The sequence below is a fragment of the Pseudaeromonas sp. HNCC25DJ180 genome (assembly GCF_055413345.1).
Genome location: NZ_JBVAYF010000001.1, coordinates 343785 through 401455 on the forward strand (window position 1 = coordinate 343785; position 57671 = coordinate 401455).

The 57671-nt window shown below is 57.2% G+C and carries 54 protein-coding genes (2 of these 54 cut by a window edge); 16 read left to right on the plus strand and 38 right to left on the minus strand.

The genetic code is table 11. The features are described 5' to 3' along the window. The 5 genes from nhaR to rppH form a co-directional block, all read right to left on the minus strand. Nucleotides 1–211, minus strand: partial view of a transcriptional activator NhaR gene (gene nhaR, locus ACZYTD_RS01595; RefSeq protein ID WP_463888280.1) — the beginning only. The gene continues 722 nt to the left of window position 1, outside the view; the window shows 211 of its 933 coding nt (coding positions 1–211); the start codon lies at nt 209–211; the stop codon falls past the left edge of the window. A 107-nt stretch (nt 212–318) separates the two neighbouring features. Then, on the minus strand, nt 319–1512 hold the full coding sequence (gene nhaA / locus ACZYTD_RS01600; RefSeq protein WP_463888283.1) for a Na+/H+ antiporter NhaA: 1194 nt from the start codon (nt 1510–1512) through the stop codon (nt 319–321). Between the two features lie 150 nt (nt 1513–1662). After that, on the minus strand, nt 1663–2457 hold the full coding sequence (gene thyA, locus ACZYTD_RS01605; RefSeq protein WP_463888285.1) for a thymidylate synthase: 795 nt from the start codon (nt 2455–2457) through the stop codon (nt 1663–1665). 132 nt (nt 2458–2589) lie between these two features. Then, nucleotides 2590–4875 carry a phosphoenolpyruvate--protein phosphotransferase gene (gene ptsP, locus ACZYTD_RS01610; protein ID WP_463888287.1) on the minus strand — a complete coding sequence of 762 codons (2286 nt, stop codon included), beginning with the start codon at nt 4873–4875 and terminating at the stop codon, nt 2590–2592. An 11-nt stretch (nt 4876–4886) separates the two neighbouring features. Beyond that, the gene (gene rppH, locus ACZYTD_RS01615; RefSeq protein WP_463888289.1) at nt 4887–5405 is read right to left on the minus strand and encodes an RNA pyrophosphohydrolase; all 519 of its coding nucleotides are present in this window, start codon (nt 5403–5405) and stop codon (nt 4887–4889) included. 694 nt (nt 5406–6099) lie between these two features. Between rppH and mutH the strand changes: the two genes are divergently transcribed. Together mutH and ACZYTD_RS01625 are read left to right on the plus strand one after the other, a co-directional pair. Continuing rightward, on the plus strand, nt 6100–6786 hold the full coding sequence (gene mutH, locus ACZYTD_RS01620; protein WP_463888292.1) for a DNA mismatch repair endonuclease MutH: 687 nt from the start codon (nt 6100–6102) through the stop codon (nt 6784–6786). Between the two features lie 133 nt (nt 6787–6919). Further along, nucleotides 6920–7243, plus strand: coding sequence for an isoamylase early set domain-containing protein (locus ACZYTD_RS01625; RefSeq protein WP_463888294.1), 324 nt, complete (start codon nt 6920–6922; stop codon nt 7241–7243). Nucleotides 7244–7306: 63 nt separating this feature from the next. On the opposite strand, the gene rplS is transcribed toward ACZYTD_RS01625, so the two are convergent. From rplS to ffh, 5 genes are all read right to left on the minus strand, one after another. Then, nucleotides 7307–7654 (minus strand): 50S ribosomal protein L19, encoded by a 348-nt coding sequence (gene rplS, locus ACZYTD_RS01630; RefSeq protein WP_463888296.1) that lies wholly within the window; start codon nt 7652–7654, stop codon nt 7307–7309. A 32-nt stretch (nt 7655–7686) separates the two neighbouring features. Beyond that, nucleotides 7687–8436: a tRNA (guanosine(37)-N1)-methyltransferase TrmD gene (gene trmD / locus ACZYTD_RS01635; protein ID WP_463888298.1), complete on the minus strand. Its 750-nt coding sequence runs from the start codon at nt 8434–8436 to the stop codon at nt 7687–7689. A 35-nt stretch (nt 8437–8471) separates the two neighbouring features. Continuing rightward, nucleotides 8472–8993: a ribosome maturation factor RimM gene (gene rimM / locus ACZYTD_RS01640; protein ID WP_463888300.1), complete on the minus strand. Its 522-nt coding sequence runs from the start codon at nt 8991–8993 to the stop codon at nt 8472–8474. A gap of 26 nt (nt 8994–9019) precedes the next feature. Continuing rightward, on the minus strand, nt 9020–9268 hold the full coding sequence (gene rpsP / locus ACZYTD_RS01645; protein WP_463888302.1) for a 30S ribosomal protein S16: 249 nt from the start codon (nt 9266–9268) through the stop codon (nt 9020–9022). Nucleotides 9269–9449: 181 nt separating this feature from the next. After that, nucleotides 9450–10823 (minus strand): signal recognition particle protein, encoded by a 1374-nt coding sequence (gene ffh / locus ACZYTD_RS01650; protein ID WP_463888305.1) that lies wholly within the window; start codon nt 10821–10823, stop codon nt 9450–9452. A 143-nt stretch (nt 10824–10966) separates the two neighbouring features. Here ffh and ACZYTD_RS01655 point away from each other — a divergent pair, with 143 nt between their 5' ends. Together ACZYTD_RS01655 and ACZYTD_RS01660 are read left to right on the plus strand one after the other, a co-directional pair. Next, nucleotides 10967–11755 (plus strand): cytochrome C assembly family protein, encoded by a 789-nt coding sequence (locus ACZYTD_RS01655; RefSeq protein ID WP_463888308.1) that lies wholly within the window; start codon nt 10967–10969, stop codon nt 11753–11755. A gap of 30 nt (nt 11756–11785) precedes the next feature. Further along, a complete protein-coding gene (locus tag ACZYTD_RS01660) occupies nt 11786–13096 on the plus strand; it encodes an HlyC/CorC family transporter (RefSeq protein ID WP_463888311.1) in 1311 nt (436 codons plus the stop codon). Here ACZYTD_RS01660 and ACZYTD_RS01665 read toward each other — a convergent pair. From ACZYTD_RS01665 to ACZYTD_RS01690, 6 genes are all read right to left on the minus strand, one after another. Beyond that, the gene (locus ACZYTD_RS01665; RefSeq protein WP_463888314.1) at nt 13093–13902 is read right to left on the minus strand and encodes a tetratricopeptide repeat protein; all 810 of its coding nucleotides are present in this window, start codon (nt 13900–13902) and stop codon (nt 13093–13095) included. The genes ACZYTD_RS01660 and ACZYTD_RS01665 overlap by 4 nt on opposite strands. A 149-nt stretch (nt 13903–14051) precedes the next feature. Further along, nucleotides 14052–14990 carry a malate dehydrogenase gene (mdh, locus tag ACZYTD_RS01670; protein ID WP_463888317.1) on the minus strand — a complete coding sequence of 313 codons (939 nt, stop codon included), beginning with the start codon at nt 14988–14990 and terminating at the stop codon, nt 14052–14054. Between the two features lie 182 nt (nt 14991–15172). After that, nucleotides 15173–15838, minus strand: a complete 666-nt coding sequence (gene artM / locus ACZYTD_RS01675; protein ID WP_463888320.1) for an arginine ABC transporter permease ArtM — start codon at nt 15836–15838, stop codon at nt 15173–15175. A gap of 2 nt (nt 15839–15840) precedes the next feature. Further along, nucleotides 15841–16500, minus strand: coding sequence for an arginine ABC transporter permease ArtQ (gene artQ / locus ACZYTD_RS01680; protein ID WP_463888322.1), 660 nt, complete (start codon nt 16498–16500; stop codon nt 15841–15843). Continuing rightward, nucleotides 16500–17237, minus strand: a complete 738-nt coding sequence (locus ACZYTD_RS01685; RefSeq protein ID WP_463888325.1) for a transporter substrate-binding domain-containing protein — start codon at nt 17235–17237, stop codon at nt 16500–16502. The genes artQ and ACZYTD_RS01685 overlap by 1 nt, the downstream gene beginning before the upstream one ends. Nucleotides 17238–17262: 25 nt before the next feature. Then, nucleotides 17263–18003, minus strand: a complete 741-nt coding sequence (locus ACZYTD_RS01690) for an ATP-binding cassette domain-containing protein (RefSeq protein ID WP_463888328.1) — start codon at nt 18001–18003, stop codon at nt 17263–17265. Between the two features lie 163 nt (nt 18004–18166). On the opposite strand from ACZYTD_RS01690, the gene argR reads away from it, so the two are divergent. Further along, entirely contained in the window at nt 18167–18637 is a 471-nt protein-coding gene (gene argR, locus ACZYTD_RS01695) for a transcriptional regulator ArgR (RefSeq protein ID WP_463888331.1), read from the plus strand. A gap of 72 nt (nt 18638–18709) precedes the next feature. Here argR and ACZYTD_RS01700 read toward each other — a convergent pair whose 3' ends face one another. From ACZYTD_RS01700 to ampD, 14 genes are all read right to left on the minus strand, one after another. Continuing rightward, nucleotides 18710–19621, minus strand: a complete 912-nt coding sequence (locus tag ACZYTD_RS01700) for a Dyp-type peroxidase (RefSeq protein ID WP_463888333.1) — start codon at nt 19619–19621, stop codon at nt 18710–18712. A gap of 61 nt (nt 19622–19682) precedes the next feature. Further along, entirely contained in the window at nt 19683–20741 is a 1059-nt protein-coding gene (locus ACZYTD_RS01705; RefSeq protein ID WP_463888336.1) for an ABC transporter ATP-binding protein, read from the minus strand. After that, entirely contained in the window at nt 20738–22357 is a 1620-nt protein-coding gene (locus ACZYTD_RS01710) for an ABC transporter permease (protein WP_463888339.1), read from the minus strand. Before ACZYTD_RS01710 ends, ACZYTD_RS01705 begins: the two co-directional genes overlap by 4 nt. A 38-nt stretch (nt 22358–22395) precedes the next feature. Then, the gene (locus ACZYTD_RS01715) at nt 22396–23400 is read right to left on the minus strand and encodes a Fe(3+) ABC transporter substrate-binding protein (RefSeq protein ID WP_463888342.1); all 1005 of its coding nucleotides are present in this window, start codon (nt 23398–23400) and stop codon (nt 22396–22398) included. 165 nt (nt 23401–23565) lie between these two features. After that, complete coding sequence (locus ACZYTD_RS01720) at nt 23566–23904, minus strand: P-II family nitrogen regulator (protein ID WP_463888345.1); 339 nt, start codon at nt 23902–23904, stop codon at nt 23566–23568. 212 nt (nt 23905–24116) lie between these two features. After that, complete coding sequence (locus ACZYTD_RS01725) at nt 24117–24491, minus strand: YacL family protein (protein ID WP_463888348.1); 375 nt, start codon at nt 24489–24491, stop codon at nt 24117–24119. Between the two features lie 111 nt (nt 24492–24602). Next, nucleotides 24603–27200 carry a bifunctional aconitate hydratase 2/2-methylisocitrate dehydratase gene (gene acnB / locus ACZYTD_RS01730; protein WP_463888351.1) on the minus strand — a complete coding sequence of 866 codons (2598 nt, stop codon included), beginning with the start codon at nt 27198–27200 and terminating at the stop codon, nt 24603–24605. 148 nt (nt 27201–27348) lie between these two features. Then, nucleotides 27349–29649 (minus strand): patatin-like phospholipase family protein, encoded by a 2301-nt coding sequence (locus ACZYTD_RS01735; RefSeq protein WP_463888354.1) that lies wholly within the window; start codon nt 29647–29649, stop codon nt 27349–27351. Nucleotides 29650–29939: 290 nt separating this feature from the next. After that, complete coding sequence (locus ACZYTD_RS01740; RefSeq protein WP_463888356.1) at nt 29940–30185, minus strand: putative periplasmic lipoprotein; 246 nt, start codon at nt 30183–30185, stop codon at nt 29940–29942. Nucleotides 30186–30301: 116 nt separating this feature from the next. Continuing rightward, nucleotides 30302–31729 (minus strand): dihydrolipoyl dehydrogenase, encoded by a 1428-nt coding sequence (lpdA, locus tag ACZYTD_RS01745; RefSeq protein WP_463888358.1) that lies wholly within the window; start codon nt 31727–31729, stop codon nt 30302–30304. 112 nt (nt 31730–31841) lie between these two features. Next, nucleotides 31842–33689 (minus strand): pyruvate dehydrogenase complex dihydrolipoyllysine-residue acetyltransferase, encoded by a 1848-nt coding sequence (gene aceF, locus ACZYTD_RS01750; RefSeq protein ID WP_463888361.1) that lies wholly within the window; start codon nt 33687–33689, stop codon nt 31842–31844. A gap of 10 nt (nt 33690–33699) precedes the next feature. Continuing rightward, nucleotides 33700–36375, minus strand: a complete 2676-nt coding sequence (gene aceE / locus ACZYTD_RS01755; protein ID WP_463888363.1) for a pyruvate dehydrogenase (acetyl-transferring), homodimeric type — start codon at nt 36373–36375, stop codon at nt 33700–33702. Between the two features lie 62 nt (nt 36376–36437). Further along, complete coding sequence (gene pdhR / locus ACZYTD_RS01760) at nt 36438–37202, minus strand: pyruvate dehydrogenase complex transcriptional repressor PdhR (RefSeq protein WP_463888365.1); 765 nt, start codon at nt 37200–37202, stop codon at nt 36438–36440. A 286-nt stretch (nt 37203–37488) separates the two neighbouring features. Further along, nucleotides 37489–38106, minus strand: coding sequence for a 1,6-anhydro-N-acetylmuramyl-L-alanine amidase AmpD (ampD, locus tag ACZYTD_RS01765; RefSeq protein ID WP_463888368.1), 618 nt, complete (start codon nt 38104–38106; stop codon nt 37489–37491). A 133-nt stretch (nt 38107–38239) separates the two neighbouring features. On the opposite strand from ampD, the gene nadC reads away from it, so the two are divergent. The 8 genes from nadC to yacG all read left to right on the plus strand — a co-directional run bounded on the left by nadC (nt 38240) and on the right by yacG (nt 45499). Continuing rightward, on the plus strand, nt 38240–39079 hold the full coding sequence (gene nadC / locus ACZYTD_RS01770; RefSeq protein ID WP_463888371.1) for a carboxylating nicotinate-nucleotide diphosphorylase: 840 nt from the start codon (nt 38240–38242) through the stop codon (nt 39077–39079). 268 nt (nt 39080–39347) lie between these two features. Continuing rightward, nucleotides 39348–39785, plus strand: a complete 438-nt coding sequence (locus tag ACZYTD_RS01775) for a pilin (RefSeq protein WP_463888373.1) — start codon at nt 39348–39350, stop codon at nt 39783–39785. A gap of 94 nt (nt 39786–39879) precedes the next feature. After that, nucleotides 39880–41589, plus strand: coding sequence for a type IV-A pilus assembly ATPase PilB (pilB, locus tag ACZYTD_RS01780; protein WP_463888376.1), 1710 nt, complete (start codon nt 39880–39882; stop codon nt 41587–41589). A gap of 71 nt (nt 41590–41660) precedes the next feature. Next, nucleotides 41661–42905: a type II secretion system F family protein gene (locus tag ACZYTD_RS01785; protein ID WP_463888378.1), complete on the plus strand. Its 1245-nt coding sequence runs from the start codon at nt 41661–41663 to the stop codon at nt 42903–42905. Between the two features lie 80 nt (nt 42906–42985). Beyond that, nucleotides 42986–43888 (plus strand): prepilin peptidase, encoded by a 903-nt coding sequence (locus ACZYTD_RS01790; protein WP_463888380.1) that lies wholly within the window; start codon nt 42986–42988, stop codon nt 43886–43888. Further along, nucleotides 43885–44499, plus strand: a complete 615-nt coding sequence (coaE, locus tag ACZYTD_RS01795; protein ID WP_463888383.1) for a dephospho-CoA kinase — start codon at nt 43885–43887, stop codon at nt 44497–44499. The genes ACZYTD_RS01790 and coaE overlap by 4 nt, the downstream gene beginning before the upstream one ends. A 45-nt stretch (nt 44500–44544) precedes the next feature. Further along, nucleotides 44545–45270, plus strand: coding sequence for a cell division protein ZapD (gene zapD, locus ACZYTD_RS01800; protein WP_463888384.1), 726 nt, complete (start codon nt 44545–44547; stop codon nt 45268–45270). Nucleotides 45271–45301: 31 nt separating this feature from the next. Next, nucleotides 45302–45499 (plus strand): DNA gyrase inhibitor YacG, encoded by a 198-nt coding sequence (gene yacG, locus ACZYTD_RS01805; RefSeq protein WP_463888387.1) that lies wholly within the window; start codon nt 45302–45304, stop codon nt 45497–45499. Nucleotides 45500–45529: 30 nt separating this feature from the next. On the opposite strand, the gene mutT is transcribed toward yacG, so the two are convergent. From mutT to ACZYTD_RS01835, 6 genes are all read right to left on the minus strand, one after another. After that, complete coding sequence (gene mutT, locus ACZYTD_RS01810) at nt 45530–45940, minus strand: 8-oxo-dGTP diphosphatase MutT (protein WP_463888391.1); 411 nt, start codon at nt 45938–45940, stop codon at nt 45530–45532. 1212 nt (nt 45941–47152) lie between these two features. Further along, nucleotides 47153–47782 carry an HTH-type transcriptional repressor FabR gene (gene fabR, locus ACZYTD_RS01815; protein ID WP_463888393.1) on the minus strand — a complete coding sequence of 210 codons (630 nt, stop codon included), beginning with the start codon at nt 47780–47782 and terminating at the stop codon, nt 47153–47155. A 102-nt stretch (nt 47783–47884) separates the two neighbouring features. Then, nucleotides 47885–49234 (minus strand): phospholipase D-like domain-containing protein, encoded by a 1350-nt coding sequence (locus ACZYTD_RS01820; RefSeq protein WP_463888395.1) that lies wholly within the window; start codon nt 49232–49234, stop codon nt 47885–47887. Nucleotides 49235–49709: 475 nt separating this feature from the next. Next, nucleotides 49710–51149: an MltF family protein gene (locus tag ACZYTD_RS01825; protein WP_463888398.1), complete on the minus strand. Its 1440-nt coding sequence runs from the start codon at nt 51147–51149 to the stop codon at nt 49710–49712. A 123-nt stretch (nt 51150–51272) separates the two neighbouring features. Next, nucleotides 51273–51569, minus strand: a complete 297-nt coding sequence (locus tag ACZYTD_RS01830; protein WP_463888400.1) for a DUF406 family protein — start codon at nt 51567–51569, stop codon at nt 51273–51275. 109 nt (nt 51570–51678) lie between these two features. Continuing rightward, complete coding sequence (locus tag ACZYTD_RS01835) at nt 51679–53763, minus strand: S9 family peptidase (RefSeq protein ID WP_463888403.1); 2085 nt, start codon at nt 53761–53763, stop codon at nt 51679–51681. Nucleotides 53764–54080: 317 nt separating this feature from the next. Here ACZYTD_RS01835 and ACZYTD_RS01840 point away from each other — a divergent pair, with 317 nt between their 5' ends. Next, on the plus strand, nt 54081–54680 hold the full coding sequence (locus ACZYTD_RS01840) for an NAD(P)H-dependent oxidoreductase (protein ID WP_463888406.1): 600 nt from the start codon (nt 54081–54083) through the stop codon (nt 54678–54680). Continuing rightward, nucleotides 54677–56587 (plus strand): monovalent cation:proton antiporter-2 (CPA2) family protein, encoded by a 1911-nt coding sequence (locus ACZYTD_RS01845; protein WP_463888408.1) that lies wholly within the window; start codon nt 54677–54679, stop codon nt 56585–56587. Before ACZYTD_RS01840 ends, ACZYTD_RS01845 begins: the two co-directional genes overlap by 4 nt. Before the next feature lie 88 nt (nt 56588–56675). Here ACZYTD_RS01845 and ACZYTD_RS01850 read toward each other — a convergent pair whose 3' ends face one another. After that, nucleotides 56676–57107 carry a hypothetical protein gene (locus tag ACZYTD_RS01850; protein ID WP_463888410.1) on the minus strand — a complete coding sequence of 144 codons (432 nt, stop codon included), beginning with the start codon at nt 57105–57107 and terminating at the stop codon, nt 56676–56678. Between the two features lie 193 nt (nt 57108–57300). Between ACZYTD_RS01850 and ACZYTD_RS01855 the strand changes: the two genes are divergently transcribed. After that, nucleotides 57301–57618, plus strand: coding sequence for a YebG family protein (locus ACZYTD_RS01855; protein ID WP_463888412.1), 318 nt, complete (start codon nt 57301–57303; stop codon nt 57616–57618). Nucleotides 57619–57655: 37 nt separating this feature from the next. Here ACZYTD_RS01855 and ACZYTD_RS01860 read toward each other — a convergent pair whose 3' ends face one another. Then, nucleotides 57656–57671, minus strand: partial view of a M14 family zinc carboxypeptidase gene (locus tag ACZYTD_RS01860; protein ID WP_463888414.1) — the final stretch only. 1586 nt of this gene lie beyond the right edge of the window; 16 of the gene's 1602 nt are visible here — the last part of the coding sequence; its start codon lies beyond the right edge, outside the window; it ends in the stop codon at nt 57656–57658.

Genomic DNA, 57671 nt, shown 5'->3' on the forward strand with positions numbered 1-57671 from the left:
CATACTGGTAGATGAGGTGCCCCAACTCGGTCGCCTCCAGCTGACGCCCCTTGCGCTTGAACAATCGACCATTCAACCGCTGCTCCAGTAGGCGGATCTGCCCGGTGACGGTCTGGGGCGTGAGAAACAGCGCCTCCGCAGCGCCTGTGATGGAGCCCTTCTTTTGGGCCATCCAAAAATAGTAGAGGTGATTGTAATTTAAATGAGACATAGAGCCGCCCTCACCCTGCAAAGGCCATGTGGGCCTGCGTTATCAACATAGAGGCTTCTCGCACTAGGCGAGAAGCCTGATGATGCACCCAGTTGGGTACACACCATTTAGCCACAGGTCGGCTTAACCTGAGCTAAACGAGCAGGATGAAGGGAAAACCGCAAGATCAGATAGCCGACAATGGCCGCCAGCGTAGAGCCGACCAAGATCCCCAAGCGCGACAGGGTGGAGAAATCGGCGCCTTCGGCGGTGAAAGCCAAGGAGGCGATGAACATGGACATGGTAAAGCCGATACCACACAAGACACTCACGGCCATGATTTGACGGAATGTGCTCCCCTCTGGCAGTTGCGCAATCTTCAGGCGGATCGCCAACCAGCTGATGAGGGTGATACCGACTGGCTTACCGATGAAGAGGCCCAGCATGATACCCAGCGGCACAGGCGAGAAGAGGCTAGACGGGCTGACCCCGGCCAGCGAGACCCCGGCATTGGCAAAGGCAAACAAGGGGAGAATGAAGTAAGAGCACCAGGGATGCAGCTTGTGCTCCAGATGCTTGAGCGGCGAGACATAACGTTTACCCTGGTTGGGGATCACGAAGCCCACGACCACACCCGCCAGCGTCGCATGCACACCAGACTTGAGCACAGCCACCCAGAGCACCAACCCCACCAATATGTAGAAGGAGAGGCGATCCACACCGCGACGGTTCATCCAGAACAGCAGGGCTGTGGCCCCTGCGGCAATGCCCAATGCCGGTAGATTGATCTCACTGGTGTAGAAGAGGGCAATGATGAGGATCACCCCCAGATCATCAATGATGGCCAGCGCCAGCAGGAAGACCTTGAGACTCACCGGCACCCGATTGCCGAGCAGCGCCATCACGCCCAGAGCAAAGGCAATATCGGTAGCAGCCGGTATGGCCCAACCACTCTGGGTCATGGGGTCGCCATGGTTGAACAGCAGATAGATGAGGGCTGGCGCCAGCATGCCGCCTAACGCCGCCACCGCAGGAAAGGTGGCCTGCTCTCGGCTGGAGAGGGCGCCATCTATCATCTCCCGCTTCACCTCAAGGCCGATCAACAGGAAGAAGAGGGCCATCAGGCCATCGTTGATCCAGAGCAGCAAGGGTTTATGCAGATCCAGCGAGGCTATCCGCACCTGCACATCGGTGTCGAGGAAGCTCTGGTAATAGTGAGAGAGGGGGGAGTTAGCCAGCAACATGGCTAGCAGCGCCGCCAATATCAATATAATGCCGCTGGCCGACTGCAACTTGAGAAACTTCTTGATCGCATTTGTCATGGTGTTGGGCTCACAGAAAAAAGCTAAGAGTTAGTGTATGCCGCTTAGAGAGTAAGCTTAAATCGATTATAGCGGTACGATAGCTCGGTTTTACCGAGCTAATTAGTTAGCTACACGCCCAAAAAAGGCCGCATATGCGACCTTTTCACCTCAAATAGCCACAGGCGCCTTGATCCCGGGGTGTGGGTCATAGCCCGTCACTTCGAAATCCTCGAAGCGATAATCGAAGAGGGAGTCCGCCTTGCGTTTGATAAGCAACTGGGGCAAGGCTCGGGGTTCGCGGCTCAACTGCAGTCGGGTCTGCTCAAGATGATTGCTATAGAGATGCACATCGCCACCCGTCCAGACAAAGTCCCCTACCTGCAGATTGCACTGCTGGGCCACCATATGGGTCAGCAGAGCATAGCTGGCGATATTGAAGGGCAGCCCCAGGAAGACATCACAACTGCGCTGGTAGAGCTGGCAGGAGAGCTTGCCATCGGCCACATAGAACTGGAAGAAGGCGTGGCAGGGTGCCAGTGCCATCTTATCTAGATCCGCCACGTTCCAAGCGGAGACTATGATGCGGCGGGAGTTGGGGTTATGAGTCAAATCATCGATCACTCGCTGGATCTGATCGATATGGCCACCATCCGGCGTGGGCCAGGAGCGCCACTGGTGACCATACACAGGCCCTAGTTCGCCCTGTTCATCCGCCCACTCATCCCAAATAGATACGCCATTCTCCTTGAGATAACGGATATTGGTGTCACCTTGCAGGAACCAGAGCAGCTCGTGGACTATGGACTTGAGATGGCACTTCTTGGTGGTGACCAGAGGAAAGCCTTCCTGCAGATTGAAGCGCATCTGATGGCCAAACAGCGAAAGGGTACCTGTGCCGGTTCTATCCCCCTTCTGCGAGCCTTCGGTCAGGATCTTCGCCATCAGGGCTTGGTAATTTTTCATGGTTCGCCTCTCCTCGCCCCGCCAATCGCTTATCTGCCGGGCACACAATAAAGTCAGGCCAGCATTCTACCTAGGCCATCAAAGTAGGGAAAGCGAAAGCGCCTGACCAGCAGGCGCGAGAAGCGGTGGGGATCAGCTGGGTTTATTAAGTTGCTGTTGCCGCGGCAACAGGCCGGAGAGACCAATCTGCTCCAGATAACCGGCGAACAGCCCCTTGAGGGCCGCCGAATCATTCTGCTTGAGCCCCAACTCCAACAGGGCAGTCAGATCGCTCAGGCGAGTACGGCGGATCACATACTTGATCTTGGCGATATTATTCAGGTTCATGCTAAAGCGACGATAGCCCATGGCCATCAGGATCAACACCCCCAGCGGGTCACCCGCCAGTTCACCACAGATGGAGATGGGTTTGCCCTGAAGATGGGCCTCATTTACCAGTTGCTGCAATACCCGGATCACGGCCGGATGAAAGGCATCATACAGCGCCGCCACGCGGGCATTATTGCGATCCACCGCCAACAGATATTGGGTCAGATCGTTGCTCCCCACAGACCAGAAATCCACATAGGGGGCCATCTCCGGCAGTATGTAGAGAATGGCGGGCACCTCTATCATGGCGCCTAACATGGGGTAACGTATGCTGCTGCCTTTACGTCCCAGCTCTTCGGAGATCTCCAGCCAGGCCTGATCCAGCAGACGACGCGCCGCCTGCATCTCCCCCACCGAGCTGATCATGGGCAACATGATGGAGAGGTTGTCATGGTGCTCGCTGGCCCGCAGCATGGCTTTCAATTGCGCCAGGAAGAGCTCCGGGTGATCCAGGGTCAGGCGAATGCCTCGCCAACCTAGGAAGGGGTTGTCCTCGACAATCGGAAAATAGGGCAACGGCTTGTCGCCACCTATATCCAGGGTACGCATACAGACCGGACGATCCGTATAGTGGGCCAGGATCTCGCGGTAGCGACTGGTCTGCTCCTGTTCGGAAGGGAAGCTATCATGCAGCATGAAGGGGATTTCGGTGCGATAGAGACCTATGCCATCGGCCATGTCCCGCACCGCACTCTCGGAGTCCATATTCAGTCCGGCATTGAGCAATACCGACATCCGCTCGCCATCCAGGGTCTCGGCGGCCAGATGACTCTCGGTGCTGACCAGATCGTTGAAGGCCTTGGCCTGCTGCATCAGCTGTCGATACTCATCCAGCACGGCAGGAGCCGGCTCAATGATCACCTCACCACTGGTACCGTCCACCACCAACAGGCGGTGATCCAACTCGGCCAGGGGCAACTCTAAGCCCATTACGGCGGGGATCCCCATGGCCCGCGCCAGGATGGAGGCGTGGGAGTTAACCGCACCGCGCAGGGAGATCATGGCGACCAGGCGCTCCCGCGGCACCTCGGCCAGCAGGGAGGCGGTCACCTCTTCGGCCAGCAGCACAACCGGCTCATCAAAATCAAACTCGTCAATCTGGCTATGAACCAGACGGCTCAGTAACCGTTGCGCCACATCGCGCACATCCAAGGCACGCTCACGCAGGTAGGCATCACTCATGGTGGCAAACTGCTCAATGAAGCGTTCGCTGGTGCGCCGCACTGCCGAAGCGGCACTCCAATGCTCCTGGAGTATCCCCTCTTCGATCTGTTGCAGATAGGCGGGGTCGCTCAGCAGATGCTGGTAGATCTCGAAGATGGCCATGGAGTCCTGGCTCACCGACTCACGAAAACGCAGCGCCATGGCATCCAAATCCATTTGCACCTGTAACATGGCCTGATTGAATAACTCGAGCTGCAACTCGGGATCATCGCTCTTCTTCATGGCGACCTGTTGCAGCTCCATCTTGGGCTGCCATACCCAGGCCCGGGCAATGGCCACACCGCCAGAAGCGCCCACACCGCGCAAGGTACGGTGCAATTGTGGCTCAGCCTGATGAAGTATCCCCTTCATCTCGGCGTGGATCACCCGCGCCGCCAACTGGGCGGCCAGTGTCACCATGAAAGACTCATCGCCTTCATCGAACTGACGGGAGTCCCGCTGCTGCACCACCAACACACCCAGCACCTGACGCTGCTGCATGATGGGCACGCCGAGGAAGGAGTTGAACTCATCCTCGGCGACTTCAGGCAGGTATTTAAAATTGGGATGCGAAGGGGCATCGGCCAGGTTGATGAGCTCCTCACGGCGCCCGACTAGACCGACCAAACCCTCATCAAAGGGGAGGGCCACCTTGCCCACGGCACTCTGGGCCAACCCTTCGGTGGCGACCAGACGATAACGACGACGTTGGGGCTCGGCGAGATAGACGGAGCAACAATCGACCTGCATAGCGGAACGGGTCTGACACACCAAGACTCGCATCGCATCATATAATGATGCCGCTTGAGTCACCCCTTCCACGATTTGCCGCAGTGTTGTCAGCACCGACTCCCCTCCTATCGCTTATAGTTATTTCGCCGATTCTCTCGTTTAACCTGAAACGGCATAGCGACGGAGACAAACTCCTTCATCACCCGCCGATAGACTTCCCGTTTGAAAGAGACGACCTGTCGCACCGGGTACCAATAACTCACCCAGCGCCAATCATCGAACTCAGGTTGCCCATGGCAACCAAACTGAATGCAGGATTCACTGCTCTCATCCAGCCGCAGCAAAAACCATTTCTGCTTCTGCCCGATACACACGGGCGAGCTATCCCAACGGATCAGCCGCTTGGGTAACCGATATTTCAACCAGTTACGGCTAGTGGCCAGAATCGTAACATGTTCTGGTTTTAGGCCTATCTCTTCGTACAACTCTCGGTACATGGCCTGTTCCGGCGTTTCGCCATCATCCACCCCGCCTTGGGGGAATTGCCAAGAGTGTTGCCCGAAACGTCTGGCCCATAAAACCTGTCCATTGCGATTGCAGATCACGATTCCTACATTGGGACGAAAACCGTCGCCATCAATCACGCAATCACCCACACATCTTAATCTTTATCTGATAGGGATTTTTTCACATTCAGCGCAAGGCAGCAAACAGGACTGCACCCCGATCCATGGGATAACTCATGTTAATTTATATAGTTATAAACAAGCCCCCCCCACACCTTCCCCACTTTTCGCACTGTTCCTGTGGATATCCTTTTGTATAACTCTGTATATGCACAAGTTGGTGTCTGATAACCATGCTGCGCCCCTAAAAAGCCCGGTGTATAAAAATATAAAATATTGTTCATTTTCATGATGGTAACCTTGTTTATGCCACTGTAATCCCACTTGAGATCCGAGGATCTTGGCCCAGGATCCTTGTGCAAGAAATTCACTGCCTGTTTTTCAACCACTGGTCGGTTATCCACAAACCTTGCCCCAGATCTCAGTAGCAAAGAGGTAACATTTCTGTGCGAACTCACAGCAAATTGCTAATTGCGCGAAAAAACGGAGAGACCATGACAGTTATTCAGTATTTTTGTGGATAAGTATGTGAACCAGAGTGTTGATGGATTGGGATAACCCAAGATCCTGAGATAGCGACAGAATGCAACAGAAGAAATTCAATAAAAAACTATAAATATCAGATAGATACTATAATCTATTTTCAACTACCGCCTCAGGTTCTGTATGTGATAAAAACGTCTAAAAAATCAGCAATCAGGAGTCTGGCCCCATGATCCTCCCCTCTCGCCCCACCCCCCCCACCAGCGAGCAAGCGCTGATGGAACGTGCCCAACGGCTCGCCGGAGAGACACTCAGCTCACTGGCTACCCAGGCGGGCATCACCATTCCCCGTGATTTGCGCCGGGAAAAAGGGTGGGTCGGCCAGCTTATCGAGTGGCATCTGGGGGCCACAGCGGGCAGCAAGCCGGAGCAGGACTTTCAGGAACTGGGCATTGAACTCAAGACTCTGCCCATCGATCCTCATGGTAAGCCCCTGGAAACCACCTTCGTCTGTGTCGCCCCGCTACTGGGGATCACGGGGCTGAGCTGGGAGCAGAGCAATGTACGCAACAAGCTCTCCCGCGTGCTCTGGCTACCGGTTGAAGGGAGCCGCGACATACCGTTGGGAGAACGCCGAGTGGCCAGCCCCTTTATCTGGAGCCCGAGCGCGGAGCAGGAGGGGCAGCTACGTCAAGACTGGGAGGAGTTGATGGAGCTGATCGCCCTAGGCGAAATAGAACGTATCACGGCGCGCCACGGCGAAGTGCTGCAGCTCAGACCCAAGGCAGCCCATGGCCGCATCCTGACCTCGGCCATTGGCCGCAAGGGGGAGTTGATCCAAACCCGGCCCCGTGGTTTCTATCTAAAGATCGGCTTTACCCAGGCACTACTGCGTCAAGCTTTCGGATTTTTTTAGCTCAAGATGATTTTTTAACTAAATTGTTGCACTAATCCTAGGCACATTGCTGCTTTTTTGTTTTATGATACTCAGTGGAGGCCACACCAGCCCGCCAATTTTTGACACTGGCTTAACCTTTCAAGGAGATCACATGCCTGTCACTAAGAAATTTCTCAAGACCAAACCCGAAGTCCAGGTGACCTTTGAGGTGACAAAAGATGCAGCCAAGGAGGCACACCAGGTGTTTTTGCTGGGCGAGTTTGCCGGATGGGAACCCGTAGAATTGAAGAAGCAGAAGAGCGGTCTCTTCAAGGCAACGGTCAACCTACCCACTAACGAAAAAGAGAACTACCAGTATCGTTTCCGCCTGGTTCTGGCTGATGGCCAAGAGGTGTTTGATAACGATTGGGAGGCCGAAAGCTATGCCACTAACCCCTTTGGTGGCGAAAATTCCGTGGTTTCTGTAGTGCAATAAACCGAAGCAGCAACAAAAAAGGCTCGCCATTGGCGAGCCTTTTTCTTACAACAACTAAGGCTATTAGTTGAGCTTTTCGCGGATACGAGCCTTCTTACCTGTCAGGTTGCGCAGGTAGTACAGCTTGGCGCGACGAACCACACCACGACGCTTCAGCTCAACGCTGGAGATCAGTGGGCTGTGAGTCTGGAATACACGCTCAACGCCTTCGCCATTGGAGATCTTGCGAACGGTGAAAGCAGAGTGCAGACCGCGGTTACGCTTGGCGATTACAACGCCTTCGAACGCCTGCAGACGCTCCTTACCACCTTCTTTAACGCGTACTTGTACACGTACGGTATCGCCCGGGGCAAAAGCCGGGATATCAGAACGCAGTTGTTCTTGCTCGAGTTGCTGAATAATTTTGCTCATTGTCTCTTCCTACCTAGGATAAACTGAAAACTCTACTGCTGTTCGTCTCGTTGTTCACGAACAAACTGGGCAAGAAGTCTCTCTTGCTCGTCAGTCAGAGCTAGGTTATTTAATAGTTCCGGTCTTCGTAACCAAGTCCGACCCAAGGCCTGTTGTAGGCGCCATGTGCGAACACTCTCGTGGTTACCGCTCAGTAACACCTGGGGCACAGCCAATCCTTCCATCACCTCAGGTCGGGTGTAGTGCGGGTGATCCAGCAAGCCATCCGTAAAGGAGTCCTGCTCGGCGCTTGCCATATCGCCCAAAACCCCGGGGATCAGACGCGAAACCGCATCGATCAGGGTCATGGCCGGCAACTCGCCACCACTCAACACATAATCCCCTACAGACCACTCTTCATCGATATCAGCCTGTATCACGCGCTCATCAATACCTTCGTAGCGTCCCGCCACCAGAATCAACTTCGGATATCTGGCGAGTTCAGCCACCCCGGCCTGAGTGAGCTTGCGTCCTTGAGGAGAGAGATAGATGACTCTGACTCCCTCACCCGCTGCATCGCGTGCGGCTTGAATCGCATCGCGCAGGGGCTGCACCATCATCAGCATTCCAGGCCCACCGCCATAGGGTCTGTCGTCGACAGTCCTATGCTTGTCATGGGCGAAATCCCGAGGAGTCCAGCACGCTATCTGCAGCAAGCCTTGCCTTGAGGCCCGGCCCGTCACTCCGTAGTCGGTTATGGCTCGGAACATCTCCGGGAAGAGGCTGATCACCCCAATCCACATAGGGAACCTCCGATTAACACCAACAACGGGAGCGATTAAAAATCCGGATCCCAATCGACTTCTATGGAACGGCTTGCCAGGTCAACCTTCTTGATGACCTGCCCTTCCAGATACGGGATTAACCGCTCTTTCATTCCATAGGCATCATTCAGTTTGGCTTTGACTACCAACACATCGTTGGAGCCGGTTTCCATCAGCTCTGTCACTTCGCCCATCTGATAGCCATTGAGGTTAGCTACCTGGCAACCAATCAGGTCACTCCAGTAGTATTCCCCTTCGGGCAGATCAGGCAGGTGTTGTGGCATGACACCGATATCCACGCCAGCCAAGGCTTGGGCGTCTTCACGCAAGTCGACACCGTCAAGCTTGCAGACTAACCCGTTGTTGTGACGCTTCCAGCCAGAAATCTGGATTTCACGCCACGTCCCACCTTGCTGTATCAGCCAGGGGGCGTATTCGAAGATGCGCTCGGCATCGTCGGTGAAGGAGTGTACCTTCAGCCAGCCTTTGATGCCGTAAACGGCCCCCAGGCGACCAATGACTACAGGTTTATCCACCTCGGCTCCTTACCGGTATTCGAACATTAAGCCGCTTTAGAAGCGTCTTTAACCAGCTTGGCAACACGATCAGACAGGCAGGCACCTTGACCGATCCAGTGTTGGATGCGGGTCATGTCCAGATTGATCTTTTCGGCTTGGCCAGAAGCCATCGGGTTGAAGAAGCCAACGCGCTCGATGAAACGACCATCACGAGCGAAACGGCCATCAGCCACAACTACTTGGTAGAACGGACGCTTCTTAGCGCCACCACGTTGCAAACGAATGGTTACCATATCGTCCTCATTAACTTTGAAAGAATAAGGTCCGCGAGAAACGCGGACCCGAGCTTAAAATAAGCCGCGTAATTTTACTTACATCTGCGGCAAATGCAACCAAACCCGCCGTTTTTCGCCACCATAGCGGCGAGTTTGTTGTGCAAGAGTTGACCAGCCGAAGGGGATCGGTAACTGGCCGTTAGAAAGGACCGCGACCAAAACCACCGGGTGGCATCATATTCTTCATGCCACTCATCAACTTACGCATACCGCCCTTGCCGGAGATCTTCTTCATCATGCGCTGCATCTGGTCAAACTGCTTGAGCAGGCGATTCACATCCTGGATCTGCATACCCGAGCCTGCGGCAATACGGCGCTTGCGCGACCCCTTGATGATTTCGGGATTGCGGCGCTCGGCGGCGGTCATGGAGCTGATGATGGCCTCCATGCGATGGGTCAATTTATCGTCCAGCTGACCTTTTACGCCATCGGGCAAGCCTGCCACACCGGGCAACTTGTCGAGCATGCCCATCATGCCGCCCATGTTACGCATCTGCACCAGTTGCTCGCGGAAATCTTCCAGATCGAAGCCCTTCCCCTTTTGCACCTTCTGGGCCAGCTTGGCCGCCTTCTCCTTGTCGACGTTACGCTCCATCTCCTCAATGAGCGAGAGCACGTCACCCATGCCGAGAATGCGTGAGGCGATACGATCCGGGTAGAAGGGCTCCAGGGCGTCGGTCTTCTCGCCGATACCGATAAACTTGATAGGAGAGCCTGTGATATGGCGTACCGACAAGGCCGCCCCACCGCGTGCATCACCGTCGGCCTTGGTGAGGATCACCCCGGTCAAGGGCAGTGCCTCGCTGAACGCCTTGGCGGTGTTGGCCGCATCCTGACCCGTCATGGCATCGACCACGAACAGGGTTTCAATGGGCTTGATACGCTGATGGAGTTCCTTGATCTCATCCATCATCTCGCTATCGACGTGCAAACGACCGGCGGTATCGACGATCAACACATCAAAGAATTGCTTGCGGGCATGGTCTATGGCCGCTTCGGCAATCGCCAGTGGCTTCTGCTCCGTGCTGCTGGGGAAGAATTCGACCCCAATGTCGTGAGCCAGGGTTTCCAACTGCTTGATGGCCGCCGGGCGATAGACGTCGGTACTGACCACCAACACCTTCTTCTTCTGGCGCTCCTTCAGAAACTTGGCCAGCTTGGCAACTGACGTGGTCTTACCCGCCCCCTGCAGACCCGCCATCAAGAGGATGGCCGGTGGCTGGGTTGCCAGGTTCAGCGACTCATTGGCCTCGCCCATGACGCTGACCAACTCGCTTTGTACTATCTTGATGAAGGCCTGGCCTGGACTCAGGCTCTTGTTGACCTCCTGACCGACGGCACGCTCCTTGACCCGATTGACGAACTCCTTGACCACGGGCAACGCCACGTCCGCTTCGAGTAGCGCCATGCGTACTTCGCGCAGGGTATCCTTGATATTCTCTTCGGTCAGACGGCCCCGACCACTGATGTTGCGCAGCGACTTCGACAGACGCTCGGTTAGATTCTCAAACATGACGCTATCCAAACTGTTGGCGTAATTACCCCCAGTATACCGCAACTTGTCCCCAGATCTTAAGCCTTGCTGGCAGCAAAGCCGGGAGCGGGATATACTGTGAACTCAGTCCATTAATGACCGTCAATTCAATAGATTACGCTATGGTCATCCCATCCTTGCTCGCTCTGCTCTTCTATCTGGTTGCCAGCATGGCGGCTTTGCATCGCCTGTTGACCCCTAAAGCCCCGCTCTGGCCCCTGCTCGGCAGCGGTTGGATAGCCATGGCATTGCACGCCACCAGCCTGGGTCAGGAGATAGTTCGGTTGGATATAGGCCAGGATCTCAGCCTGCTGAATGTGGCCTCTTTTGTTTCGCTACTCATCAGTCTGGTGATGAGCCTCATAGTCCATCGTTTCAATGGCTGGTTGTTGTTACCCGTGGCTTATGGCTTCGCGGCCCTGCTACAGGTGGCCAATACCCTGATCCCCAGCCACTATGTGGTGCATCTAGAGCACAGGCCCGAGCTGTTGTTGCATATTGGCCTCGCCCTACTGGCCTTCTCTTTGCTGATGATTGCCAGTCTGTTTGCCCTGCTGTTGGCCTATCTGGAGTACCATCTGAAGGCGCGCAAACGACTGAACTTGCCCCACCTCCCTCCCCTGCTGACGGTGGAGAAGCGCGTCTATCAACTCATTTTGCTAGGGGTGGTGTTGCTCACCCTCTCCATCGGCTCCAGCCTCTTTTTCTGGCAAGATCTGCTGGCCCCGGAGCAGCGTTACAAGGTGCTCCTGACCCTGCTGGCCTGGTCGGTTTATGTCTTGTTATTGTGGGGGCACTACCAGCATGGCTGGCGCGGCAAACGCCTCATCAGCCTGTCGTTACTGGGCAGTCTGCTGTTGGTACTCGCCTATTTTGGCAGCCGCTTCATTCAGGAAGTGCTGCTGGGCTAATCCAGCCCAGCGTATTATAGGAACCTCTGCGTGGACACCATCTCAACCAAGGCCCTGCTGATCAGCCTGCTCATCCTCTTGCTGGTTTCCGCCTTCTTCTCGGCAGCCGAAACCGGCATGATGTCGCTCAACCGCTACAAGTTGCGCCATCTGGCAAAGAGTAAAAACAGAGGTGCCCTAAGAGTACAAAAACTACTGCAACGCCCGGATCGCCTGCTGGGACTCATCTTGATCGGTAACAACCTGGTCAATATTCTCGCCAGCTCCATCGGCACCCTGCTGGCCATCCGTCTGTTTGGCGGATATGGCATTGTCATCGCCACCACGCTGCTGACGCTGATCATTCTCATCTTTGCCGAAGTGACCCCCAAAACCTTGGCGGCCCTGAATCCGGAGCGGGTCGCGTTCTCCACCTCCCTACTGCTACGCCCCATGATGGTGCTGTTTTACCCACTGGTCTGGCTGATCAACACCATAGCCAACGGCATGTTGGAGCTCATGGGTATCAAGGTGCATCGCCCACGAGATGAGTCCTTGAGCAGTGACGAACTGCGCAGCGTACTCCACGACTCCGCCAGCCGCCTGTCGCACTCCCACCAGGAGATGCTGATGGGGGTGCTGGATCTGGAGCAGATCGCCATCGAAGAGATCATGGTGCCGCGGGCCGACATCTACGCCATCAACATCAACGATGATTGGAAGACCATACAGCGCCAACTCACTCACACGCCTCACACCAAGGTGCTGCTCTACCGCGACTCACTAGACGATGCGGTGGGCTTCATCCATGTACGGGATGCCCTACGGCTGCTCACCAAGGATCAATTCTGCAAGGAGTCGCTGTTGCGTACCGTGCATGAGGTCTACTACATACCCGAGGGCACTCCACTCGGGGTGCAGCTCATCAAGTTCCGCCGCAACAAGGAACGCATCGGTCTGGTGGTGAATGAGTATGGCGATATCCGGGGTCTCACCACATTGGATGATATTCTCGAGGAGATAGTGGGGGACTTCACCACTAGCTTGGCACCCACGGCCGAGGAGGAGATCCAGGCCCAGGAGGATGGCAGTTATCTGATTGAGGGCTCAGCCAACCTGCGGGAGATCAACAAGGAGATGGCCTGGGACTTTTCCACCGACGGCCCTCGCACCCTCAATGGTCTGATCCTCGAATATCTGGAGGATCTACCCCAGGTTGGGCGCAAGCTGATGATCGCCGACTATCAGATCGAAATAGCCTCTATTGAAAACAATATGGTCAAACTGGCCAACATCCGCCCCCCCGAACGCGCCCCCGCTGTACTCCCCAAACACCGCTCTAGAGCCACCCCATTGGATTAGTTCAGACGATAACTCTTGGCCCTGGCTACCACATTGGCTGGCATCCTGGCCGCTAAATGGCGCAATAAACGCGCTGCCTCCGCATGCTGTTTGGGGTCGGAGATCACCGAGTGATGCAACCAACTGTAGGCCTCCTCATAGTCGAGGGGGCTACCCAAACCGCGATTGAGCATGGCCACCCAGGCCATCTGCGCCTGCACATAATCCAGGGCCGCCGCCTCATGCATCAGCACCGCCGCCTGTTGCCTATCCCGCTGCACATAGATGCCCTTGTCGTAATAGGTCGCCAACTTTTGCAAAGCAGGCGGGAAGCCCTGATTGGCCGCCCCGGAGAGAAACTCTACCCCCAACTCGGCATCCTTGGCCACACAGGTACCCGTGGTCAACATCTCCCCCCATAGATACTGGTAGGCGGGCAGCATCAATACCTTGGCCCGCGCCTCAATGTCTGCCGACAGTTGACACTCCTCCCGCTTGACTCGCTGCAGGTGGAGCCCCTTGTCAATCATGACGATCAACTCCTCCTGGGTATAGACGGCCAGCGGTACCACACCCCCGCTCACTGCGGGCGGCAACTGGGTCAAGGTGGTAACCGCCGAGGAGGCAGCGCTCGCCGCTTGCTGCCGTTCCGCCTGTTTCACCGGGTCAACCGCTGGCTTGGTCGGCTGCGCAACAGCCGCCTCGGTTGTGGCGGCGGGCTGATCCAGGCCGGCAAAGATATCCTTGCTCGGCGGCAAAATGTGCTCTTCGGCCATGGCGCTCAGACTCAGGCCCAGCAGAATGGAAAAAATCAGAGTTCTGTTCATAGGCTCCTCCCCCTACTGATATCGGCTAGGTAGGCTACATCTTGAATCATTCAGCACGGTTAGATTGCGTCAACACTCAAGATCCCATGGCATGGATGAAAAAAGGGGCCCAAAGGCCCCTGATCTAGGAAAGTGTCCGGCTTGGCCGCCTACTGATTGGCGAAATCCACACCCAGCTGAATTTCAGCGCGCAGGGTCGCCAGCATGCTATCCAGCCCCGCCTGCTCCATGGGGCTCAGATTGCCATAATCCAGCACTTCCTCTATGCCATCGACGCCGAGGCGTACCGCCTGGGAGAAGAAACGGGAGTGGGGGCTGCCCCCTTCCACGTAGGCATATTCAACTATACCTGGCTCGCCCTGTTTAGCATGAACCAGAGAACGGCAAAAACGCAGGCCCGCCATCGCCATGGCCAGGGTAGCCGAACCCGCACCTGCCTTGGCATTGACCACTTCGGTGCCCGCATTCTGCACCCGAGTCGTCATCTCCTTGAGCTGCTCAATGGCAAAATGTTGTCCCACCACCTGGGAGAAGAGCGGCAGTATGGTGGTACCGCTGTGGCCACCGATCACCGGCACAGTGATCGAGCCGGAACGGCTCTTCATAGCCTGAGCCACGAAGGTTTCCGCCCGGATCACATCCAGAGTCGTCACCCCAAACAGTTTACGCGGATCATAGACCCCCGCCTGCTTCAGCACCTCGGCCGCGATGGGCACGATACTGTTAACCGGGTTGGTGATGATACCGATCAGCGCTTTGGGGCACTCCCGGGCGCAGTGCTGCACCAGATGCTTGATCACGCCGGCATTGAACTTGAACAGATCGGAACGATCCATTCCCGGCTTACGCGCCACACCGGCCGGTATCATGACGATATCCGCACCATGCAAAGCCGCCGAGGGATCATCGCCGGTATAACCGTGTACCACCACATCGGTGGGGATATGGCTAAGATCGACCGCCACCCCAGGGGTTACCGGGGCCAAATCGTAGAGGGCCAACTCAAATCCTGGTGGCAACTGCGTCTTCAGCAGTAGCGAAAGCGACTGGCCAATACCACCGGCCGCCCCTAAAACGGCAACTTTCATAGTCAGCTCCGAACGTTCTTATAAAGGTGAGGTAAATAAAATGTTACGGCGCACTTTTACCATAGGATAAACAATCGAGAGCAACAAAGCAGAATGCTGGAACTGTGAGCAGAGGAGCACAACCCAAACACCGAAATCGCATGACCACCCGACAGCAACAAGGGGCCGAGGCCCCTTGGTATTCACTCATACGGCGCGAACGCCAGTGCCCTTCGCTCCACCCAACGGAACAACAGGCTCAGCGAACCATTCATCAGCAGATAAATTGCGCCAGCAACACAAAAGACCCCAAGCGTATCATAGGTTTGGGCATTCAATCTTTGCGCTATCCCCATAATATCCATGATAGTTATGGTACTGGCCAATGAACTGCCCTTCAAAACCAGGATCACTTCATTGGAGTAACCTGGCACCACTCGCCGCATGGCATGGCGCAGTTTGATGCTCAGGGTCTGCCAGTTGGACATCCCCAAGGCACGGCAAGCCAGCACTTCTCCCACCGGAATGGCATCCAGCGCCCCCTTGAACAGCCGGGTAGAGTAGGCAGCAGTATTGAAGCCCAGTGCCAGCACGGCGCAGAACCAGGGTTGCTTCAGCAGCTCCCACATCCAGCTCGCTTTCACCCAATCAAACTGGGCGGGACCGTAATAGATGAGAAAGATCTGTACCAGCAGCGGCGTACCGGTGAACAGCACCAGGAAGCACTCCACCAACTGACGTGCTACCGGTACCCGACGATCCAGGATCCAGGTCAACAGCAGAGCCAGCAAGCCGCCCAACAACAGGCTCATCAGTGTCAGCTCCAGTGTGGTCGCCAAGCCGGTCAATAGTTCAGACAGATAGGCCATGCTCACCCTCCATACCGATAACTGCGCTGCCGCGCTCGCTGCAACACCCAGCCGCTGACCAGGGTAATAACCAGGTAGATCAGGGCCGCAATGGCATACCAGGTGAAAGGGCCATGGCCACTGGTTGGGCTGGCCACCGCCAGTTGAGATTGGCGCATCAGATCATTGACGCCGATGAGTGAGACCAACGCCGTATCCTTGAGTAGCACCAGCCACTGGTTACCCAGCCCAGGCAGGGCATGGCGCCAGGCCTGAGGCAGAATGATGCGTAAAAAGATATGACCAGCAGGCAGCCCCAGCGCCTGAGCCGCCTGCCGTTGCCCTTTGGGTACAGCCTTGAGCGCCGCCCGCAGAGTCTGGGTACCATAAGAGGCAAAGAGCAGAGCCAGGGCCAGCACCCCACACCAGAAGGGGCTCATCTCCACATACTCACCGGTCAGCAGAAACAGCACCTGGGTCGAGCCGAAGTAGATGAAGAGCACGACCAGGATCTCAGGCAAGCTGCGGATCAGGGTGGTCAGGGTAACGACGGGCCAGCGCAGCCAGACAAAGCGGGAGAGCTCGGCGGCGCTGAGCAGCAGTGCCAACCCCAAGCCGCAGAGCAAGGAGACCAAGGCCAGCCCCAAGGTCATCAGGGCCGCGTCCAGTAACAGAGTGATCATTATTTAGTGAAGTACTTGTCGTAGAGCTTCTGGTAGCTGCCGTCAGCCTTGATGGCCGCCAGCCCCTGATTCAAGCTATCGAGCAAGGCCTTGTTGCCCTTGTTGACGGCGATGGCAAAGCCCGCACCAAAGTACTTGGCATCGGTCACCGGCTTACCCACCATCTGGTAGCCTGGATGGCTCTTCAGCCACTCGGCGGCCACGGCGGTATCGGCAAACACCGCATCCACCCGCCCGCTGGTCAAATCCATCAGCGCATTCTGATAACTGGCATAAGGCACCGCCTTCACCGCCTTATCCTTCAACTGCTCCAGCAGATAGGATTGGTGTGAGGTGCCATTCTGCACTCCGATATTCTTCTCTTTGAGCTGGGCCGCATCGCTGAACTTACCTTCAGGCGCCACGAAAACAGCCGAGTTGACGTAGTAGATGTTGGTGAAGTCCACCTGCTTGGCGCGCTCGGCAGTGACATCCATGGCGGCGATGGCGGCATCGAAGCGACGGAATTTCAGGCTCGGGATCAGGCTGTCAAAGGCCTGATTGCTGAAGGTGCACGTGAGCTTGGCTGCCGCACAGATAGCCTGGGCCAGCTCCACATCAAAACCTGAAAACTCGTTCTTGTCGTTCATAAACTCAAACGGCGGGTAAGTAGCCTCGGTGGCAAACTTTACCTCGGCAGCCATGGCATTGGCTGACAGCACAGAGCAGGCCAGCAGGGCACAGAAGAATTTGGTCATGTCTAGCATCCTTAAAATTGGGTAATTAATGCTGTAAAAATTGGGCAAAACGCTGAGTCTGCGGCTGATCAAACTGGCTGGCCGGCCCCATCTCCACTATCTCCCCCTGTTCGAGGTAGATGAGTTGAGTGGCCACGCGGCGGGCAAACTCCACCTCATGGGTCACCACCACCTGGGTGATGCCGGTCTCACCCAGCTTGCGGATAATCTCCGCCACCTCTTTGGTGATCTCGGGATCCAGTGCCGCGGTGGGCTCATCGAACAGCAGCACGGCCGGATCCATCATCAAGGCCCGCGCAATGGCCACCCGCTGCTGCTGGCCACCAGAGAGGCTGGCAGGCCAGACATGGCGCTTGTCCTGTAACTTTAGCTGACTGAGCAGATAGCCCGCCTTATCGGTGGCTTCCTGCTTGCTCATCCCCAACACTTTGATGGGCGCCTCCAGCAGATTCTGCTCCACACTCAGGTGTGGCCAGAGGTGGTATTGTTGGAACACCATGCCCACCTTGCGCCGCAGAGCCTGGGTGCGCTGGAGGTAATCGCCGGTAGCGGCCTCGACCGGAAACACGAAGCGCTCCCCGGCTACGGTGAGCTCGCCCTCATCCGGGATATCCAGTAGGTTCATCAGGCGCAGCAAGGAACTCTTGCCGGCTCCGCTGGGCCCCAGCAGTACCAGAGTCTCGCCGGCCGCACACTGAAATGAGACCTGACGCAGGATTGACTGCTGATGCCAGGATTTAGAGATTCTCTTGAGCTCGATCCCCATAGACCTCGGATACCTTTTCTCGATACTTTGCGCCGATTCTAGTCAGCACCTGAGTCAATGCAAGAGATTTGTGAATGGATATGCAGTGTTTTCCGCTATTCCTTGAAAATATAGGCATATGGATGCAAAATTAAAAACCCTTCACACAAAATATTAGTTGGCTATGAAGCCCGGCGAAAAACAGGAACAACTGATCAAGGCCTTCAAGGCCCTGCTGCGCGAGGAACGCTTCGGTTCCCAAGCGGAAATTGTCACCGCCCTGCACGAAATGGGCTACGAGAATATCAACCAATCCAAGGTCTCACGGATGTTGAGCCGGTTTGGCGCCGTGCGCACCCGCAATGCCAAGATGGATATGGTCTACTGCCTGCCGGTGGAGCTGGGCGTGCCGACCATCAACAGCCCGCTGAAGAATCTGGTGCTGGATGTGGACCATAATGGCTTCCTGCTGGTGATCCACACCAGTCCAGGAGCGGCCCAGCTCATTGCCCGCATGCTGGACTCACTTGGCAAGGCTGAGGGGATACTCGGCACCATAGCCGGTGATGACACCATCTTCATCACCCCCACAGCCGAAACCGATATCGATGAACTGTACGATTCGGTGCTGGAGCTGTTTGAACATCAGGGCTAACCCCGTGACCTATCGACAAAAAAAGCCAGTCGGGGCAACCGACTGGCTTTTTTTATGACCGCAACGAAGAGCTTATCGCCCTTGCTGCTGCAAAAACTCGATGGCAGGCGCGAAGAAGGCGGCGCCAGTTACCGCTCGCGTATGCCGTAACAGGTGGTCGAAATGACCCGCGCCATCCCCCTCATACATGCTCCTGAGCATATCGACGAAGTGGCTTGGCGTATGGCAGAAACTCAAGAAGAAGAGCCCCTGCTGCTCCAAGGTTCCCCAGGGCATGGATTGACGCAAGATCTCCTTGCCCCGGCCCTGGCTATCCTTGATATTGACCCGCTTGATATGGCTGGTGAGGGGCTTGGCCACCGAGGCATACTCGATATTTTCCACCTTGGTACGGCCGATAGTGTCCTCCTGCTCCTGCAGTGACAATCGCTGCCACTGGGCCATGTTGTGGACAAAACGCTGCAGATGCAGATAGCTGCCCCCGGCAAACGGCCCTTCGGCTACCAAGGCCACCTCGGCCCTGTGCTCCCCTTGTGGATTCTCGGTACCATCGACAAAACCGGTGAGATCCCGTGAGTCGAGAAAGCGGAAGCCCTTGACCTCTTCGCGCAACACCACAGCCCCCGCTAGCAGAGCCATCAACCGCTGCCCAGCCAAATGGAGCAGATCTACTCTATCGCCACGCAGTTGAAAGAAGAGATCAAAGGGCGTGGCAGGGGCCTGCTGCCCCTCGGCACCGAAGGTGGGAAAGGGCTGCAGCTCGGCAGGAGCCGCCCCATACAGGCGCGGCCAGCACTCGACCCCGATGGCTACCACACCAGTGAACTGAGCATCGGGAAAAGCGAGCGCCAACTCGCTACAGAGCGCAGGGAATTGAGCCAGGGCGGACCTGACCACAGACTCGGATTGCGGCTCTATGTCAAACATCAAATAGCTGGCATGCAGATTGGGCTCGGCACAGATACCCGGTTGCGGGTGGAACATGTTGCGATCTCCTTTTCAGAACGTCATGGCTTCACTATAAGCCATTTATCTGCAAGGAGTATCACGCTATCACCCTGGACTGCTGCCAGTGTGAGCGGGAAAAGAGCACAGGCGCATGAGGACGCAACGCCAGCGATACACCCTGCTCTGGCTCAGTGAGCCACTCATGATGCCAGGCCTCATACCGCTCCCCGTACCAATCGATAAGACAGCGCACATGGCTACCGAGAAACTGCTGCTCCAGCAGCGCCCCCGGCCCACCCTGTGACACGGCCAGTAACTGCGGGCGCACAAAGAGCAAGGGTTCCGGGCAAGCAGCAGGATCACCCGCTACCCGAATATCCCCCAAGGCAGAGGCCAGATGCCCCGCGGCCAACCAGTCACAAGGCACCAGGTTGCCCTGCCCAAGAAACTCGGCCACATAAGGACTCGCCGGTTGATGATAGAGCTGTTTCGGGGTACCGATCTGCACCACCCGCCCCTTCTCCAGTAAGGCCAGGCGATCCGCAAAGGCAAACGCCTCCTCCTTGCTGTGCGTGACAAAGACTGCCGCCATATTCAGGCTCTTGAGCAAGGTGCGGATCTCGCGGATCAGGGTCCAGCGCACCTGGGCGTCGATATTGGAGAAGGGCTCATCCAGCAGCAGGAGTTGCGGACGGCACACCAGCGCCCGGGCGATCGCCACCCGCTGCTGCTGCCCGCCTGACAGCTCATGAGGATAACGCTGAGCCAGGCCATCCAAAGAGACCATACTCAGCATCTCCTGGATGCGTTGCCTCTGCTGCGCCACGGCGAGCCGGAGTGGACGCAGCGCAAACGCCAGATTCTGCTCCACCGTCAGATGAGGAAACAGCGCATAGTCCTGGAAAATAAACCCTGTCTCACGCTGCTCGGCCGGTGCGCTGATGCCGCCCCCTTCCACCTGTCGCCCACGAAGCCAGAGTGCGCCTCGCGATACCGGCATCAAGCCTGCTATGGCCCGCAGCAACGTGGTCTTGCCACCCCCACTGGCGCCCAGTAGACAGAGGATCTCGTTCTCTTCCACGGTTAATGACACCCCGGACAAGACAGCCTGCTGCTGGTGCTGGCAATGAAGATCATCGATTTTCAAGGCACTCATGATTTCCGCTCCCCAAGGTAGTGATTCATAAACAGCAAGGGTAAAAGACCAACCAGCACGATCAGCAGGGCAGGCCACGCGCCCTCAGCCAACTGCTCCGTTTTAACGTACTGATAAACCAGCGTGGCCAGGGTTTCATAGTTAAATGGGCGCAGCATCAATGCGGCTGGCAACTCCTTCATGGCCTCAATGAAGATGAGCAGGGCCCCGGTCAAGGCCCCCCGCCGCAACAACGGCAGATGAACTCGCCATAACAGGCTGCCTGGGGCATGGCCCAGTGTGCGGCTGGCCATATCCAGAGATGGCGAGATGCGACCATAACTGCTTTCGATCGCCCCCAGAGCCATGGCGATAAAACGCACCACATAGGCAGTGATCAGCGCAAACAGGGAGCCCGTCAAGATAAGCCCGGGCTCAGCCAACCCCAAGCTGGCGAGCAGGTCGTTAAGAGCGAAATCCGTGGCGGTGAGGGGGATCAGGATCCCTATAGCCAGGACGGTACCGGGCATGGCGTAACCCATTCCAGCCCACTGCCTTGGCCAGGCCAATCTCGGGTTCAGGCGTTGGGCAAAGAGGATCAGGAGCGCCAGCATGCTGGCCACCAGCGCCGCCCATCCCGCCACCATCAAGCTATTGAGGCTGGCATCCCATAAACCGGGGGGCCAGGCGCCGCCCCAGACTTGCCCGGCATAGTGCAGCAGCACCATACAGGGGAGTAGAAAACCCAGCAGGATCAGCATCAACAGATAACCCACGGCGACCACGCGCGCAATCGGCCCCAGCACCTGCGCGGTGCCAGGCTGCAGCAGACTCTGCCGTTGATAACGCTGCTGCCGACCTCGACTCACGCGTTCCATCAGCAAGATCAGCAAGACACACGCCAGTAGCCCCAGCGAGATCTGGGCGGCCGCCCCCAGATCACCGTAACCCAGCCACACATCATTGACCGCCGTGGTCAGGGTTGGCACGGCAAAATAGGCGACCGTACCAAAGTCGGCCAGCGTCTCCATGGCGACTAAAGAGAGCCCCACGGCAATGGCGGGACGCACCAGAGGAAGTTCCAGATGCCACCAGCGACGCCAGCGACCATAGCCCTGCATGCGGGCACTCTCGATAAGCTGTGGCGCCAGCTCGCCAAATCCGGCTCGGGACAACAGGTAGACATAGGGATAGAGCACCAGGGACAAGACGACCACGGCGCCCCCCAGGGAGCGGATAGCCGGAAAATAGTAGTCACCGGGCTGCTGCCAGCCAAAGAGCTGACGCAGACTCACCTGTGCCCAGCCGGCATAATCGAGCAGATCGGTATAGACATAGGCAACCAGGTAACCCGGCATGGCCAAGGGTAAGACCAGCGCCCAATTGAGCCAGCGTTGCCCGGGTAGCTGACAGCGCGCCATCAACCAGCCCGCTGGCGCCCCCAGCAGGAGGCAGAGCAATAGCGTGCCACACACCAGCCCGATGGAATTGAGCAGATAAGTAGGTAGTACTGTTGCCCACAGATGAGCCAGCAGATCCGTGGATGACAGGCAGGCCTCCACCAACAAGGCCATTATGGGTAAACAGAGCAGCAGGGCGATACCCCTGCTGCTTACTATCCAGAGTGAGGCTCTCATACTGCTCGCTCGCCCCTTAAACTGCTTTAGCTAGAGTGTTAGAGATCGAATTTCACCTCATCCAGCAGGGTCAACGCCTGACGCCTATGCTTGGCGATCTCGGAAAGAGAGAGGCTATCGGCCCGGAATTGGCCCCAGGAGGTGACCAGAGGCGACCAGGCAACGCCAGGCTTGACCGGATACTCCTTATTGAGCTCGGCATAGAGACGCTGGGCCTGATCTCCGGCCAGATACTCCATCAACCGTTGCGCGGCAGCTGGGTGCTTGGCATGCTTGGTCATCACGACGCCACTGACATTGACGTGCACCCCTCTATCCGCCTGATTGGGGAAATTGAGATAGACAGCCTCAGCCCAACTCTTCTGGGTCGCATCCTCGAGCATGTTGCCGTAGTAGTAACTGTTACCCAACGACAGATCGCAGATCCCCTCCTTGATCGCCTTCACCTGATCCCTGTCATTGCCCTGCGGTTTGCGAGCCAGGTTGGCCTTGACGCCCTCCAGCCATTGACGGGTTTTGGCCTCGCCCTGATGAGCCAACAGAGAAGCGACCAGTGCCACATTGTAGGGATGCTTGCCGCTGCGGGTGCAGATACGCCCCTTGTACTTGGCATCGGCCAGATCTTCGTAACGAATGGCCCCAAGCTGCCCCACACGCTCCTTGCTGCTATAGATGTTGCGAACCCGGGTGGTGAGGGCAAACCAGCGACCTTGCTCATCACGATACTGGGCGGGGATCGCCTGTTCCAGTACGGGGCTTGACACTGGCTGTACCAGATCGCCATCTACCAGCTCCATCAGGCGACTGATATCCACAGTCAAAACCAGATCGGCGGGTGTTAACCGCCCTTCGCGCTTGAGTCGCTCAACCAGGCCATCTTCGGCATAGACCAGATTGACCTTGATACCGCTTTGCTGGGTAAATTGCTGCACTATAGGTTCAATCAAATGCGCCTGACGTGCCGAATAGACATTGATCTCCTCAGCCGCCTGCGCCTGAAAGCCCAACAACAGGGTAAAACTCACCAGATGACGCCAACTCATATGCACTCTCCATCGCCACAGAAAAAACCCACCAAGGCAATGATAGTTATTCGCATTTACTTCTTCAAGCCAAATAAAAAAAAGAGACCCAATGGGCCTCAAATACAGATGAACAGATAATGAAATGACAGGGGCTATCCTATCGGGGTGAACACCCTGGGGTGATCAGATGGCTTCGCCATCCACTTCACCGGTACGGATCCGCACCACGTGGGCCAGATCGTACACAAAGATCTTACCATCACCGATCTTGCCGGTATAAGCCGCCTTGCAGATGGCTTCGATGATGCTTTCCACGTTCTCGGTGGCGGTGGCGATCTCCAGCTTGACCTTGGGCAGGAAATCAACCTGATACTCGGCACCACGGTAGAGTTCGGTGTGACCCTTCTGGCGGCCAAAGCCCTTCACTTCTGATACCGTCATGCCGTCAACGCCCAGGGCCGCTACAGCCTCACGAACGTCATCCAGCTTGAAGGGTTTGATGATTGCACTGATAAGCTTCATACCTTGTCTCCCACTCCCTGGTTGATATTGGGTTTGACTATCTAATTCAATGTCTGTGCCATAATGTTAAAGTCATTTAATATCAATGCGTTAACTAAATAAGTTGAAAAGAAGAGACCATGACTCGTTCTTTATGGTGCAACACTCGATAACTTGTCACCAGGAAGGGCGCCAAAATGGTGCATAGCTATACTCCCGACACCCCCCACCGTTTACGCCTGTTCGGCACGCACAAAATCGTGCCAAGCCAATAACAACCGTTGGAAATCCTCCAAGCCACACCCCGCCATCTGCTCATCATCGTAGTAGGCCATGTCCGGCTCAAGATCATCGGCAAACTCAAATTGCACCACATTGGCCGCCACCTCGGCCTCCTCATCGCTCAGATGCAGGCTGTAGACGGCGCCATGGCGAGAAATAGTCTCCTGCTCACCCCGTTGTAAGGCATCGATATCGGCCAATACCTCCTGCATCAGTGATAGCTGGCTACCCATCTCATCATTGAGCCAGTGACCCACAGCCTCATGCCCCATGGAGAGATAGGCCTTCAAACGCCCATCAGGCTCCCGGATAAATTCATAGTCCATAGCATTACCCCTAAAATATGCCGGTACTCTTACTCTTCATTCTAGACCTAAAGACCCATAAAAAACGGGGCGAGACTCTAGTCTCGCCCCGTTGTGCTCTGCAGGGAACTATCAGGCCTGAACCTGCAGTATCACCTTTTCAGCCTTGTCGGTGTAGCTGGCAATCTCGTTGAAGTTCAGATAGCGATAGACATCGGCCGCCAGCGTTTCCAGCTCGCGGGCATACCCCTGATACTCCTCAACGCTGGGAATGCGACCCAGGATCGCCGCCACGGCCGAGAGTTCGGCGGAGGCCAGATAGACATTGGCGCCCTGCCCCAGACGGTTCGGGAAGTTACGGGTCGAGGTGGAGACGACCGTGGTGTTGTCGCCAACACGGGCCTGGTTACCCATGCAGAGTGAACAACCCGGGATCTCGATGCGGGCACCGACGCGACCGAAGATGCCGTAGTACCCCTCTTCGGTGAGCTGATCCCGGTCCATCTTGGTCGGCGGCGCGATCCACAGACGGGTCGCCAGCTGTCCCTTGAACTGGTTGAGCAGCTTACCGGCGGCACGGAAGTGGCCGATATTGGTCATGCAGGAACCAATGAAGACCTCATCGATCTTGGCACCTGCCACGCTGGAGAGCAGACGGGCATCGTCCGGATCATTCGGCGCACAGAGGATGGGCTCCTTGATGCTGTCCAGATCGATCTCGATGATGGCGGCATACTCGGCGTCGGCATCGGCACTCATCAGCTCAGGCTTGGCCAGCCAGGCTTCCATGCCCTGGATGCGGCGCTCTATGGTACGCACATCGCCATACCCTTCGGAAAGCATCCACTTGAGCATCACGATGTTGGACTTCAGGTACTCGGCGATCGGTGCCTCATCCAGCTTGATGGTACAACCTGCGGCAGAGCGTTCGGCACTGGCATCGGCCAGCTCGAATGCCTGCTCGACTTTGAGCTCTGGCAGCCCTTCGATCTCCAGGATGCGGCCGGAGAAGATGTTCTTCTTGCCCGCTTTCTCGACGGTGAGCAGCCCCATCTGGATGGCCTGATAGGGTATGGCATGGACCAGATCCCGCAGCGTGATGCCAGGCTGCATGGAGCCCTTGAAGCGCACCAGTACCGATTCCGGCATATCCAGCGGCATGACGCCAGTGGCAGCGGCAAAGGCCACCAGACCTGAGCCCGCTGGGAAGGAGACACCGATGGGGAAACGGGTGTGGGAGTCACCACCGGTACCGACTGTATCCGGCAACAGCATGCGGTTGAGCCAGCTGTGGATGACACCATCACCAGGACGCAGAGCCACACCGCCACGGTTCATGATGAAATCGGGCAGGGTATGGTGAGTCTGCACATCCACCGGCTTGGGATAGGCGGCGGTGTGACAGAAGGATTGCATCACCAGATCGGCAGAGAAGCCGAGGCAGGCCAGATCCTTCAACTCATCGCGGGTCATGGGACCCGTGGTGTCCTGAGAGCCGACCGTGGTCATCTTGGGCTCACAGTAGGTACCTGGGCGGATACCCACCGCGCCACACGCCTTGCCCACCATCTTCTGGGCTAGCGTGTAGCCCTTGCCGGTATCGGCCACCGGCTGCGGACGGTTAAATACGGTAGAGAAGGGCAAGCCCAGGGCTTCGCGCGCCTTGTCGGTGAGACCTCGGCCGACGATGAGCGGAATACGGCCACCGGCACGCACTTCATCCAGCAACACCTCTGTCTTGAGGGTGAAGGTGGCGATCACCTCGTCGCTGCCATGACGGGTCACCTTGCCTTCGTAGACATAGATGTCGATGACATCGCCGGTATTCATCTTGCTGACATCCAGCTCGATGGGCAGGGCACCGGCATCTTCCATGGTGTTGAAGAAGATGGGGGCAATCTTGCCACCCAGCACGAAACCACCGGCACGCTTGTTGGGCACATTGGGGATATCGTCACCCATGAACCAGAGCACTGAGTTGGTGGCCGACTTGCGCGAGGAGCCGGTACCGACCACATCCCCCACATAGACCAGCGGGAAACCCTTGGCCTTCAAGGCATCCAGGGTCTTGATGGGACCAACCGCCCCTTCCTGATCGGCTTCGATGCCAGGACGGCTGTTTTTCAGCATAGCCAGGGCGTGCAACGGGATATCCGGGCGTGACCAGGCATCCTGGGCCGGCGAGAGATCGTCGGTGTTGGTTTCGCCACTCACCTTGAAGACGGTCAAAGAGATCTTCTCGGCCAGCTTGGGACGGGAGAGATACCACTCGGCATTGGCCCAGGCGTCCATCACCTGCTTGGCATAGGCGTTACCGGCCTTGAGCTTCTCTTGCACATCGTGAAAGGAGTCAAACAGCAGCAGGGTATGGGAGAGCGCCTTGGTGGCAATGGGGGCCAGCTTGGCATCATCCAGCAGGTCGATGAGCGGCTGAATGTTGTAGCCGCCCTGCATGGTGCCCAACAGTTCGACCGCCTGTTCGGCACTAACCACGGCAGAGTGAGCTTCACCCTTGGCCACGGCAGCCAGGAACCCCGCCTTCACATAAGCGGCCTCATCCACTCCCGGCGGAATGCGATTGGCCAACAGATCCAGCAGTACCGCATCCTCCCCGGCCGGGGGGCTCTTCAACAGCTCGACCAGGCCTGCAACCTGGTCAGCACTCAGTGGCTTGGGCGCGATGCCTTGGGCGGCACGCTCGGCAAGGTGTTGACGATAGCTCTCTAGCACTGTGGACTCCTATAAACGAGGTTGGTCGTTGTTTGCGACACGCTTCCGTGACCTGGGCCAGCGCGGCCCAGCCAATTTTGCTAACTATATAGTTTTTAAGGGGTCATGAAAAATATCGTGATCAGAATTCCATTCTGCCCACTCTGACTCACAAACCGAATGTATTACCAAAAAAGAGGTATAGGGACTCTTTCCCCCCCTGAGCCTGGCCATAAGCCAGATAAACTGGGCCTAAAAAGGTATCTGAGCCGATATAGATGCTGCCAGCATTCAGCATGTCGCCCCAACTGATGTCGGACTTGTCATTCCAGATATTGCCCCGCTCTAGTGAAAAGCCAGCATAGACAGGGGACTTGAAGGCACCGAAGTTGTTATCCAGCAGGCGGTAACCATACATCAAGCCGCCAAAGGCCTTGTACCGGCCATTCAATTGATAACGCTGATAGCCGGAGAGGTTGAACAGCCCCCCCAAATCCTGCAGGTAGAGCGGCACCAGTTCACTGACATCAGAGCCCCCACCAGAGAGGCGCAAAGCCAGCGTCTGGCGCTCACTGAAGGTAAAGGGCTTGAGATAATTAAACGCCGAAACCAGGCCCCACTGCTCTTCAGCACTGATATCTTCGCCTTGAGTGTGAATGTAGGAGAGGCGCCCCGAGAAATAACTCCCCTCTCTGGGGAAGAAACGGCTATCCAGAGTGTCATAACCATAATCCAGGTAGGGCCCCCAAGAGCGGACATTCTCCTCGCCACTGGCGCCATCTATGGTAATGGCAGAGTGCGCCAGCTGAGTTCCGAATGAGAACTGACTCCACGGCTGGCTATTCCAGCCCAGCTCGCCATCCATAGACCAGGTGCCATGCTCCATGTTGACATAATCTGCACCGCCCCCCTCCGCCTGCTTACTGATACCCTCGATGTTACTCAGGAAGATGGCCCGGGTCTGCTTGTCATAGCCCGCCCCCAACTGCCAGTAGAATTGTTGCCGGGCATCGAAGGGGCTGTAGAACTCGCTGCGCAGGTGGCTCCAACTGCCCATGGTCAACTCATTGCGCCATTCAGCCCCCAGGTCATTCATGTTGGTCAGAGTGTAAGCCACCCCGTAGCTATAGTTAGAGCGAGTCTGGAAGTCATCCTCAAGGGCAAAGGTGAAATCCAGGTAGTCTGGTCCCCAGCGCTTCTCGGTGGCGTTGATCACCAGCACATTCTGCCCCTGCTGCTCGTCTATCTCATAGGTGACCCGTTCGAAGGTGCCCAACGCATTGATGCGCTCTATGCCCGCCTCCAAATTCTCATTGGTCTGGATCTTACCCGTGTCCACTTGCAACATCCCCTTAAGCACCTGATCGCTCAGCCGGGAGTCGTTGTGGATGACAATCTTGTCCAGATAATAGGCAGGCTGGCCGCTCAGTTGCGAGCGTCGATCCAGCTTCTCCTGCTGGTAATCGTGATACTCCTCCGGGCTCACCGACAGGGACTTCAGGCGCCAGATCTGGCTACGCGCCATGGCCTCCCCGCGGTCCATAATTTGCGGCATCTTGGCAAAGTCGCTGACCGAATAACCGGCCACGTCAGGACTCAACACTATGTCCTGCTCCCGTAGTAGGGCCAGTTGTCGTTCGGTTCCCGAGCGGGTGAGATAGGTAGTGAGTTGATCCACCAGATTGAATGCTGAATCGAGCTCACTCTTGGGCTTGAGCTTATCCGAGATATCGACGGCTATGATGACATCAGCACCCATCTTGATAGCGATATCGATGGGCAGGTTATTGACTATGCCGCCGTCCGCCAGCAGCTGGCCATTGATCTCCACCGGCTTGAGCGCCCCGGGAATAGACATGGAAGCCTGCATAACCACGGCCAGATTGCCACGGCTGAGTACCACGGGTTGCACCGTCTCCATATTGGTGGCGATGGCGCGATAGGGAATGGGCAGCTCGTTGAAACTGCGCAAGGCGGGCAAGTTGGAGGTCGCCTCGCGCAACAGCGCCGCCATACCATGTCCCTGATATACCCCTTCTGGCAGTTTCACCTTGCCCTCACTGAGCCCGATATCCGTCTGCAACTGAAAGTCATCGGCCTGTCGCTTCTTGCGCAGGGAGAGCTCCTGGCGCGTCACCTTGTCCTGATAGCCCTTGTTCCAGTCCATACCCAGAGTCTTGGTCGTCACCTCATCGGCGGAGTAACCCATGGCATACATGCCCGCCACATAGGAGCCCATACTGGTGCCCAGCACCATGTCCACCGGAATGCGCATCTCCTCCAGGACCTTGAGTACCCCCAGATGAGCCGCCCCCTTGGCCCCCCCCCCACTCAACACCAAGGCAATCTTAGGACGCTCCGGGCCTCGAGGCACAGCAGCCTCAGCCACATTGAAACAGACACACAGTAGCAGCATGGCCAGCGACCAGAGAGGCGAGAACAGCAGAGAGCGCAACGCAGGGTTTTCCATCGGAGAGGGTCATCAGAGTCAGGGCTTGCCCCATGCTAACGGGATCCGCCAGCGAACTAAAGCCACGGTGAAGAAAGGTGAGTCATTCTCCCCGAGAAAAACAGGCTGACATCCACTCCCAGCACAAAGCCTGGCTCTTGAGTGCCACGCTTGGGGGACCCCTTATCTACATCTCAGGTAGTTTGATGAGCTGACGGTTGGAAATTGCCTCGAAACTGTACCGCCCCGGCGAAGGGGCGGGAGAAACGCCACGGCGCAAGGAGCGCACTCGCCGCTATCCAGGCTGAGGATTAACAGCGTCCCTTCTTACCCTGACCCGGCGGACAGAAGTTTCCCTGATCCTGGTGATGATGTTTATCATCTTCATGATGTTGTTCACTTTCGTGATAATGGCCATCACCACGATAATGACCATCCCCCACACTGATATGGGTCTCCCCCACCTCCACATCAGCGCGATGGATCCGCACCGGATCGTGAGGCGAGCAGGCCACCAACAACAGCATGCCGATAAAAGCCAACAGAAGCGGTCGCATAAGCCCCCCAACAACAAAAAGGTCACTCGAAGTGAGTGACCTTAAGTATAGTCGCCGCCCTCTCAACTAGCCCGAATCGGGCCGTCGATAGCGGACAGCGTGGGGAGTGGCATCCCTTAGCGCTTTTTCGCCTTGGCGTTGGGCAGATCCGTGATAGAGCCCTCGAATACCTCGGCAGCCAAGCCCACAGACTCGTGCAGCGTCGGGTGAGCGTGAATGGTCAGCGCGATATCTTCGGCGTCGGCACCCATTTCGATGGCCAGGCCAATTTCACCCAGCAGCTCGCCGCCGTTGGTGCCGACTATGGCGCCACCGATGACGCGACCCGTCCCCTTGTCGAAGATGAGCTTGGTCATGCCGTCGGCGCAATCGGAGGCGATGGCGCGACCCGAGGCCGCCCACGGGAAGACTGAACACTCATAGTTGATCCCTTGCTGCTTGGCTTCCTTCTCGGTCAGCCCCACCCAAGCGATCTCTGGCTCGGTATAGGCGATGGAGGGGATCACCTTGGGATCGAAGTAGTGCTTCTTGCCAGCGATGACTTCCGCCGCCACATGGCCCTCATGCACCCCCTTGTGCGCCAGCATGGGCTGACCGACGATATCGCCGATGGCGAAAACGTGAGCCACATTGGTCCGCAGCTGCTTGTCCACCTCGATGAAACCACGCTCGGTGACGGCCACGCCCGCCTTCTCGGCATCCAGCATCTTGCCATTCGGCACCCGGCCCACGGCCACCAGCACGCTGTCATAACGTACCGGCTCGGCTGGCGCATGCTTGCCCTCGAAGGAGACATAGAGACCATCGGCCTTGGCTTCCACCGCGGTCACCTTGGTCTCCAGCATCAGGTTGAACTTACCTTCTACCCGCTTGGTATAGACCTTGACCACATCCTTGTCGGCGGCTGGCACCAGCTGGTCGGCAAACTCCACCACGTCGATCTCGGCGCCCAGGGAGGAGTAAACCGTCCCCATCTCCAGACCGATAATGCCGCCACCCAGCACCAGTAGCTTGCCTGGTACGCTCTTGAGCTCCAGCGCATCGGTAGAGTCCCACACCCGAGGATCGTCATGGGGAATAAACGGCAATTTCACCGGACGAGAGCCGGCCGCTATGATGGCATGGTCGAAGTTGACCACTGTCTTGCTGCCATCCAGAGCCGTCACTTCCAGGCTGTGGGCCGCGGTAAACTTGGCCACACCGTTGACGACCTGCACCTTGCGCTGCTTGGCCATACCCGCCAGACCACCGGTCAGCTTGCCGACCACTTTTTCTTTCCACAGACGGATCTTGTCGATATCGGTCTGGGGTTCACCGAAGACGATGCCGTGAGCCGCCAGGGCCTTGGCCTCTTCGATCACCTTGGCCACGTGCAGCAGGGCCTTGGAGGGAATACAACCAACGTTCAAACAGACACCGCCCAGGGTGCTGTAACGTTCGATCAATACGGTTTCGAGCCCCAGGTCGGCACAACGGAATGCGGCAGAATAACCGGCAGGACCGGCACCAATCACCACCACCTGAGTTTTAATTTGATTGCTCATCATGACCTCTTTTCACATGGGTTGCCGGGGCGGACTCCCGCTCCGGCAAGCATACAGTCAGTTTGCTTGGTACGTGAAGCAAAGGGGCAGGTCGGCGCCTGCCCGGTCACAGTTACAGCACCAGACGACGGATGTCAGACAGGGCTTCGTTCATGGTGGTGATAAAACGCGCACCATCGGCCCCGTCGATCACTCTGTGATCGTAGGAGAGCGCCAGCGGCAACATCAGACGCGGAGCAAACTCCTTGCCATTCCACTTCGGCTTGATATCCGACTTGGAGACACCCAGGATCGCCACTTCCGGCGCGTTGACAATCGGCGTGAAGCTGGTTCCGCCAATGCCACCCAGGCTGGAGATGGTGAAGCAACCGCCCTGCATGTCGGCCCCCGTCAGCTTGCCCGTGCGCGCCTTCTTGGAGATCTCGGCCAAATCTTGCGACAGCTCGTAGATGCCCTTCTTGTTCACATCACGCACCACAGGCACCACCAGACCGTTGGGGGTATCCACCGCCACACCGATATGGATGTACTTTTTCATGATGAGCTTGCTGCCATCCTCGGAGAGGGAACTGCAGAAGCGCGGATGAGCCTCCAGCGCCTTGGCGGCCGCCTTGAGGATGAAGACCAGCGGTGTGATCTTGAAGCCCAGTTGCTGCTTGTCGGCCACCACGTTCTGCTCCTTGCGGAACGCCTCCAGCTCAGTGATATCCGCCTCGTCGAACTGGGTCACATGGGGGATCATCACCCAGTTGCGATGCAGGTTCGGGCCGGAGATCTTCTGGATGCGGGTCAGATCCAGCTCTTCCACCGGACCAAACTTGGCAAAGTCCACCTTGGGCCATGGCAACACACCCAGACCCGCACCACCGGACACACCGGCAGGAGCCGACTCGGCACGCTTGATGGCCTCCTTCACATAAGCCTGGACGTCTTCCTTCTGGATCCGGCCCTTACGACCCGACCCCTTGACCTTAGCCAAGTTGACGCCAAACTCGCGAGCCAGACGACGCACGGCCGGAGAAGCATGAACATAGGCCTCATTGGCCACAAAATCGCCCTTCTCCTCCGCCTTGGCCGCGGCCGGTGCGGCTACCGCTGCCGGCGCGGCTACGGTGACAGCAGCCGGAGCGGCCCCAGCGACGTCAAACGTCATGATGAGGGAACCCGTGGCCACCTTGTCACCCAGAGCAACCTGGATCGATTTAACTGTCCCGGTGAACGGTGCCGGCACTTCCATGGAGGCCTTGTCACCCTCCACCGTCAGCAAGGATTGATCGGCTTCGACCCGATCGCCCACCTTGACCAGGATCTCGGTGACCGCCACTTCATCCCCCCCAATGTCCGGCACATGGACGGCTTTCTCGGCAGAAGCGGTCGCCACAGGAGCAGGAGCAGAAGCAGGCGCCGCCTCGACGGCGACCGTGGCCGCGCCAGCCACGGCAAACACCATGATGAGAGAGCCAGTGGCCACCTGGTCACCCACGGCAACCTGGATAGCTTGTACTGTCCCGGCAAACGGCGCCGGCACTTCCATGGAGGCCTTGTCACCCTCCACTGTCAGCAGGGATTGATCGGCCTCAACCACATCGCCGACCTTGACCAGGATCTCGGTGACTGCCACTTCATCGCCGCCGATATCCGGCACAAAGACCTCTTTGGCCGCCGCCACCACAGGGGCCGCGGCTACAGCCGGCGCCGCAGCAGAGGCGCTGGCAACCGGCGCAGCAGCCGCAACGTCAAATTCCATGATGAAGGAGCCTGTGCTCACCTTGTCACCAACGGCAACTTTAATGGCTTTCACCACGCCAGCTTGGGGCGAGGGAACCTCCATGGAGGCCTTGTCCCCTTCCACCGTCAGCAGAGACTGATCCGCCTCCACCTTGTCACCCACCTTCACCAGGATCTCGGTTACCGCGACTTCATCACCGCCGATATCCGGCACACAAATTTCGATAGACATGCCCGTCCCCTTACGCGTACAGCGGGTTGATCTTGTCGGCATCGATGCCGAACTTGGCGATAGCTTGAGCCACCTGAGCCTTGTCGATCTGGCCCAGCTTGGCCAGTTCGGTGAGGGCGGCGACCACTATGTAACCTTCGTTCACCTCGAAGTGACGACGCAGGTTTTCACGGCTGTCGGAGCGGCCAAAACCATCTGTGCCCAGCACGCGATAGCTTTCACTGGGTACATAGGCTCGCACTTGCTCACCGTAGATCTTCATGTAGTCAGTGGCGACTATGGCTGGCGCCTTGCCCAGCACCTGAGCGATATAGGGCAGACGCGCTTCACTCTGGGGATGCAGCATGTTCCAGCGATCCGCATCCTGACCATCACGGGCCAGTTCGTTGAAGCTGGTGACGCTGTAGACATCGGAACCGATGCCGTACTCGTCACTCAGGATCTGGGCGGCACGGCGGGCATAGTTGAGGATAGAGCCACAACCCAGCAACTGTACCTTAGCCTTGTCACCGGCCACGGTTTCCAGCTTGTAGATACCCTTGCGAATACCCTCTTCAACCCCAGCGGGCATGGCCGGGTGAACGTAGTTCTCGTTCAGGGTGGTGATGTAGTAGTAGATGTTCTCCGGATTATCGCCATACATGCGACGCATACCATCCTGAATGATCACCGCCACTTCATAGGCGAATGAGGGATCGTAGCTGATGCAGTTGGGGATGGTGCCCGCCAGAATGTGGCTGTGACCATCTTCATGCTGCAGCCCTTCACCATTCAGGGTAGTCCGGCCTGAGGTGGCCCCCAGCAGGAAGCCGCGCGCCTGTTGATCCCCAGCCGCCCAGCACATGTCACCGACACGCTGGAAACCAAACATGGAGTAGTAGATGTAGAAGGGGATCATGGGGCAATCATTGGTGCTGTAGGAGGTCGCCGCCGCAAGCCAGGAGGACATGGCGCCCAGCTCGTTGATGCCGTCCTGCAGTATCTGACCCTTCTTGTCTTCCTTGTAGTAGGAGACGATGTCACGATCTTGCGGGGTATATTGCTGACCGTGGGGGCTGTAAATACCGATCTGACGGAATAGACCTTCCATACCAAAGGTACGGGCTTCATCCGCCAGGATGGGCACGATACGCTGACCCACGGACTTATCCTTGAGCAGCACATTCAGGGAGCGCACGAAGGCCATGGTGGTGGAAATTTCGCGGCTCTGCTCACCCAGCAGGGCATCAAAGGCGGAGAGTTCAGGAATCTCCAGCTTGACCGTGGTCTGGGGCAGACGACTGGGCAGATAGCCCTTCAACGCCGCACGACGCTCGTGCAGATAGTTCCACTCGGCGGAACCCTGCTCGAAGGAGAGATAAGGCAGCTGTTCCAGTTGCTCATCGCCCACCGGCACATTGAAGCGATCACGCAGGTGACGAACGGAGTCCTGCTCCATCTTCTTCACCTGGTGAGCAATGTTCTTGCCCTCGGCGGCTTCGCCCATGCCATAACCCTTGATGGTCTTGGCCAGGATCACCACAGGCTTGCCCTTGGTCTCGTTGGCCTTTTTGAAGGCGGCATAGACCTTACGGGGGTCGTGACCACCGCGGTTCAGGCTGAAGATCTGCTCGTCGCTCCACTCTTTGACCAGCGCGGCAGTTTCCGGGTATTTACCGAAGAAGTGCTCACGCACATAGGCGCCATTCTTGGACTTGAAGGTCTGATAGTCGCCATCCACGGTTTCATTCATCAGTTGCAGCAACTTGCCGGAGCTATCTTTTTGCAGCAGCTCATCCCACTTGCTACCCCAGATCACCTTGATCACTTCCCAACCGGCGCCCTTGAACAGCCCTTCCAGCTCGTGGATCACCTTGCCGTTACCGACCACAGGACCATCCAGACGCTGCAGGTTGCAGTTGATGACGAAGATCAGGTTATCCAGCTTCTCGCGCACCGCTACCGTGATGGCGCCCTTGGACTCCGGCTCATCCATCTCACCGTCACCCAGGAAGGCATACACCTTCTGCTCGGAGCAATCTTTCATGCCCCGATCGGTCAGGTACTTGAGGAAGCGCGCCTGATAGATGGAGCCGATAGGGCCCAGGCCCATGGAAACCGTCGGGAACTGCCAGAAGGTGGGCATCAACTTGGGGTGCGGATAGGAGGAGAGCCCCTTGCCATCCACTTCCTGCCGGAAACTATCCAGCTGGGTTTCGGTCAACCGACCCTCGACAAAAGCACGGGCATAAACACCCGGAGAGATGTGGCCCTGGAAGTAGACCAGATCGCCGCCATCCTTCTCGTTGCGCGCACGAAAGAAGTGGTTGAACGCCACTTCGTAGATGGTGGCGGAGGAGGCGAAAGAAGACATGTGACCGCCCAGATCCAGCCCCTTCTTGGAGGCACGCAGCACTATCATGGCCGCGTTCCAGCGGATGATAGCGCGGATGCGTTGCTCCAGCTCTTTGTTGCCTGGGTAAGCAGGCTCATCGCTGGTAGCAATGGAGTTGATGTAGTCGGTGAGGACGCTGCCGCCCTTGCCACCGGTGGAGATATCTACACCGGAGTTGCGAGCCTGAGCGGCCAGTTGATCAATGATGAAGCGGGCACGATCCGGGCCTTCTTCACGCAGCAGGGACTCAAGGGCTGCGAGCCACTCACTTGTCTCTACCGGATCCACATCGTTTCTGAGGAGTTCAGACATGGCTGTTTCCTATCTGGTTAACGGCAATAGCTGTTTTGAATGACGATATGGGCACCTGCTGCTCAGTTCGGGTGTTGCAGGATCTGGCGCGTCAGGCGCTGGGTCCGCTGCTCTTCCCGCTGAATATCCAGCAAGGTGTCCTCGATAAAGGCGAGATGCTCATGACAGGCATCTCTCGCCTGTTCCGGTTGCCCGGAGAGGATCGCCGCTATTAGGTCAGACCTATGGCGACGGATCCGGTTAACCACGCCCGGCCGCTGATTGAGTACCTCTATGTTGCGCTGGATATTGCGCTCCAACAGGGTACGCATGGCTCGCACCAGATGCAGCAGGACCGTATTGTGCGAAGCCGCCATCATCACCAGGTAAAATTCGGTGACGGCAACGGCCTCTCCCGACAAATCCCCACTCAATTGAGTTGCCTCTATGCTCGCCTGGGCCGCCCGGATACGGTCAAAATCCGCTTCGGTGCCGCGCAGGGCCGCGTAATAAGCGGCGACCCCCTCCAGAACATGCCGAAACTCCAGCAGATCAAACTGGGAACCGGGATTGTTGAGCAGCAGTTCAAAGAGCGGATCGGTCAGACCACGACTCAACTCCTGCTGCACATAGGTACCGCCACCCTGGCGCCGATAGAGCAAGCCCTTGGCTTCCAACCGCTGGATGGCTTCCCGCAATGAGGGCCGGGAGACCTGAAACTGCACCGCGAGCTCGCGCTCTGGCAACAGTTTCTGTCCCGGTTGCAGGGTGCCATCCACTATCATCTGCTCAAGTTCGGCAACGATAGCGTCAGCCACTTTAGGTACTTGCTGCTTGCGTAAGGGCATTATGAATTTGTTAAATTGGTATTACCAATACATGTATGTGTTACGCAAATTAGCAAGCCATTTAACAAATGTCCACTCGAAAAATGATCTTAGTCAACGGATTGCGCCCATACGTCGGTTTAAGCCAGAAGTTTGGTCTGACCATATAACATTTTGCTAACGAAAGGCTGAATGAAACATTAAAGGAAGAGAGATGACAGGAGAATAGGTCAAGCACGGGTGTCAGCGCCTGCCAAGGGAGCGTTTGACCCGAGGATAGGTTGTCCCGCAATAGAGAGGGTCAGGCTTATTGGGCCAGCAATTGACGATAATGCTCCCACGAAAAGCGGGCGCCCGGATCCGTCTTCCGCCCCGGCGCTATGTCACTATGGCCGACAATGCGCTCAGCGGTGATCTGCGGATAGTGGGCTTGCAGGGCTCGAGTCACCGCGACCAGGCACTGGTATTGCGCTTCGGTATAACCACTCTCATCTGTGCCTTCCAGCTCGATGCCGATAGAGAAGTCATTGCAGGCCTCGCGCCCGGCAAAACGCGAGACACCGGCATGCCAGGCACGCTGGTCAAAGGAAACATACTGCACCAGCTCGCCATCACGACGGATCAGGCAGTGGGCCGAGACTTGCAGCCCGGCGAGGGAGGCAAAATAAGGGTGCGCGGTCGGGTCCAATTTCCCCAGAAAGAGCTGGTCGATCCAGGGGCCCCCAAACTCCCCCGGCGGCAAACTGATGCCATGGATCACCAGCAGTGAGACCTCGGCATCAGGTCTGGGATTCTGGTGGGGCGAAAGCAGATGACGGCAAGGCTGCAGCCACCCTTGGTTAATATGCAAATGGGTAAGACTCACTAACGACTCCTTGCTTAAATCATGCTTGGCCTCAACCTGATGCGGAGCATATAGGTGCATGTTGGCCTCCTCTCCCTGCCAAGTGGGAGGCTGGGAGGGGGGGAACGCTTATGCTATCCTTGTCGACCTACTATTGCACCAGCCGGAGCCTTCGCATTCCTCTTGCCACCGGTCATTTGATATAGGAGTCATCATGCTGCAACAGGATATAACACGCGCGGTACGCCATGCCCTGGAAGAGGATCTTGGCGGCCCCCTGGATCCTCATGCCGATATCACGGCCCAGCTTATTCCCGCCGACAAGCAGAGCACAGCCTATGTGATCACCCGCGAAGCTGGCGTCTTCTGCGGTGTAGCCTGGGTGGATGAGGTGTTCTCTCAGTTGGGGGGCCAGGTCACAGTGGAGTGGAAGGTCAAAGATGGCGAGTCGCTGCAGCCTAACCAGGAGCTGTTCCGCCTCCATGGCCCAGCCCGCATCTTGTTAACTGGCGAGCGCACGGCGCTCAACTTCGTGCAGAGCCTCTCCGGCGTCGCCAGCCTGGTTGCCCGCTATATGCAAGAGATAGCCGGCACCCGTTGCAAACTGCTGGATACCCGCAAGACGGTGCCTGGCCTGCGCAGTGCCCTGAAATATGCCGTCACCTGTGGCGGCGGCACCAACCACCGCATGGGACTCTTTGATGCCTATCTTATCAAGGAGAACCATATCCTCGCCTGCGGCGGCATAGCCCAGGCCGTTGCCACTGCCCGGGAGCTAAACCCCGGTAAGCGAGTGGAGGTAGAGGTAGAAAACCTGGACGAGCTGCGTCAAGCCCTGGCCGCCCAAGCCGACATCATAATGCTGGATAACTTCCAGGTGGAGATGATGATCGATGCCGTAGCCATCAACCAGGGGCAGGCTAAGCTGGAAGTATCAGGCAATGTCAGTTTGCAGACCATACGCAGCTACGCCGAGAGTGGCGTCGACTTCATCTCGGTGGGGGCATTGACCAAGCATGTCCACGCCCTGGATCTCTCCATGCGCTTCGTCTAGCCTGATAAGAGCAGGCCCATGTCTGTTTCAACTAGCTCACAAATAACCAAATTTTTTGTGGTTTGTGAACTTTTGCAATTTTTTGTACTGCCCTAATACCAAAGCGTGAGCAACTGAGCTTTACTCTTTGGTATGCCTCACAAAATTTTAACCCAGCGGAGGTTTGGCGTCATACGACTATAGGCGTGGCGCACCAATGGCGCTATTATCAGACCACGGTGAACATCACCTACATCCCCCAGGATAGTTAACGTAAGGAAACCTACAGATGAAGAAACAAACCGGTTTTACCCTGATCGAATTGATGATAGTTGTCGCTATCGTCGCCATTCTGGCTGCCATCGCGCTACCGGCGTATCAGAACTATACCAAGAAAGCGAAGATGTCTGAGCTGGTCGCAGCAACTGGTGCCCTGAAAACTCAAGTAGAGCTATGCATGCAGAGCAACGGCGCAAGTAATTGCGGTAATAGTACTAACGGGATGCCTGCAGCTACTGCAGTAACATCTGGTAATGTAAATCTGACATATACTGGAGCAACATCAGGTAGTGCCGTAACGATCAAAGCAGCGCCGAAGAATGGGACCGTACTATCTCCACTGCTAACTACCGATATTTTCGTATTAACGGCATCAGCAGCGATTCCTATGGTTTGGACTAAATCCTGTACTGCTGCAGGCGCTGGTCAAACTGATTATTGCCCATAAATATAGCTTTTGCCGCTAGAATAATATATGGGCGGAGTTTCCGCCCATTATCTGTAACCCTCAATTTGGGTGGCTTTAGGAGCGAATTAATTTAATGACTGCCTCCCCCAATAGTGGCCTAGCCTTAAGTTTGGTGGCCTCGGCGCTGCTAAGCGATGAAGACTCGAGAAAGTACAGTGCGGAAGCGCGCCAGCAGCGCAAGCCGCTGATCACTTTTTTGGTAGAAAACCGCATTCTCGCCAGCGCCGCCCTGGCCGAGTTTTGCGAGCAGGAGTATGGGATACCTCTGCTGGATCTTGATGCCTTCGACCTCAACGAGATCCCGCAGAAGTACCTCAATCAGAAGCTCATCGAAAAGCACCACGCCCTCCCCATCTACACTCAGGGCCATACCCTCTATGTGGCCATGTCCGACCCCACCAATGTGGCGGCGCTGGAAGATTTCGGCTTCAGCTTTGGCCTGCATACCGAAGCCCTGCTGGTGGATGAGCTGAAATTACAGAAGGCCATCACCCGCCTCACCGAGGGGGAGGATCAAGCCCTCGGCGTCGACGCTCTCAACGAGAGCGAGATTGGCGACCTGGAGGTCAGCGACGAAGAGAGTCGCCTGGACGAAAAAGCCTCGGCCAACAGCGATGACGATGCCCCCATAGTCAAGTACATCAACAAGGTTCTGCTGGACGCCATCCGCAAGGGCGCCTCGGATCTGCACTTCGAGCCCTATGAGCACAAGTACCGCATCCGCTTTCGTATCGACGGTATCTTGCACGAGATCGCCAGCCCACCGGTGAATCTGGCCAACCGCTTCTCCGCCCGCCTCAAGGTCATGGCTCGGCTGGATATCGCCGAACGGCGACTACCCCAGGATGGTCGCATCAAGCTCAAGGTGGCCAAGAACAAATCCATCGACTTGCGGGTCAACTCGCTGCCCACCATGTGGGGCGAGAAGATAGTGCTGCGTATTCTCGACTCCTCGGCGGCCCGCCTGAATATCGATCAGCTGGGCTATGATCCCGAGCAGAAGGCCATCTATCTCAAGGCTCTGGCCAAACCACAAGGCATGATATTGGTAACAGGCCCCACCGGCTCGGGTAAGACGGTGTCGCTCTATACCGGTCTCAATATTCTCAACACCAATGAGCGCAACATCAGTACGGCGGAAGACCCGGTAGAAATCAACCTGGCCGGCATCAACCAGGTGCAGATCAACCCCAAGGCGGGGCTCACCTTCGCTGGGGCCCTGCGCGCCTTCTTGCGTCAAGATCCGGATGTGGTGATGGTGGGGGAAATCCGCGATCTGGAAACCGCCGAGATCGCCATCAAGGCGGCACAAACCGGTCACCTGGTGCTCTCTACCCTGCACACCAACTCAGCCGCCGAAACCCTGACCCGTATGATGAACATGGGGGTGCCCGCTTTCAACATCGCCTCCTCTGTCTCTGTCATCATGGCCCAGCGCCTGGCACGCCGCCTCTGTGATCGCTGCAGGGAGCCGGAACACATACCGCCCCATGAGCTACTGGAGCTGGGCTACACCCAAGCACAAATCGATGCCGGATTGCAGCTCTACAAGCCGGTGGGCTGCAGCGAATGCTCAGGCGGCTACAAGGGGCGGGTCGGGATCTACGAGATCATGCCCATGTCCGAGGCCCTGGCCAACCTCATAATGGAAGGAGGCAACTCGCTACAGATTGCCGCCCTGGCCCAGAAAGAGGGGATGAAAACCCTGCGTCAATCTGGCCTGGAGAAGGCCAGGCAGGGGATCACCAGCCTGGCTGAAATCAACCGGGTCACTACCAGCTAGAACTCGCCGCTAGGCCACCACTCAGTATCATGGCAGCCACTGTGGCAGAGCCACACAGACAAGGATCCGTTATGGCATTGGCACCCAGGGATAATAAAGCGCAAGGCAAGAAATTCTTTGCATTCAAGTGGGATGGCGTTAATCGCAAGGGACAGAAGGTCTCCGGCGAGATGCAGGCGGAGAACCCCAATCAGGTCAAAGCCGAATTGCGCAAACAGGGCGTTACCGTCAGTAAGGTCCGCCGCAAGTCCGTATCGATTCTCGATAAGTATACCAACACCATCAAACCCATGGATATCGCCATGGTGTCGCGGCAGATCACCACCATGCTGGCGGCGGGTGTGCCTCTGGTGCAGACCCTGCAACTGCTCTCCCGCAGCCATGAAAAGATTAAAATGCGCGAGCTGCTGAGCGCGGTTTGCGCCGATGTGGAGAACGGCACGCCCCTCTCCCAGGCGCTGCGCAAACACCCCCGCTACTTCGATGATCTCTACTGCGATCTGGTGGAAGCAGGTGAGCAATCCGGCGCCCTGGAGCAGATCTACGATCGTATCGCCACCTATAAGGAGAAGGCCGAAGCCCTCAAGTCCAAGATCAAGAAGGCCCTCTTCTACCCGGCCATGGTGATCCTGGTTGCCATTATTGTTACCTGTATCCTGCTGCTCTTCGTGGTGCCGCAATTTGAAGATATCTTCAAGAGCTTTGGTGCCGAACTCCCCGCCTTCACTCAGATGGTGATCGGGTTATCGCGTTTCATGCAGCACTACTGGTGGGTCTTTTTTGGTGGTGTCGCCATCGCGATCTTTCTCTTCGTCCGCGCCCACCGCAAGTCGCAGGCGGTGCGGGATAGAACCGATAGATTCATGCTCTCCATCCCGGTGATCGGCATGATACTCGACAAAGCCTGTCTCGCCCGCTTTGCCCGCACTCTGGCCACCACCTTCGCAGCCGGTATCCCGCTGGTAGAGGCTCTGGTCTCGGCCGCGGGAGCCTCGGGCAATGCTGTCTACCGCAACGCGGTATTCGCCGTGCGCAATGAGGTAATGGCAGGGATGCAGATGCACATCGCCATGCGCACCGTGGAGGTATTCCCGGACATAGTCACCCAGATGGTGATGATAGGCGAAGAGTCCGGATCCGTTGACGACATGCTCTCCAAGATAGCTGGTATCTTCGAGCAACAGGTGGATGATGCGGTCGACGCCCTCTCCAGCCTCATCGAACCTTTTATCATGGTGGTGCTCGGCGTTCTGGTTGGCGGCTTGGTGGTCGCCATGTACCTGCCCATCTTCAAGCTGGGTAGCGTCATTCACTAAGTACTATCTTGCCGCCCCCTCTTGGCGGTGGCGGCGTACGGGGCACACCAGGTTGTGCCCCTTTTATTTGAGATTTAATCATGCCACAACTGGAACTGCTCGCCTCACAACTGCCTTGGCTCTACTACTCGCTCATCACCCTGCTGGGTCTACTGGTCGGCAGCTTCCTCAATGTGGTGATCCACCGCATCCCCATTATGTTGGAGCGCAGCTGGCGCCAGGAGTTCAACGACTATTTTGCGAGTGATAGCTCTGACCCAAAGTTGCCTGATAAGGAGTCAGCAGAGCTTGTCCAACCCGCCTACAATCTGGTGGTGCCTCGCTCTGCCTGCCCCCACTGCGGCCACGCCATCACAGCACTGGAGAATATTCCGCTCATCAGTTGGCTCTGGCTAAGAGGCCGTTGCCGTGGCTGCCAAGCCCCCATCTCGCCACGCTACCCTCTGGTTGAACTGCTGACTGGCCTGATTTCCCTGGCTATCGCCCTGACGCAGCCCCCTGGGCTGGCGTTGCTGAGTGCCCTGCTATTGAGCTGGGTCTTGGTCGCCCTCACCTTTATCGATTTGGACAAGATGTTGTTGCCCGATCAGTTGACCCTGCCCCTGCTCTGGCTTGGTTTGTTGCTGAATCTGGGGAGCACCTTTGCCTCACTCTCCGATGCGGTGATCGGCGCCGCCGCCGGCTACCTGGTGCTCTGGTTACTCTATTGGGGCTTCAAGCTGCTGACCGGCAAAGAGGGAATGGGCTACGGTGATTTCAAACTGCTGGCCGCCTTGGGCGCCTGGCTGGGCTGGCAGAGCCTACCCCTTATCTTGATCCTCTCCTCCCTGGTCGGAGCCGTGGTGGGTATCACACTGATCGCCCTGCGGCGCCATGAGCAGGCGAACCCCATCCCCTTCGGCCCCTATCTGGCCATGGCGGGCTGGATTGCCCTGCTCTGGGGCGAACAGCTTATCCACTGGTACTGGCGATTGCTGGCATGAGTCGCTGGCGGCTGGGGTTAACGGGAGGCATAGGCAGCGGCAAGAGCACGGTCGCCGCCCTGTTTGCCCAACAAGGCATAGCGCTGGTCGATGCAGATCTCATGGCCCGTTTGGTGGTGGCACAGGGCCAACCCGCCCTGAGCGCCATAAGCCAACACTTTGGCCCCGAGCTCATCACCCCCAGTGGTGAGTTGGATCGTGCCACATTGCGCGCCCGAGTATTTAATCATCCCGAGGAAAAGCAGTGGCTAGAATCCCTGCTGCACCCGCTGATCCGGAGCGAGATGGAACGCCAAAGTGAGGCAGCTACATCACCCTATGTGATTTGGGTGGTCCCCCTACTGTTCGAACAACAGTTACACCGCTTGGTCCATCGCACTCTGGTGGTGGACGCCAGCGAAATGACCCAAGTGGCGCGAGCCTGTCGGCGGGATGGCAGTGACCCGGCCCTCATCCGCCAGATCATCGCCGCTCAACTGCCAAGAGCCGCGCGCTTGGCCTTGGCCGATGATGTGATCGACAACGAAAACAGCGATTCCCAAGCCCTTTCTCTGGCGGTGATGCAGTTACACCAAAACTATTTACACCTCGCCACTCAACAAGCAGGGTAATTGCCATTACACTCACCCCCACACCGAGATAACGGCTAGGACAAGATGCTGACTTACGAATTTCCCCTCAACGAAAAGAGCCGTACCTACTTGCGCTTCGATACGCTGTTTGAGCAGTTGATGGCCACTCGGGATATGACTCATCCCTGGCAGTCCTTGAGTTTCTTCAAGGCGCTGTTTGATTTTATCGAGCTCTCCGAACGGTGTGACATTCGCTCCGATCTGATGAAAGATCTGGAGAAGCAGCGTCAGAAGATCGATGCCTGGCGGCAACTGCCGGAAGTGGATCTGGCCAAGCTGGAGCAACTGCACCAGGAACTGAGCACGCTCATCCAGGAGCTGCCACGCTCGGTGCGCGCGGGTAGCCGCTTCAAAGAGGATAAGTTTCTCTGCGCCATTCGGCAGCGTTTTGCGATTCCAGGTGGCCTCTGCCCCTTTGATGTGCCCATCTTGCACCACTGGCTGGGGCTCGAACTGCCGCTGCGTCAATTGGATGTCACTAGCTGGCTGAATGAGCTGGACCTGCTGCGCCGCGCCAACCTGCGTCTGTTGCAACTGTGGCGGGATAGCAGCCATTTCGTGGCCGTCAGTGCCAAGAATGGTTTCTATCAAGATAGCGCCGAAGGAGCCGAATTCATTCGTCTGCGCCTGGATCCCAAGCAGGGGCACTATCCCACTGTGAGTGGCCACAAGAGCCGGTTTGCCATCCGCTTTCTCCCTCTGGGTGATATGACCACAGGCGACATCGCCTTCGAGCTGGCAGCCAACTGAGTCGAGACCAGAGATTGAGAGAGGAATAAATATGGTCAGCCAAGTTCAATGCCCTACCTGCCGCAAACCGGTGGAGTGGTCAGAGAAGAGTCCGTTTCGCCCCTTTTGCAGCAAGCGCTGCCAACTTATTGATCTGGGCGAGTGGGCCAATGAAGAGAAACGGATCCCGGGCCAGAGTGGTTCAGCCCCCCAGTTTCCGGATGCCTGGCCCCATGAGGCTGAAGAGTAAGCAAGATCCGATACTCAAAGGGCCGGCTTTTCATCCCTGTATGACCCGCAGGGTGATAGGCTGATTCGCCTCAGGGAAATCGTAGTTAACCAGATCAGGCCTTGCGACCCACAGGCCTGGTTGTCCCTCTTTGCCATAGGGTGAGCCGCTAAACGCCGTGACTCGCCACACATCCAGCAGTACCGCCTTATCCGCGTAGTCATGCTCGATCTTGAGCAGGGGTTCACAGGCTTCTACCTCTATGCCTATCTCTTCGAACAGCTCGCGTTTGAGCGCCTGTTGCAGGGTCTCCCCCTCCTCCACCTTACCGCCAGGAAACTCCCACTTACCGGCCTGATGCTGACGTGCCGCCCGCTGACAGATAAAGATCTGATCCTGCTCGTTCTCTATGACGCCTACCGCTACCCAGAGTCGCTTTTTTTCCTGTCGTACCAAGCTCATTACCCTACTCACCTGCGTGAACCAAGCGCCAATGTTACCGCCGAAAATGGCTCCGGCAAGCCATAATAGAAAAGGGGGCGACTTTCGTCGCCCCCATAGGTCTTAGCTGTCCGAATCCTTGAACAGTATTGCTCCCTGCAATCCCTGACTAAGCTCGTCCTTTAGTCTCTCCACTTCCCAAATCCGTTGGGGTGTCCTTTAGCCATCCTGGCATAACGAGTCATCCTGGCCCGCTGTGCTATCTCCCTCCTGGGAGGTGTCCTTGCCCACATCCTGTGGGATTCCTTGCGCCTTACCTTGGCAGCCAACCATCCTGGTCAACTTCAGTGCGTCCTGCCTTATTAATACTAAGCGTCCTGCATAAATCGGCAATAGCCCACGCAGGCAGCAAGCGTTGCAAAAACAGAAGAGAATAAATAAACAGGCTTTAAATCAATGCGTTATATATTTGCGCGCCGTTTGTCCTGCAGCAGAAACACACTTTCTCTTACAGCAATCATGGCGAATGTCTCACACGCACAGCGGGAGAATTGGGAGGGAATAAACCAAAGAGGAACTGGGGGCAAAGCAGTAAAATTCTTATCCTCAGTCTGGCAAAGAATGAAAACGATGCCAACCCTGCTTGGGCATATACATACAAAAAATGTGAATCAAATACGGTTTTAGCCATTAACGCAGGTGCTATGCCCCTAAAAATACAAAAGAAAAAGGGGTGACCTAGGCCACCCCTTAGAGTCTTGAACTATTCGGTCTGCTGGTTCTACTCCATGAACCCATAAGCTCCCTGCCTCTCCGTGACCAGCCCTTCCCTCTGGCAATCCACTTCCCATCCTGGGGTGTCCTGCTTGCCATCCTGGCACACAACAGATCCCGCTATTGTGTTCTCTCCTTCCTGGAGACCCTCCATCCACTCGCCGTGGTGTTCCCTGACTCATCCTTGACAAGCCGCCGTTCCTGGCCGCTCCTCTACATCCTGCCCCATTGATACTAGGCGTTTTACGCCAGGGCTCAATCACCCACAGCAGGATATTTCTCATCAATACCGAGCTGAATATAATTTAATACAATATAAATCAATACATTAGGAATAAAGGTCAGTGTTTGGCGCACATCTAAAACCACATTAGCCCGCAGTCGACATGGCAAATATCTCACAGCAGGGCACGGCAAATAGCGGCCCCCATGACAGCAGGCAACGAGAGAGTGCAGGTGCTACTCAGTGGTCAGATGGTTGTTGCGGGCCTTATGGTAGAAGTCGGCCCCCCTGGCGATCATCCGCAGCTGAAAGATGATGCGTTCGGCCAGCTCGTGGCGCGCCTCTTCGTCCAAATCCAGGGCATAGGCCCCGGCATTGAAGACCAGAGTAACCATGGCTTCAGCTTGGACGAAGGCTTCGGTGCTGGAGAAACCTGATTTTTTTTGCAGCTCATCAGCCAGCTCGGCGATGAAATGCTGGATCTCGCGCAAGACAGCCTGACGAAAAGCGGCTGAGGTGCCGGAGCGCTCCCGCAGCAGGAGGCGAAAGACGTTAGGGTTGCTCTCGATAAACTCCATGAAGGTGAGCACGGAAGTCCGAATGACGCTACCCCCTCGGCTGGCGATGCGCAATCGCGCCTGGCGCATCAACTGCCGCAGGGTCAGCCCGCCCTCATCCACCAGGGTCAGCCCCAACTCGTCCATATCGCGAAAGTGCCGATAAAACGAGGTAGGAGCAATCCCCGCCTCTCGCGCCACCTCGCGCAGACTGAGGCTGGAGAAACCCCGTTCGGCATTCAATTGCGTGAACGCCGCCTCGATGAGCGAGCGTCGGGTCTTTTCTTTTTGCTGAGCGCGAATACCCACAGCCTGTCTCGGAAGAGAAAACGGGGGTCAATCATACCGTTTTCCCCCAAATGAGCCAAATGACGGCGTAGAGCCAGATGCCGGGTAAAAAGTGGCGCCGCGCTACAGCAGCCCGCGTAGTGGCAACCAACTAGCCAACCGAACCCAGACGCGTTGCCAGAGCGATGTCTCGGGCTCCTGGGCGCCCTCCGGCCAGTGCACCGCACCCTGCTGCAGGTGCAAGCGCCAACTGGAGTCAGCCCCCAGCTGCTGCGTCAACCAGTCAGCCAGGGCCTGCGCCAGCTCAGGTCCATGCAACAGTACGGCGATCTCGGTATTGAGGTAGCTGGAACGAGGATCCAGATTCAGGCTCCCCACCAGCACATGACTGTCGTCAAACAGCGCTAGTTTGGCATGCAGGGCTCGTGAGCCACCCGGCCTCAGTTCATACAGAGCCAAGCCCGCCTGCAGCAAACGCCGCCGACTGTTTAGATAACCGGCATAGGCCAGCGGCATGTCGGTGCTGGCCAAGGAGTTGGTCAAGAGCTGAACTGCCACACCACGCCGCGCCAGACGCCGCAGGGCGCGGTAGAGAGGGCGAGTGGGCACCAGATAGGGGGAAACCACCCGCAGGCTCTGCTGCAACTGGGCGGTCTGCGCCAGCAGTGCCTGGGTAGCCGCCGAGGGTCCACGATGCAAGCGCAGCCGCTTGTCCGGCGGATCCAGCACCATCTGCGCCGCCACCGGATACCAGTGCAACGAGCTCAGACACCCGGTGAGCAGGTGGGGTGCCACATCGAAGATGTGGGCCACCTCAGGCTCTAGCATGGCCAGTAGGAACTCATTGTGGTTTTCAGCCATCGCCGTCGGCACCCGAAACCAACTGAGCCTATGGCTGACATGGCTCCAACCGCCACGCCAGTAGCTCAGGAAGCCGCGCGCCAGATCGCCGCAGATGGGCCCGCGTAGTACCACGTCCAGATCGACAAAGTGCCAACTGGCACTGCGCAAGCCAAAGTAACCATCGCCTATGTTGCGCCCGCCCACCATGGCCCACTCGTCGTCCACCACCAGCAACTTGTTATGCATACGGTGGTTCAAGCGACGAAAGCTCAGCAGCACCTCCAGGGGCCAGAGCCAGGGACGCGCCAGACGTAACCAGAAGGGATTGAAGAGACGCACCTTGATATTAGCCTCGGCGGCCAGAGACTCGAGATAGCGATTGCTGCCGGAGTAGAGATCATCCACCAGCAGTCGAACCTTGACACCGCGCCGGGCGGCCTCGATGAGGGCGCCCAGCAACAGCTTGCCACTGACATCCTCTTCCCAACTGTAATATTGGGCGATGATGCTGTAGCGCGCCTCGCGGATCAACGCCATACGCAACGCCAGTGCCTGCTCTCCGTCGCAGACCAGCGTTGCCTGATTACCCTCGCGCAGAGGTGTGGAGCGGTATGATGTGGATTGACTCATTGGCTGCCACGCTATCGACCGCAGATGAGCCGAGCATAGCGACTGACAGTAACGCGGCATAGAGTTTGCGTAAGCTTGGCGAGAAGTTTCATGGCTTCGTCATAAAACGCCGTCACCATGCCAGCAACACCATAGCGAAAGGAGGCTTCTCCATGGCTTATCATCCAGAACCCCAGCTCCGGGAAGAAAACGGGGATCGCATCCTAGAGGATCAGACGCAACTACTGACGAGTCGGCTCACTGCGGCAGGTCGCCGCCCCCCGCCACCCGCCAGATTCAGACCCGAGCCACCGGCATGGGGGCGGTGGACAGAAATGGAGCCCCAACTGCCGACACACTGCACCTCTCTGGGATATTTTTTATCTCATCCAGATCAACGACTCATGCACCACATGACCGAGGAGTCCCAAATGACCGAGGCGTCTAAATCGGCTTGTCACTGACGGGCCATGGCACTCATCTCGCAACCCGTACCTTACCCCGGCCGGTAGAGCTTGGTCTTTTGCGCGAGAAGATCATAGGAGCGGCGATAAGCCACATAGCGGCTGGTGACATTTTTTACATAATTAACGGTTTCGGCTCCCACGCGGCTGGCGGCCACTCGCTCCACATGGCCAAACCAGACATTGCCATCGAGCCCGCGGCGCATGGCCTCCTTGCGGTATGCCGCAATACGGTTTGGTCCGGCATTGTAGGCGGCCAGAGCAAACAGCGCGCGGTTATGCTCATCCATATTGGCATCGGCAAAGTAAGTATCCATTATGTAGCGCATGTACTTGGTGCCCGCATGAACGTTGTTCTCCAACGAACGGATATTGCCCACATTGATGTAGGGTTCGCTCGCCGTGCTGGGCAATACCTGCATCACCCCCAAGGCGCCTTTACTGGAGCGCGCCCCCTGATCCAGGGTGGACTCCTGGTAGGCCTGGGCCAGTAGCATCAGCCAGTCCAGATCATAGCGATCACCATAACGTTGAAACAGGCTGGCATACTGGGGGTAAGTCGGTTTGCTCCAGCCCATCTGATTGCGGGTGCTGAGCTGATAGCGGCGGGCAACCTGCGTCCCCTGCTGCAGATGACGGCTGTAGAGCGCCCGCCCCTTGGCGCCCTGCGCACCATATTCGGCCAGGAAGGCATTCACCTCACTCGCCAACTGGGGGCTGTTCTTGCGGAAGGCCCAGGCCGTAGAGCTATGGGAGCGTAGTGGCAAGGCTCGATGAAAGTGCAAGCCAGGAAAGGCTTGCCCCCACAGCTTGGCCTTGTGACTATCCACCAGGGTCATGGCGATCTCGCCCCGGCTCACCATGGCCAGCAGATCGCTATCCTGCAGACTCTCATCCACCAGCTCAATCTTGACCGGTGCCAACTGCAGACCAGCCAGCGCATCATTCAGCGTCAGCAGACTCTCATAATAACTGGAGCTGCGCCGCACCCAGACTTGCTTGCCTGCCAGCTCATCGAGTCGGGTTAAGGGCTGCGCCAACCGGCGGCTCACCAGCCACTCCTGCAGGCCGCTGTTATCCGGGTTGGAAAAGTCCGCTAGCTTCAGGCGATTCTCAGTCGGAGTGAGGCTGGCCAGCGCCAGATCCCCCTTCCCCTCATTGAGCATGGGCAACAGCTGATCATGCCGCACCGGCAGAAAGACCACATGCATATTCAGGGAGTTGTTGTGAAAGTAACGGCGATCCAACCAGCGTTCAAATTCACGCATCAGGCTGACGGTCAATCCATCCTGACGTCCCTGGTTGAGGTAAAAATAGGAATTATCATAGACTACCAACACTCGCAGCTGACGGTGTTCAAGTAGTGAGTCCAGATCGCCCTGGTGCGGCAACATCTTCTCCGCCATGGGGTCAGCCCAAACCGGAGCGATGAGACCAAGCAGTAAGAAGAAGCTCAGAATTCGGTTTTTCATCGCGTATTGTCGCTCATTGGTTCATTTAAACGAGTGATTAGACCCGAGCCAAGGTAAACGAAAGCTGAACGACATGGCAAATCAGGAAGATACAGGGGGGCGGCAGGCCCCCCTGAATGTGACTCAGATCGCGCGGGAGCGCATCTCGAAGATGAGTTTTTCGGCAGTGCAGCTAAATTGCAGAGCCACGGCCAGCGTGAAACGGCCAGAGGCTTCACTCACCTGCTTGGCGACCGTTACCTCGGGATATATATCACGAGCCAGCGCCTCATACTTGGCCAAACGAGCCTCGGCACTGGCCATATCATCAGACTCAATCGTGAAGTTAAGGGAGTCATCCCCCTCGCCGATCACGGTACCGATCTCGGCCGCACAACCACAGGCTTCACAGGTCTCTTGCACATGCTCTTCGACTGACATAACGCTCTTCTCCTCTTCGATTTACACCGAAATAAAGTGACAATCCTGTTTTGAGTGTACGCTGCTTGGCGCTAAAAAGGTATGGCAAAGCCTTGTTTAGTGTGGGGCCTCACTCTTGCTCGGCGCCATGTTCCACCTTCCCCTCCTGGGCCAGCATCAACAAGAAAGCATACTCCTTGGCCACATCCCGCAACTGATGGTAACGGCCCGACTTGCCACCATGGCCGGCACTCAAGTCCATGCTGAGCAGCAGCAGATGGTCATCGCGCTTGGTGGCGCGCAACTTGGCCACCCACTTGGCGGGCTCCCAATATTGCACCTGGGAGTCGTGCAAGCCACTGACCACCAGCAGGTGGGGATAGGCCTGAGCCTTGAGCTGATCGTAAGGGCTATAAGACTTGATGTACTCATAGAAGAGGGGATCATGGGGGTTGCCCCACTCATCGTACTCTCCTGTGGTGAGCGGGATGGTCTCATCCAGCATGCTGGTCAGCACATCGACAAACGGCACGGCGGCGATCACCCCACGGTAGAGTTCGGGAGCCATATTGATCACGGCTCCCATCAACAAGCCACCGGCACTGCCGCCTTCGGCATAGACCTGAGCTTTATCGCCATAGCCGGCCGCCACCAGACCGCGCGTGACGGCGATAAAGTCGGTGAAGCTGTGCCGTTTTTGCAACAGTCGGCCCTGCTCATACCACTGCCGCCCCAGCTCCTCGCCGCCACGGACATGGGCTATGGCATAGACAAAGCCCCGATCCAGCAGGCTGAGCCGCACCGAACTGAAATCGGGCTCCTCACTCATGCCATAGGCGCCATAGCCATAGACGAGCAGGGGGTTATACCCGGGCCGATAGAGGCTCTTGCGATAGACCAGAGAGACGGGAATGCGGGCCCCATCTTCGGCACTGATCCAGAGTCGTTCACTGGCATAGCGACTGGCATCGAAATCCCCCAGTACCGCCTGCCGCTTCAACAATTGCTGCCCACCTGTAATCAGATCCATCTCATAGGTAGAGACGGGCGTAGTCAGTGAGCTGTAACCATAGCGCAAGCTCTTGGCGGCCGGGTCAGGGTTATACCCCAGCCAGGTGACGTACGCGGGTTCGGCAAACTGTACCCGCCGCACCTCCTCACCCTCCAGGCTCAGCTGGCGCAGCCGAGTCAGGCCCTGTTCCCGCTCCTCCACCATAATGGCATTCTCGAACAGCTCGAATTGCTGGAATAGTTGCTGAGTACGCACCGGCAGCAGCGTCTGCCAATGCGCTTCAAGGGCGGAGTCTGCCCGATAGAGGGCAAAGTTGTTCCCTTCGCGGTTGGAGCGGATATAGAAGTGGCCCTGAAAGTGGTCCAGGTGATACTCATGGCCGCGCCTGCGCGCCAGAAAGGGACGGGGCGCCTGCTCGGGGTGATGACTGGGAATGAGCAGTACCTCGCTGGTCAATGTGCTATCCAGCACGATCAGCACATACTCCTCGGAGCGGCTCTCCCCAAGGCTCAGGTAGAAGCTCTCATCCTGTTCGGTATAGACCAGGCGATCGGCGCTCACCGCCTCACCCAAACTGTGCTGCCACACCTGATAGGGGAGCAGGGTCTCCTCATCCAGACGCACATAGAAGAAACTCTGGCCATCGGCAGCCCACACCACCTCCCCTGAGCTGTTATCGATCTGCTCAGGCAACCAGTGCCCATCCACCAGGCTGCGCACCAGGATACGATACTGACGCCGGGAGAGGGTGTCCTCACTGACCGCCAGATGGCGATCATCTGGACTCACCTCCAGGGAGCCCAGGGCATAGAACTCACTCCCCTCGGCTCGGGCATTGGCATCCAGCAACAGCTCGACTGGCGCCTGCTGGTTGCCCAACTGCCGTTCATAACGGGGAAACTCACTGCCATGCTCATAACGCGTGCGATACCAGTACCCCTTGTACCAGTAGGGCACAGAGCTATCATCGGGCTGCTGCCGGGCCACCATCTCCTCAAACAGCTGCTGCTGCAGAGGCACAGTCGGTGCCAACACGGCATCGGTATAGCGATTCTCTGCCTGCAAATAGGCCAGCACCTGCGGTGAGGAGCGAGTATCGTCCCGCAGCCAGTAGTAGGGGTCGATACGAACATCCCCATGCTGAGTCAGAAGATGAGGTTCGGTGGGGGCCACCGGTGGATGCGGAATAGTGGGGTGAGCCATAACAACCTGGCAGCAAACAAGAGTGAGCCAACATACTACCAAAAGCGGCCCCCCCTGCAGAGTCCCTCTCCTGATTGAATCTCGCCACATGAGTTACGCTCCTGTGTACGACCCGATCCGCTATGCTAAACAGAAAGGCCAGTATGGAAGCAGAGCGCGTCGAATGCCATCCACCGCCAAGAAGGATTGCGCCCCCCTTTCTTAGGCCCTAGACTGAGCCTGCGCGCCGGGGCTTAAAAGGGAACTAGCTCTCCGGCCGGACGACTCTCCCGCTCCCCGCTAACGTGTATCCCTGTTTCCCGGAGCCTAGTGCCTGCATGAAAAAGATATTGATCCTGTTTGCCCACCCAGGGTATCACCGCTCCCATGCCAACAAGGCCCTGCTGCAGGCGCTGCGCAACATGGAAGGCGTCACAGTCAACGATCTGTATCAGGTCTACCCCAACATGTTTATTGATGTGGCCCGGGAGCAACAACTTTTACTGGAACACGACATCATAGTGTTTCAACACCCCTTTTATTGGTACTCCTGCCCGGCCATCCTCAAAGAGTGGATGGATCAGGTGCTGGAGTATGGCTTCGCCTTTGGCCCAGAAGGGCACGCCCTGCGCAACAAGGCGCTACTGTCGGTGATCACCACGGGCGGGAGCCATGAATCCTATACCTCCATGGGGCATAACCGGCGGGCGGTCAGCGAATATCTGCTACCCTTCCGCCAGAGTGCCTGGCTGTGCGGCATGCAATACCTGCCCCCCTTCGTGCTCTACTCCTTTCACACCATCCAGGATGTGCAACTGCTGCGCAACACGGCGCGCCAATATCGCCAACTGCTCGAGGCGTTGCGGGATGACAAGCTGCCCCATGACGATCTCAAACGCGCCACCTACCTGACCGATCTGCTGGAGGTGCTGTCATGACCGAGGGTCTGCTGTTTGACGCCTTCATCTTTCTGACCGCGGCCGTCGTCTCTGTGCCCATCGCCAAGCGGTTGGGGCTGGGCTCGGTGCTGGGCTATCTCATTGCCGGCATCATTATTGGTCCCTTCCTGCTGAATGTGGTGGGGCAGACCGACAACGTGATGCATGTGGCCGAGTTTGGCGTGGTCCTGATGCTGTTTCTTATCGGCCTGGAGCTCAAGCCCGCCCTGTTGTGGCAGCTCAAGGGGCCGATCCTCGGCATAGGAGCCAGCCAGGTGGCACTGACCACAGCCGCCATTGCCAGTGTGGGGCTAGCCTTGGGGTTGAACTGGCGCCAGGCGCTGGCCACCGGCATGATCTTGGCGGTCTCCTCGACGGCCATAGTGCTGCAAAGCCTGAACGAACGGCGGCAATTGAAAACCGAGGCGGGCCAGACCAGTTTTGCCGTGCTGCTGTTTCAGGACATAGCCGTCATTCCCATGCTGGCCTTGATCCCTTTACTGGCACCCCGCGCCATGCCGGGTACCACCTCCACGCTGGCGGGCTGGCAAGATGGTCTGCTCATCGCCGGCGTCATCTGCGGCATCATACTCGGCGGTCACTACCTGATGCGGCCCGTGTTCCGCTTCATTGCCCAATCCGGCCTGCGCGAGATCTTTGTCGCCGCGGCACTGCTGCTGGTCATCCTCATCGCCCTGGCCATGCAATCGGTGGGGCTCTCCCCGGCACTGGGCACCTTCCTGGCGGGTGTGGTACTGGCGGAGAGCGAATACCGGCATGAACTGGAGGCCAACATAGAGCCCTTCAAGGGGCTGCTGCTGGGGCTCTTCTTCATCTCGGTCGGGGCGGGGATCAACTTCCATCTGCTGTGGGCCAACCCCTGGACTGTGCTGGCCCTGCTGGGGTTGCTGACCCTGATCAAGTGTCTGGTGCTCCACGCCCTAGGCGCCCTGTCACGCATGCACCCCTCCCACCGCTGGACCTTCGCCCTGGCGCTGGCCCAAGGCAGCGAGTTCGCCTTCGTGTTACTGGTGCTGGTTGGTAATGGCCAACTCTTGCCAGGGGAGACCGTCGCGCTGCTCACCCTGGTGGTCGCCCTCTCCATGGCCCTGACACCCGTGTTGCTCATCATCAACCAGCGCTATATCCAGCGCCATTATGTAGACAAAGATGAAGAGCGGGAGGCCGACAAAATAGTCTCCCAAGATAACCCGGTGATCATAGTGGGCTTCGGCCGCTTCGGTCAGGTCGTCGGCCGACTGCTGCACGCCCATGGCATAGACACCACGGTACTGGACAACGATGTGGGCCATATCGATGTGCTGCGCAAGTTTGGCTACAAGGTGTTCTATGGCGATGCCGACCGGCTGGATCTGCTCTATGCCGCCGGAGCCCATAAGGCCAAGCTGATGGTGGTGGCGGTGGGCAACCCCGCCAAGTCGGTGGCGGTATGCGAACTGGCTCAGAAGCATTTCCCGCAACTGACGCTACTGGTGCGGGCCATCGACCGGCCTCATGCCCACCAACTGCTGCAGCTGGGCGTGGATATGGTCTATCGAGAAACCGTGGGCTCAGCGGTAGATCTGGGGGTCAATGCGCTGAAGGCGCTAGGTTTTCGCGCCAATCAGGCCTGGCGCGCCGGACAGACCTTCAAACAGCAGGATGAGAAGCTGCTGCGCGAGCAGACCGCCTTCATCGATGATGAGAACATGTATATCACCAAGAGCGTCCAGTACCGCCATATCCTGGCCGAGATGCTTAAGGCCAATCAGGAGGATAAACGCAGCGAGCTGATGTCTGCCTGGGAAAACAGCCCCGAGGCCACATCGGAGGAGACAGAACCCGTGCAGCCCTTCTTTGCCTCGAAAAACCGCGGCAACATGAGTTCCAACGGTGATCACTCCTAAGCCAGGGCCAGCGAAATCAAGAGGCATGCAATAACAGAAGGGGGAGCCTAAGCTCCCCCTTCTTGTTTTATCTCAGGCTCAACTCTGCCTATTTCTGGCAGAAAATGCGTACCGCCTCTTTGGCGCTGGCCATGGTCTGCTCCGCCGATTCCCCTTTCAGACGCTCACTCTTACCGGTTGCCGGATCCACTGCGTAGACCCCCTGCATCTGATAACGAGCCAGCACCGAACGATAATAGGCACAGCTCTCCTGCTGCTTGCTGAGGGGAGCCTCATCCACCGGCAGCTTAGGCTTAACCAGCAGGCGATTATCCGTCGGCACAGGTTGCATAGTGCCACTGGGGTTAGCCAGCCACTCACCCACCGGATCCACATCCTCTTTCGGCGGCTGACTGGAGAAATTCTTGATCCCCTTGTTATCGTCCCATGAATAGAGGTGTTTGGTTTCCCCATGGACCATTGGTGATACCAATAAGATACCGCTGAATATCCAACCCACGCTCCAGAATGCCCGAGTCATAGCTCCTCCTGAGTGACGCATCCCTAAACTCCGATCAACCCACCAGCACCTTAGGCAGGCAATTGAATGTGCTCTGTATTGTTTCACTATGACACTATTTTGCAACTCAAGCGACGATCGAGACCACATCTGGTCTTTTCTCATACATTCGTGTATACATTAAGACTGTATGTTTATACAGACAGGAAAGTGTATGGCAGTCGAGATCAAATATGTAGTGGTTCGTAACGGCGAGGAGAAGATGACCTTTGTCAGCAAGAAAGAGGCCGATGCCTATGACAAGATGCTGGATCTGGCCGATGAGCTGACTCAGCTACTGGCGGGGGCGCCTGTCGCCCTGGACGAAAGCCAGCAGGAGGGGCTGGCCCTGTTCCTGGCCCAGCAGCGTGAGCAACTGAGCCTCATCCTCAAGGGGGGCAAACTGGCGGCAGAAACTGAGGCCACCGAAGGAGAACCCGGCCCTAAACGCCGCCGAAGCAAGCACGACGAGGGAGAGGCAACATCAGAGTAGGACACGACGGACCCGCCCACCCCGCTTGCGCCTTGCGTTAACCCGCAGCGGCC

What these genes read in the sequence shown, in the direction of transcription:
- ACZYTD_RS01700 (WP_463888333.1), bottom strand. Translation starts at nt 19,621, where the DNA reads ATGTTCCACCCGCAACCGGGTATCTGTGCCGAGCCCAATCTGCATGCC.
- ACZYTD_RS01655 (WP_463888308.1), top strand. Translation starts at nt 10,967, where the DNA reads ATGGTCATCCCATCCTTGCTCGCTCTGCTCTTCTATCTGGTTGCCAGC.
- rplS (WP_463888296.1), bottom strand. Translation starts at nt 7,654, where the DNA reads ATGAGCAAAATTATTCAGCAACTCGAGCAAGAACAACTGCGTTCTGAT.
- zapD (WP_463888384.1), top strand. Translation starts at nt 44,545, where the DNA reads ATGCTGACTTACGAATTTCCCCTCAACGAAAAGAGCCGTACCTACTTG.
- ACZYTD_RS01710 (WP_463888339.1), bottom strand. Translation starts at nt 22,357, where the DNA reads ATGAGAGCCTCACTCTGGATAGTAAGCAGCAGGGGTATCGCCCTGCTG.
- ampD (WP_463888368.1), bottom strand. Translation starts at nt 38,106, where the DNA reads ATGCACCTATATGCTCCGCATCAGGTTGAGGCCAAGCATGATTTAAGC.
- ACZYTD_RS01820 (WP_463888395.1), bottom strand. Translation starts at nt 49,234, where the DNA reads ATGAGTCAATCCACATCATACCGCTCCACACCTCTGCGCGAGGGTAAT.
- artQ (WP_463888322.1), bottom strand. Translation starts at nt 16,500, where the DNA reads ATGATCACTCTGTTACTGGACGCGGCCCTGATGACCTTGGGGCTGGCC.
- ACZYTD_RS01715 (WP_463888342.1), bottom strand. Translation starts at nt 23,400, where the DNA reads ATGAGTTGGCGTCATCTGGTGAGTTTTACCCTGTTGTTGGGCTTTCAG.
- ACZYTD_RS01740 (WP_463888356.1), bottom strand. Translation starts at nt 30,185, where the DNA reads ATGCGACCGCTTCTGTTGGCTTTTATCGGCATGCTGTTGTTGGTGGCC.
- ACZYTD_RS01790 (WP_463888380.1), top strand. Translation starts at nt 42,986, where the DNA reads ATGCCACAACTGGAACTGCTCGCCTCACAACTGCCTTGGCTCTACTAC.
- artM (WP_463888320.1), bottom strand. Translation starts at nt 15,838, where the DNA reads ATGGCCTATCTGTCTGAACTATTGACCGGCTTGGCGACCACACTGGAG.
- ACZYTD_RS01830 (WP_463888400.1), bottom strand. Translation starts at nt 51,569, where the DNA reads ATGTCAGTCGAAGAGCATGTGCAAGAGACCTGTGAAGCCTGTGGTTGT.
- nadC (WP_463888371.1), top strand. Translation starts at nt 38,240, where the DNA reads ATGCTGCAACAGGATATAACACGCGCGGTACGCCATGCCCTGGAAGAG.
- ACZYTD_RS01825 (WP_463888398.1), bottom strand. Translation starts at nt 51,149, where the DNA reads ATGAAAAACCGAATTCTGAGCTTCTTCTTACTGCTTGGTCTCATCGCT.
- ACZYTD_RS01665 (WP_463888314.1), bottom strand. Translation starts at nt 13,902, where the DNA reads ATGAACAGAACTCTGATTTTTTCCATTCTGCTGGGCCTGAGTCTGAGC.
- thyA (WP_463888285.1), bottom strand. Translation starts at nt 2,457, where the DNA reads ATGAAAAATTACCAAGCCCTGATGGCGAAGATCCTGACCGAAGGCTCG.
- ACZYTD_RS01725 (WP_463888348.1), bottom strand. Translation starts at nt 24,491, where the DNA reads ATGGACTATGAATTTATCCGGGAGCCTGATGGGCGTTTGAAGGCCTAT.
- ACZYTD_RS01690 (WP_463888328.1), bottom strand. Translation starts at nt 18,003, where the DNA reads ATGGGGATCGAGCTCAAGAGAATCTCTAAATCCTGGCATCAGCAGTCA.
- lpdA (WP_463888358.1), bottom strand. Translation starts at nt 31,729, where the DNA reads ATGAGCAATCAAATTAAAACTCAGGTGGTGGTGATTGGTGCCGGTCCT.
- aceF (WP_463888361.1), bottom strand. Translation starts at nt 33,689, where the DNA reads ATGTCTATCGAAATTTGTGTGCCGGATATCGGCGGTGATGAAGTCGCG.
- mutT (WP_463888391.1), bottom strand. Translation starts at nt 45,940, where the DNA reads ATGAGCTTGGTACGACAGGAAAAAAAGCGACTCTGGGTAGCGGTAGGC.
- ACZYTD_RS01855 (WP_463888412.1), top strand. Translation starts at nt 57,301, where the DNA reads ATGGCAGTCGAGATCAAATATGTAGTGGTTCGTAACGGCGAGGAGAAG.
- ACZYTD_RS01720 (WP_463888345.1), bottom strand. Translation starts at nt 23,904, where the DNA reads ATGAAGCTTATCAGTGCAATCATCAAACCCTTCAAGCTGGATGACGTT.
- ACZYTD_RS01840 (WP_463888406.1), top strand. Translation starts at nt 54,081, where the DNA reads ATGAAAAAGATATTGATCCTGTTTGCCCACCCAGGGTATCACCGCTCC.
- ACZYTD_RS01785 (WP_463888378.1), top strand. Translation starts at nt 41,661, where the DNA reads ATGGCATTGGCACCCAGGGATAATAAAGCGCAAGGCAAGAAATTCTTT.
- coaE (WP_463888383.1), top strand. Translation starts at nt 43,885, where the DNA reads ATGAGTCGCTGGCGGCTGGGGTTAACGGGAGGCATAGGCAGCGGCAAG.
- ACZYTD_RS01850 (WP_463888410.1), bottom strand. Translation starts at nt 57,107, where the DNA reads ATGACTCGGGCATTCTGGAGCGTGGGTTGGATATTCAGCGGTATCTTA.
- ACZYTD_RS01835 (WP_463888403.1), bottom strand. Translation starts at nt 53,763, where the DNA reads ATGGCTCACCCCACTATTCCGCATCCACCGGTGGCCCCCACCGAACCT.
- trmD (WP_463888298.1), bottom strand. Translation starts at nt 8,436, where the DNA reads ATGTGGATTGGGGTGATCAGCCTCTTCCCGGAGATGTTCCGAGCCATA.
- ACZYTD_RS01735 (WP_463888354.1), bottom strand. Translation starts at nt 29,649, where the DNA reads ATGGAAAACCCTGCGTTGCGCTCTCTGCTGTTCTCGCCTCTCTGGTCG.
- nhaA (WP_463888283.1), bottom strand. Translation starts at nt 1,512, where the DNA reads ATGACAAATGCGATCAAGAAGTTTCTCAAGTTGCAGTCGGCCAGCGGC.
- pdhR (WP_463888365.1), bottom strand. Translation starts at nt 37,202, where the DNA reads ATGCCCTTACGCAAGCAGCAAGTACCTAAAGTGGCTGACGCTATCGTT.
- mdh (WP_463888317.1), bottom strand. Translation starts at nt 14,990, where the DNA reads ATGAAAGTTGCCGTTTTAGGGGCGGCCGGTGGTATTGGCCAGTCGCTT.
- yacG (WP_463888387.1), top strand. Translation starts at nt 45,302, where the DNA reads ATGGTCAGCCAAGTTCAATGCCCTACCTGCCGCAAACCGGTGGAGTGG.
- argR (WP_463888331.1), top strand. Translation starts at nt 18,167, where the DNA reads ATGAAGCCCGGCGAAAAACAGGAACAACTGATCAAGGCCTTCAAGGCC.
- ACZYTD_RS01705 (WP_463888336.1), bottom strand. Translation starts at nt 20,741, where the DNA reads ATGAGTGCCTTGAAAATCGATGATCTTCATTGCCAGCACCAGCAGCAG.
- ffh (WP_463888305.1), bottom strand. Translation starts at nt 10,823, where the DNA reads ATGTTTGAGAATCTAACCGAGCGTCTGTCGAAGTCGCTGCGCAACATC.
- ACZYTD_RS01685 (WP_463888325.1), bottom strand. Translation starts at nt 17,237, where the DNA reads ATGACCAAATTCTTCTGTGCCCTGCTGGCCTGCTCTGTGCTGTCAGCC.
- aceE (WP_463888363.1), bottom strand. Translation starts at nt 36,375, where the DNA reads ATGTCTGAACTCCTCAGAAACGATGTGGATCCGGTAGAGACAAGTGAG.
- pilB (WP_463888376.1), top strand. Translation starts at nt 39,880, where the DNA reads ATGACTGCCTCCCCCAATAGTGGCCTAGCCTTAAGTTTGGTGGCCTCG.
- ACZYTD_RS01625 (WP_463888294.1), top strand. Translation starts at nt 6,920, where the DNA reads ATGCCTGTCACTAAGAAATTTCTCAAGACCAAACCCGAAGTCCAGGTG.
- ACZYTD_RS01775 (WP_463888373.1), top strand. Translation starts at nt 39,348, where the DNA reads ATGAAGAAACAAACCGGTTTTACCCTGATCGAATTGATGATAGTTGTC.
- ACZYTD_RS01845 (WP_463888408.1), top strand. Translation starts at nt 54,677, where the DNA reads ATGACCGAGGGTCTGCTGTTTGACGCCTTCATCTTTCTGACCGCGGCC.
- rpsP (WP_463888302.1), bottom strand. Translation starts at nt 9,268, where the DNA reads ATGGTAACCATTCGTTTGCAACGTGGTGGCGCTAAGAAGCGTCCGTTC.
- mutH (WP_463888292.1), top strand. Translation starts at nt 6,100, where the DNA reads ATGATCCTCCCCTCTCGCCCCACCCCCCCCACCAGCGAGCAAGCGCTG.